This window comes from Methanofervidicoccus abyssi (assembly GCF_004310395.1).
In the GTDB taxonomy this organism is placed as follows: Archaea; AGJL01; Methanococci; order Methanococcales; family Methanococcaceae; genus Methanofervidicoccus; species Methanofervidicoccus abyssi.
Genome location: NZ_BFAX01000003.1, coordinates 288,357 through 346,027 on the forward strand (window position 1 = coordinate 288,357; position 57,671 = coordinate 346,027).

Annotated in this window: 50 protein-coding genes and 2 pseudogenes (2 of these 52 cut by a window edge); 27 read left to right on the forward strand and 25 right to left on the reverse strand. The window is 35.4% G+C overall.

Annotated features, from left to right (window positions below):
- The 4 genes and pseudogenes from MHHB_RS04010 to MHHB_RS04025 form a co-directional block, all read left to right on the forward strand.
- Nucleotides 1-3,342: the 3' portion of a DUF499 domain-containing protein gene (locus MHHB_RS04010; RefSeq protein ID WP_131007313.1), read on the forward strand. Its footprint begins 63 nt before the window's first position; only the last 3,342 of its 3,405 coding nucleotides appear in the window; its start codon lies beyond the left edge, outside the window; the stop codon is at nucleotides 3,340-3,342.
- 3 nt (nucleotides 3,343-3,345) lie between these two features.
- Nucleotides 3,346-3,783, forward strand: coding sequence for a hypothetical protein (locus MHHB_RS04015; protein WP_131007314.1), 438 nt, complete (start codon nucleotides 3,346-3,348; stop codon nucleotides 3,781-3,783).
- A 10-nt stretch (nucleotides 3,784-3,793) separates the two neighbouring features.
- The gene (locus tag MHHB_RS04020; protein ID WP_131007315.1) at nucleotides 3,794-6,622 is read left to right on the forward strand and encodes a helicase-related protein; all 2,829 of its coding nucleotides are present in this window, start codon (nucleotides 3,794-3,796) and stop codon (nucleotides 6,620-6,622) included.
- 282 nt (nucleotides 6,623-6,904) lie between these two features.
- Nucleotides 6,905-7,567 (forward strand): annotated as a pseudogene (locus tag MHHB_RS04025) (N-glycosylase/DNA lyase); the annotation flags it as partial.
- A gap of 935 nt (nucleotides 7,568-8,502) precedes the next feature.
- Here the strand turns inward: MHHB_RS04025 and MHHB_RS04030 are convergent.
- Nucleotides 8,503-9,579, reverse strand: coding sequence for a rolling circle replication-associated protein (locus MHHB_RS04030; RefSeq protein WP_131007317.1), 1,077 nt, complete (start codon nucleotides 9,577-9,579; stop codon nucleotides 8,503-8,505).
- Between the two features lie 35 nt (nucleotides 9,580-9,614).
- Here MHHB_RS04030 and MHHB_RS04035 point away from each other — a divergent pair, with 35 nt between their 5' ends.
- The 3 genes from MHHB_RS04035 to MHHB_RS06460 all read left to right on the forward strand — a co-directional run bounded on the left by MHHB_RS04035 (nucleotide 9,615) and on the right by MHHB_RS06460 (nucleotide 10,506).
- Entirely contained in the window at nucleotides 9,615-9,953 is a 339-nt protein-coding gene (locus MHHB_RS04035) for a DUF6884 domain-containing protein (protein WP_326830416.1), read from the forward strand.
- A gap of 185 nt (nucleotides 9,954-10,138) precedes the next feature.
- The gene (locus MHHB_RS04040; protein WP_131007319.1) at nucleotides 10,139-10,357 is read left to right on the forward strand and encodes a hypothetical protein; all 219 of its coding nucleotides are present in this window, start codon (nucleotides 10,139-10,141) and stop codon (nucleotides 10,355-10,357) included.
- Nucleotides 10,348-10,506, forward strand: a complete 159-nt coding sequence (locus MHHB_RS06460; protein WP_153801564.1) for a hypothetical protein — start codon at nucleotides 10,348-10,350, stop codon at nucleotides 10,504-10,506. The genes MHHB_RS04040 and MHHB_RS06460 overlap by 10 nt, the downstream gene beginning before the upstream one ends.
- Nucleotides 10,507-10,770: 264 nt before the next feature.
- Here MHHB_RS06460 and MHHB_RS04050 read toward each other — a convergent pair whose 3' ends face one another.
- From MHHB_RS04050 to MHHB_RS04090, 9 genes are all read right to left on the reverse strand, one after another.
- Nucleotides 10,771-12,024 (reverse strand): restriction endonuclease subunit S, encoded by a 1,254-nt coding sequence (locus MHHB_RS04050; RefSeq protein WP_131007320.1) that lies wholly within the window; start codon nucleotides 12,022-12,024, stop codon nucleotides 10,771-10,773.
- A complete protein-coding gene (locus tag MHHB_RS04055) occupies nucleotides 12,021-13,487 on the reverse strand; it encodes a type I restriction-modification system subunit M (protein ID WP_131007321.1) in 1,467 nt (488 codons plus the stop codon). The genes MHHB_RS04050 and MHHB_RS04055 overlap by 4 nt, the downstream gene beginning before the upstream one ends.
- Entirely contained in the window at nucleotides 13,487-16,009 is a 2,523-nt protein-coding gene (hsdR, locus tag MHHB_RS04060) for an EcoAI/FtnUII family type I restriction enzme subunit R (protein ID WP_131007322.1), read from the reverse strand. Before hsdR ends, MHHB_RS04055 begins: the two co-directional genes overlap by 1 nt.
- Before the next feature lie 521 nt (nucleotides 16,010-16,530).
- Nucleotides 16,531-17,820: an AAA family ATPase gene (locus MHHB_RS04065; RefSeq protein WP_131007323.1), complete on the reverse strand. Its 1,290-nt coding sequence runs from the start codon at nucleotides 17,818-17,820 to the stop codon at nucleotides 16,531-16,533.
- A 110-nt stretch (nucleotides 17,821-17,930) separates the two neighbouring features.
- Complete coding sequence (locus MHHB_RS04070) at nucleotides 17,931-19,076, reverse strand: hypothetical protein (RefSeq protein ID WP_131007324.1); 1,146 nt, start codon at nucleotides 19,074-19,076, stop codon at nucleotides 17,931-17,933.
- 180 nt (nucleotides 19,077-19,256) lie between these two features.
- Nucleotides 19,257-19,490 carry a hypothetical protein gene (locus tag MHHB_RS04075; protein ID WP_131007325.1) on the reverse strand — a complete coding sequence of 78 codons (234 nt, stop codon included), beginning with the start codon at nucleotides 19,488-19,490 and terminating at the stop codon, nucleotides 19,257-19,259.
- Nucleotides 19,474-20,730, reverse strand: a complete 1,257-nt coding sequence (locus tag MHHB_RS04080) for a hypothetical protein (RefSeq protein WP_131007326.1) — start codon at nucleotides 20,728-20,730, stop codon at nucleotides 19,474-19,476. The genes MHHB_RS04075 and MHHB_RS04080 overlap by 17 nt, the downstream gene beginning before the upstream one ends.
- 610 nt (nucleotides 20,731-21,340) lie before the next feature.
- Nucleotides 21,341-21,628, reverse strand: a complete 288-nt coding sequence (locus MHHB_RS04085) for a hypothetical protein (protein ID WP_192893816.1) — start codon at nucleotides 21,626-21,628, stop codon at nucleotides 21,341-21,343.
- A gap of 143 nt (nucleotides 21,629-21,771) precedes the next feature.
- Nucleotides 21,772-22,473, reverse strand: coding sequence for a hypothetical protein (locus MHHB_RS04090; protein ID WP_131007328.1), 702 nt, complete (start codon nucleotides 22,471-22,473; stop codon nucleotides 21,772-21,774).
- Between the two features lie 534 nt (nucleotides 22,474-23,007).
- Here MHHB_RS04090 and MHHB_RS04095 point away from each other — a divergent pair.
- Both MHHB_RS04095 and MHHB_RS04100 read left to right on the forward strand, forming a co-directional pair.
- Complete coding sequence (locus tag MHHB_RS04095; protein ID WP_131007329.1) at nucleotides 23,008-23,244, forward strand: hypothetical protein; 237 nt, start codon at nucleotides 23,008-23,010, stop codon at nucleotides 23,242-23,244.
- A 305-nt stretch (nucleotides 23,245-23,549) separates the two neighbouring features.
- Nucleotides 23,550-23,921: a hypothetical protein gene (locus tag MHHB_RS04100; RefSeq protein WP_131007330.1), complete on the forward strand. Its 372-nt coding sequence runs from the start codon at nucleotides 23,550-23,552 to the stop codon at nucleotides 23,919-23,921.
- 240 nt (nucleotides 23,922-24,161) lie between these two features.
- Here MHHB_RS04100 and MHHB_RS04105 read toward each other — a convergent pair.
- Nucleotides 24,162-24,434: pseudogene (locus MHHB_RS04105) on the reverse strand (F420-dependent methylenetetrahydromethanopterin dehydrogenase); the annotation flags it as partial.
- A gap of 233 nt (nucleotides 24,435-24,667) precedes the next feature.
- Here MHHB_RS04105 and MHHB_RS04110 point away from each other — a divergent pair.
- On the forward strand, nucleotides 24,668-25,075 hold the full coding sequence (locus MHHB_RS04110) for a toprim domain-containing protein (protein WP_131007331.1): 408 nt from the start codon (nucleotides 24,668-24,670) through the stop codon (nucleotides 25,073-25,075).
- A gap of 4 nt (nucleotides 25,076-25,079) precedes the next feature.
- A complete protein-coding gene (locus tag MHHB_RS04115) occupies nucleotides 25,080-25,775 on the forward strand; it encodes a 2,5-diamino-6-(ribosylamino)-4(3H)-pyrimidinone 5'-phosphate reductase (RefSeq protein ID WP_229701918.1) in 696 nt (231 codons plus the stop codon).
- A 393-nt stretch (nucleotides 25,776-26,168) separates the two neighbouring features.
- On the opposite strand, the gene MHHB_RS04120 is transcribed toward MHHB_RS04115, so the two are convergent.
- The 3 genes from MHHB_RS04120 to MHHB_RS04130 all read right to left on the reverse strand — a co-directional run bounded on the left by MHHB_RS04120 (nucleotide 26,169) and on the right by MHHB_RS04130 (nucleotide 27,762).
- Nucleotides 26,169-26,519: a DUF6677 family protein gene (locus MHHB_RS04120; protein WP_131007332.1), complete on the reverse strand. Its 351-nt coding sequence runs from the start codon at nucleotides 26,517-26,519 to the stop codon at nucleotides 26,169-26,171.
- Complete coding sequence (locus MHHB_RS06490; RefSeq protein WP_192893817.1) at nucleotides 26,512-26,658, reverse strand: hypothetical protein; 147 nt, start codon at nucleotides 26,656-26,658, stop codon at nucleotides 26,512-26,514. Before MHHB_RS06490 ends, MHHB_RS04120 begins: the two co-directional genes overlap by 8 nt.
- Nucleotides 26,659-27,009: 351 nt before the next feature.
- On the reverse strand, nucleotides 27,010-27,762 hold the full coding sequence (locus MHHB_RS04130) for a DUF2202 domain-containing protein (RefSeq protein ID WP_131007333.1): 753 nt from the start codon (nucleotides 27,760-27,762) through the stop codon (nucleotides 27,010-27,012).
- Nucleotides 27,763-28,080: 318 nt separating this feature from the next.
- On the opposite strand from MHHB_RS04130, the gene MHHB_RS06555 reads away from it, so the two are divergent.
- Complete coding sequence (locus MHHB_RS06555; RefSeq protein ID WP_229701919.1) at nucleotides 28,081-28,341, forward strand: ATP phosphoribosyltransferase regulatory subunit; 261 nt, start codon at nucleotides 28,081-28,083, stop codon at nucleotides 28,339-28,341.
- Between the two features lie 29 nt (nucleotides 28,342-28,370).
- On the opposite strand, the gene MHHB_RS04140 is transcribed toward MHHB_RS06555, so the two are convergent.
- Genes MHHB_RS04140 through MHHB_RS04150 form a run of 3 tightly spaced genes read right to left on the reverse strand, consistent with a single transcriptional unit; the run spans nucleotide 28,371 to nucleotide 31,358 of the window.
- A complete protein-coding gene (locus MHHB_RS04140; protein ID WP_131007334.1) occupies nucleotides 28,371-29,138 on the reverse strand; it encodes an ABC transporter ATP-binding protein in 768 nt (255 codons plus the stop codon).
- A 3-nt stretch (nucleotides 29,139-29,141) separates the two neighbouring features.
- Nucleotides 29,142-30,170, reverse strand: coding sequence for a FecCD family ABC transporter permease (locus tag MHHB_RS04145; protein ID WP_131007335.1), 1,029 nt, complete (start codon nucleotides 30,168-30,170; stop codon nucleotides 29,142-29,144).
- A gap of 39 nt (nucleotides 30,171-30,209) precedes the next feature.
- Nucleotides 30,210-31,358, reverse strand: coding sequence for an ABC transporter substrate-binding protein (locus tag MHHB_RS04150; protein ID WP_131007336.1), 1,149 nt, complete (start codon nucleotides 31,356-31,358; stop codon nucleotides 30,210-30,212).
- A gap of 828 nt (nucleotides 31,359-32,186) precedes the next feature.
- On the opposite strand from MHHB_RS04150, the gene MHHB_RS04155 reads away from it, so the two are divergent.
- The 3 genes from MHHB_RS04155 (at nucleotide 32,187) to MHHB_RS04165 (ending at nucleotide 34,995) form a co-directional block, all read left to right on the forward strand.
- Nucleotides 32,187-32,483, forward strand: a complete 297-nt coding sequence (locus tag MHHB_RS04155) for an ArsR/SmtB family transcription factor (RefSeq protein ID WP_131007337.1) — start codon at nucleotides 32,187-32,189, stop codon at nucleotides 32,481-32,483.
- A gap of 61 nt (nucleotides 32,484-32,544) precedes the next feature.
- Complete coding sequence (gatE, locus tag MHHB_RS04160) at nucleotides 32,545-34,470, forward strand: Glu-tRNA(Gln) amidotransferase subunit GatE (protein WP_131007338.1); 1,926 nt, start codon at nucleotides 32,545-32,547, stop codon at nucleotides 34,468-34,470.
- Nucleotides 34,471-34,527: 57 nt separating this feature from the next.
- Entirely contained in the window at nucleotides 34,528-34,995 is a 468-nt protein-coding gene (locus tag MHHB_RS04165; RefSeq protein WP_131007339.1) for a phosphatidylglycerophosphatase A, read from the forward strand.
- 73 nt (nucleotides 34,996-35,068) lie between these two features.
- Here the strand turns inward: MHHB_RS04165 and pth2 are convergent, their stop codons facing one another.
- Nucleotides 35,069-35,419 carry a peptidyl-tRNA hydrolase Pth2 gene (pth2, locus tag MHHB_RS04170; protein WP_131007340.1) on the reverse strand — a complete coding sequence of 117 codons (351 nt, stop codon included), beginning with the start codon at nucleotides 35,417-35,419 and terminating at the stop codon, nucleotides 35,069-35,071.
- Nucleotides 35,420-35,507: 88 nt separating this feature from the next.
- Between pth2 and MHHB_RS04175 the strand changes: the two genes are divergently transcribed.
- Nucleotides 35,508-36,632, forward strand: a complete 1,125-nt coding sequence (locus tag MHHB_RS04175) for a hydrogenase large subunit (RefSeq protein ID WP_131007341.1) — start codon at nucleotides 35,508-35,510, stop codon at nucleotides 36,630-36,632.
- Here MHHB_RS04175 and MHHB_RS04180 read toward each other — a convergent pair.
- Both MHHB_RS04180 and MHHB_RS04185 read right to left on the reverse strand, forming a co-directional pair.
- Nucleotides 36,629-37,603: a methanogenesis marker 2 protein gene (locus MHHB_RS04180; RefSeq protein ID WP_131007342.1), complete on the reverse strand. Its 975-nt coding sequence runs from the start codon at nucleotides 37,601-37,603 to the stop codon at nucleotides 36,629-36,631. The two genes, MHHB_RS04175 and MHHB_RS04180, sit on opposite strands and share 4 nt — an antisense overlap.
- Nucleotides 37,604-37,828: 225 nt before the next feature.
- Entirely contained in the window at nucleotides 37,829-38,458 is a 630-nt protein-coding gene (locus MHHB_RS04185) for a precorrin-2 dehydrogenase/sirohydrochlorin ferrochelatase family protein (RefSeq protein WP_131007343.1), read from the reverse strand.
- Between the two features lie 163 nt (nucleotides 38,459-38,621).
- Between MHHB_RS04185 and MHHB_RS04190 the strand changes: the two genes are divergently transcribed.
- From MHHB_RS04190 to MHHB_RS04210, 5 genes are all read left to right on the forward strand, one after another.
- Nucleotides 38,622-38,891, forward strand: coding sequence for a Gar1/Naf1 family protein (locus MHHB_RS04190; RefSeq protein ID WP_192893818.1), 270 nt, complete (start codon nucleotides 38,622-38,624; stop codon nucleotides 38,889-38,891).
- A 35-nt stretch (nucleotides 38,892-38,926) separates the two neighbouring features.
- A complete protein-coding gene (locus tag MHHB_RS04195; RefSeq protein ID WP_131007345.1) occupies nucleotides 38,927-39,925 on the forward strand; it encodes a transcription initiation factor IIB in 999 nt (332 codons plus the stop codon).
- A 129-nt stretch (nucleotides 39,926-40,054) separates the two neighbouring features.
- Nucleotides 40,055-42,337, forward strand: coding sequence for an ATPase, T2SS/T4P/T4SS family (locus MHHB_RS04200; protein WP_131007346.1), 2,283 nt, complete (start codon nucleotides 40,055-40,057; stop codon nucleotides 42,335-42,337).
- 417 nt (nucleotides 42,338-42,754) lie between these two features.
- Entirely contained in the window at nucleotides 42,755-43,885 is a 1,131-nt protein-coding gene (locus MHHB_RS04205) for a type II secretion system F family protein (RefSeq protein ID WP_131007347.1), read from the forward strand.
- Nucleotides 43,886-43,889: 4 nt separating this feature from the next.
- Nucleotides 43,890-44,777, forward strand: a complete 888-nt coding sequence (locus tag MHHB_RS04210) for a type II secretion system F family protein (RefSeq protein ID WP_131007348.1) — start codon at nucleotides 43,890-43,892, stop codon at nucleotides 44,775-44,777.
- Here MHHB_RS04210 and MHHB_RS04215 read toward each other — a convergent pair.
- On the reverse strand, nucleotides 44,730-45,332 hold the full coding sequence (locus tag MHHB_RS04215) for a TIGR00295 family protein (RefSeq protein WP_131007433.1): 603 nt from the start codon (nucleotides 45,330-45,332) through the stop codon (nucleotides 44,730-44,732). The two genes, MHHB_RS04210 and MHHB_RS04215, sit on opposite strands and share 48 nt — an antisense overlap.
- 441 nt (nucleotides 45,333-45,773) lie before the next feature.
- Nucleotides 45,774-46,826 carry a phosphoribosylformylglycinamidine cyclo-ligase gene (gene purM, locus MHHB_RS04220; RefSeq protein WP_131007349.1) on the reverse strand — a complete coding sequence of 351 codons (1,053 nt, stop codon included), beginning with the start codon at nucleotides 46,824-46,826 and terminating at the stop codon, nucleotides 45,774-45,776.
- 314 nt (nucleotides 46,827-47,140) lie between these two features.
- Here purM and mvp point away from each other — a divergent pair, with 314 nt between their 5' ends.
- The 4 genes from mvp (at nucleotide 47,141) to MHHB_RS04240 (ending at nucleotide 50,817) form a co-directional block, all read left to right on the forward strand.
- Nucleotides 47,141-47,815, forward strand: coding sequence for a hyperpolarization-activated voltage-gated potassium channel (mvp, locus tag MHHB_RS04225; RefSeq protein WP_131007350.1), 675 nt, complete (start codon nucleotides 47,141-47,143; stop codon nucleotides 47,813-47,815).
- A gap of 8 nt (nucleotides 47,816-47,823) precedes the next feature.
- Nucleotides 47,824-49,365, forward strand: a complete 1,542-nt coding sequence (locus tag MHHB_RS04230) for a carbamoyltransferase C-terminal domain-containing protein (protein ID WP_131007351.1) — start codon at nucleotides 47,824-47,826, stop codon at nucleotides 49,363-49,365.
- A 280-nt stretch (nucleotides 49,366-49,645) separates the two neighbouring features.
- Nucleotides 49,646-50,071: an archease gene (locus MHHB_RS04235; RefSeq protein ID WP_131007352.1), complete on the forward strand. Its 426-nt coding sequence runs from the start codon at nucleotides 49,646-49,648 to the stop codon at nucleotides 50,069-50,071.
- 11 nt (nucleotides 50,072-50,082) lie between these two features.
- On the forward strand, nucleotides 50,083-50,817 hold the full coding sequence (locus MHHB_RS04240) for a 7-carboxy-7-deazaguanine synthase QueE (RefSeq protein ID WP_131007353.1): 735 nt from the start codon (nucleotides 50,083-50,085) through the stop codon (nucleotides 50,815-50,817).
- A gap of 259 nt (nucleotides 50,818-51,076) precedes the next feature.
- On the opposite strand, the gene MHHB_RS04245 is transcribed toward MHHB_RS04240, so the two are convergent.
- Complete coding sequence (locus MHHB_RS04245) at nucleotides 51,077-51,517, reverse strand: CBS domain-containing protein (RefSeq protein WP_131007354.1); 441 nt, start codon at nucleotides 51,515-51,517, stop codon at nucleotides 51,077-51,079.
- Nucleotides 51,518-51,658: 141 nt separating this feature from the next.
- The gene (locus MHHB_RS06465) at nucleotides 51,659-51,943 is read right to left on the reverse strand and encodes a hypothetical protein (protein WP_153801565.1); all 285 of its coding nucleotides are present in this window, start codon (nucleotides 51,941-51,943) and stop codon (nucleotides 51,659-51,661) included.
- 93 nt (nucleotides 51,944-52,036) lie between these two features.
- On the opposite strand from MHHB_RS06465, the gene cobQ reads away from it, so the two are divergent.
- Nucleotides 52,037-53,551, forward strand: coding sequence for a cobyric acid synthase CobQ (cobQ, locus tag MHHB_RS04250; protein WP_131007355.1), 1,515 nt, complete (start codon nucleotides 52,037-52,039; stop codon nucleotides 53,549-53,551).
- Between the two features lie 163 nt (nucleotides 53,552-53,714).
- Here the strand turns inward: cobQ and purL are convergent, their stop codons facing one another.
- A complete protein-coding gene (gene purL / locus MHHB_RS04255) occupies nucleotides 53,715-55,982 on the reverse strand; it encodes a phosphoribosylformylglycinamidine synthase subunit PurL (RefSeq protein WP_326830417.1) in 2,268 nt (755 codons plus the stop codon).
- 449 nt (nucleotides 55,983-56,431) lie between these two features.
- On the opposite strand from purL, the gene MHHB_RS04260 reads away from it, so the two are divergent.
- Nucleotides 56,432-57,671, forward strand: the beginning of a protein-coding gene (locus tag MHHB_RS04260) for a DEAD/DEAH box helicase (protein ID WP_131007357.1). It continues 1,253 nt past the right edge of the window; only the first 1,240 of its 2,493 coding nucleotides appear in the window; the start codon lies at nucleotides 56,432-56,434; its stop codon lies off the right edge, out of view.

A 57,671-nucleotide genomic window follows, 5' to 3' on the forward strand; every position in this document is an offset into this window, starting at 1 on the left:
CTTGGAGAGGTGTTAAGCGGTAAAGCGGATAAGGTTTACACAGATGCAAAAGAGTTCTTCAGAAGAACGTACTTCTCCCAAAACCTAATTGATCTCCTAAAGAGAGTGGTTCGAGCTATAAAGGGAGAAGAGAGCAGTAGGATCATCACCCTCTATTCATTCTACGGCGGAGGTAAGACCCACTCCATATTAGCAATCTATCACGCTTTTAAGAATCCGGACGCTTTGAAAGATGAAGAAGTACTGAGAGATTACGATGAAGTTATCAAGCAAGAAATCTGCAAGCTTGCAGATGAAATAAAGGAGATTTCAAAGGATTTGAAGACCATCATAGCCACTGGAGACGATACCCGTTTCTTCGGACATCCCACCGAACCGATAGACATGCCACCCTACAAGATTCACACTCTTTGGGGCTACATAGCACACAACCTCGGCAAATATGGGCTGGTAGAGAACTACGACAAAAACCTTTCAATCCCACCTCAAAACAAGATCAGCGATCTGCTCAGCGGTGAAAAGGCAATATTCATCATCGATGAGCTGATAGATTATGCTCATTCCATGATACATTCTAAGAACGAATACGAGAAAGGATACGTCAAAAGCTTACCACAGTTTATAGAGTATTTTGCAAAAGCGATCAGAGCATCTGATTCGATTTTAATAATCTCATTACCCGTTGAATTAAAGAAGACCCGGTCTGAAACGGGGTTTGAAACGGATTGGAGATACGATAGGGGCTTCGTGCAGTCAGTGTGGAACGCCCTTAAAGATTTTGCTCTTCCAATTTCACCGCTTAGAACCGAAGGAGTAAAAGATGATGTCGTCGAAGTTCTAAAGAAGAGAATCTTCGAAAAAATCCCTGAAAACATCAAAATGTCCGCTCTTCAAAAGTTGAGAGAGAAAGTAGTATCATACGAAGAGCACTTTGTCGGTTATGAAGATTTCCTCAGAAAGTTTGAGAGAACATACCCATTCCATCCCGACTACCTCGAAATCCTTGAAAAGTTGATATCCAGTCTAAAGCTTCAAAAGACGAGAGATGCCCTCAAGATAACGATTGAAGTTGTAAAGAGCATCATAAACTCCGGAGAAGATTCAGAGTACATAACGGTATGGCACATCGATCCATCACTCGATTCTCTTAAGCCCATGCTTTTCAGAGATCTATATGCAGACTACGAGATGGTTTACAGGAAAGAGGTTGAAGGTATATCTGGCTTTACAGAGCCTGAACTCGTTAAAATAACGTTAAGAACTGTATTTCTCTCAACATACATACATGACAGTCCAATAAGAAGAGATGACTTTCCTGATAGGAAAAAGCTTGTAAGGATGGTTTACGAACCAAGAAAGTTCACTGAAAACAACTGGGAACCTACAGATGTGTTATCTGCCCTTGAAGCGGCATACAGTAGTGAGGAAATTACACACCTAATGGAATCTGAAGGCAGATATTGGTTCTGGAGACATGCAAATGTAAAGGAGCACATCGAAAATAGGGCAAGAACGTTGCTTGAACATGAAGATGACAGAATATATAATAAGATAGAAGAATACCTAAAGCTCAGTGAACATGGTAAGCTGAGCGATAGGGGAGTTACTAAGAAAGTCGGTAGAAGAAAAGAAAGAGAGGATATAGTGCAATTCTTTGATAAAATCATTTATCTTAAGACTACCTACGACGAGAGAAAAGTTGAAGATGATAGATCTCTAAAACTCGTCGTATTTGTCAAAAAGGATTTGATGATCGACTTAAGAAAAGATATATTTGAAAACTACGAAGATTCTGAGAGAACGTATAAGAACACTGTCGTTGTCTTGATGCCAAGCGAAGAATACTACGATAAGATAAAGATACAAGCTGCTAGACTTGTCGCATGCGATTTGGTTGAGAAAGAAGTTTCAAGCTTTTACGCGGAACATGGGAAGAGTGTCGTAAAAACACAAAAAGCTTTAATTGAAGATTTTAGAGGGACATACGAAAAAGACTTAATAGAGGCTATTGTAAAAGGATACACACTCGTTTACTATCCAAGAGAGGTTGATTATAAATTTGATGTTTGTGAAGCGTTAATCCAAAATCCTTCGTATCACCTTCCAACAGCGGTTTACATTACATTATCAAAGGCACCAATACTAAAGATTAGTGATGTTCTAACGTTTGAAGCTCTCGTAAAACACATAAAGGACGTGATGGGTGTAGATATAACTGAATCTGACAGAATCTACACGGTAGAGCAGATAATAGACTGGTTTAAGCAAAGAGCAGCGTTTCCAATGGTAAAAGATGAGGTAATTAAAAATGCTTTAAAGGAAGGTGTTAGGCTAAAGAAGATAGGAGTGCTTGACGGAAATGAAATATACTTCAAGAAAGTCCACAAAAATACCCCACCACTCAGCCAAGAAATAGATGAGGGTGAAATACCAGACACGTTAAAAGATGATGCTAAAGTTCTACCGAGGAGAAAAGCTGTAGAAATACAATATAAAATGCTCAAAGAAAAGGAAAAAGTACTGAGAAGATTAGATGTTGTAGAAAAGATATGGTATGAAATAAAAGCTGAAGACAGTGTTCTAAGACTTGAGGAACTTCCAACTATGGATGACTGGCACTACACCTTCGTTAATGGATTGATTGTAGAAAAAAGAGAAAAGCTGAAGTCTGGTATAACTGTCGAAGTGTATCCCGGAACTGGAATAGAAAAAGATGCTGGGAAAGAGGTAAGAATTACAATTAAAGCAATACCTATAAATTTAGAGGTCGAAAAAGTCGAAGTATCTGTAAAATGCAATGATAAAGAAATTTTAAGTCAAGAAATGGAGAGAAAGGATGATAGATTTGAGAGTGTTTTATACGTCAATGCTCCCAAGATGGAAGGTGAAAAGGATAATTATATAGCTGTAGTTAAAGCATATACTCCAAATGGAGTATTTGAAAAATCTATAAGGTTTACGATAGAGGCAAAAGTAAAGAGAAAGACTGTTAAGTTAAGAGAGATTAATGAGAAACACATAGGAGCAAAGTTAATAAAAATATTAGATATTAAGGATTACAGTATTCTTTCTGATATTGAAAATATACCTGAATTTAAAGAAGCAAAGGTTACTGGTAATCTCATTGTAAAAGTCAATGCAGGAGAGATTAATGTAAACTATAGTAATGTAAGTATCGATGTAGCAGCGAACTCATCGAAAGAAATTGCAGATTATGGTTTAGAGTCCTCAGGAACATTCGAAGTAGAACCTAATGAGTCTTTTGAACTAAAAGAGCTAACAGTTAGAAAGCTTATGAGATTAAATGGAAAAGTAGAATTTTTACTTGGACTGGAGGAGTGAGATATGAAGACCATGGTAGCATCTTCTTCTATTATTTTATACTTACCTCTTCAAAACACCAACGTGTACTTTGTAGTAAAGAAAAAGCACAAGGGGAAAGTCAGATACGTATTCTCGAAAGTTCCTGACAAAAAAGAGGATTATGCAACAGCTGCCATTACCTGCAGTTATCCAGATGTCGAAAGGTTTGCAAGAAGACTGAAGTTTGAAAAAGATGGGAATGTTTTTGTAACAGATAGCAGAGATGCTTTTCTGAGACTTATGCTCTTTACAGCAGTGAGAAGGGTTATAAGGAATGAAAAGAGAGCGGAAAAGCTTGCAGATATCGTTTACGATCTCCCATATTTTGAACTCGTATTTTGGATAGATAAGATGAGAAATACTTCATGGTGGGAGATGGATAGAATCGCCAGAGCCTTTCTGATGGTATACAACGTGTAAGGTGTGCTTCATGTTTGTGAAAAATCTCATATCACGTTTCACTTTGGAATTATTAGAAAATGATCCCGCTTTCTTCTTCTATTCTCTTCAGCCTAGCATGCCTGGATATAAACCCGTAAAAATGCTCAAACATCAAGCTGCACTACTCTGGAGGATAGTTCCTGTAAATCCTGTTAGATGTCTCATAGGTGATGAAATAGGACTTGGTAAAACTATAGAGGCTGCAGTAATTGCAAGATATTTAGAAAAAAGGGGTGTGAAAAGAGTACTCTTACTACTTCCAAGAATCTTGATGAGGCAGTGGAAAGAAGAGCTAATGAGAGTAGGAATAGCGGAAGTATACATAAGAGAGCTTGAAAGATACACTTTCGATTACTTGAGGAGTGCTGGCTTTCCTGAAGGATATTATATTGCGTCGATCGATACTGTAAAGAAAGAAGATTTTAAGTCAAAAATAAGAGACATTGAGTGGGATCTTATCATCGTTGACGAGGCCCATAATATTGGTGGAGAGACTTTAAGGGACAGTCTTATCAGAGATCTTAAGGCAAAGAATATCCTTTTCCTCTCTGCTACACCACACAGAGGTAATGCAGCCCGTTATATAGGTATGCTTTCCCATCTTGATCCAAGCTTGAAGGCGATGGCAACAAAGCTTGATAACGTGGAATTTTATAGAGCTACACATAATTGTCTTGTCCATAGAAGGACAAAAGAAGTCGTGAATGAGCTTGAGGGTAGAGAAGTGTTTCCAAAGTGTCATATAAGAGCGGTCGTGGCTAAAGCAAGCATGGATGAAAAAGAATTTGCGGATGGTATAGTTGACTTCTTGAGAGAGCTAATCAGAGAGGTTAAGAAAAGTAGCGAAGATTTAGAGAAAACTCCAGAGGGATTGCTGGCAGTTATCTTAAGAAAGAGGGTCTCTTCAAGCCCAAGAGCTGCAATAAAAACCCTTAAGACGATTATAGAAAACTTTGGGGCTAAAATCACTGGGAATGTTTCAAGTGATCATTCAAGAGTATCGAGGATTTTTGGAACTTCCTATGATGAGATGGATATTGAAGACGATGCTGATGAAAGACTTAATGAAATAGCAGCTAAGTATGCCGGAATTTTTGAGGAAAGACATATTAGAAGATTGCAGGAGTTTATAAATTTAGCTCGGAGAATAGAAGAACACGATAGTAAGCTCGAAACTCTGAGAGATATAATTGAATATCACATTGAGAAAGGTAGTAAGGTGATAGTTTTCACTGAATATAAAGATACCCTCGACTACCTTGAAGAGAAGCTTAAAGATCTTAACCCACTGACAATAAGTGGTGCCAACAGAGACGAATGGGGCTGCATTCTTGCTGATTTTGAGAGTAAAGAAAGAAGTCTTCTCATAGCAACAGATGTAGCATCAGAAGGTCTCAATTTGCAGATTGCAAACGTCGTCGTAAACTATGAATCCCCATGGACACCGATAAAGCTCGAACAGAGGATAGGAAGAGTTTGGAGACTTGGGCAAGAAAAAGAAGTGTTTGTATATAACCTCTTCCTTGCAACGAGAGCAGATTTAGATATTGCTAACGCTCTTTATGTAAAGCTTCTTAACATACATGAAGCTTTGAGTGATACAAGAGCAATACTCGGAGAGAAGATTCATGCCGCGTATGAGAAGGATGTTGGTAGCGTGGATCAGATATTCGAACCAGTTTCTGAGCTTGGCGAGGTTAAAATAAAAGGTAGGAGAAGAAAGATAACAGAGTATAGGATAGCGCTTTCGCAGATCACTGGAGAATTTGACGAACTTATGGAACTTATAGCGAGGCAGATTGCAGATCTTAAAGATGAGATATTTAGAAAGAGAATATATCCGACAGAGATTGCAGAATTTATAAAAGAACAACTTCAAAGACTTGGTGTAGGAGATTCAGAGAAGATAGAAAAGTTACTATTAGACGTGGTAAATTTGTGTTCTCTAGAAGTTAGGAATGTTCATGAAATTTATGAACTGCTGAAGACGATTGATGGAAGAATACCAGAAATACTTGTTATATTGGACGACAAAGAGGGCGTTGACTATATAGTGATTGCTACCGTAAAGTTTGCTGAGCATGAGATGAAGATTCCGCTCGTAGTCTTTGGAGATGATATTAAGATAGGTATAGATGCTTTGAAGTACATTATTGAACTTGTGAAAAGATCAATAGTCCCGGATAATATCTATTATGAAAAGCAAATAAGGCCTGGAATAGGTATTAAGAGCATGATCAAAATTAAGCTTGAAGAAAGATTTAACTCTCTCTTACGTCCTTACAGGGAATACTCTTCAAAATATGGGGGACTTTGGAAAGATGTTGGTATAAAAAATATAAGACTCGAAATTTTGACAACAGTCTTAAGACTACCTTCTACACCTGGAAATCCAGAAGAGTACGATGAAAGTTTTAGGAAGAAAGTCGAAATGGCTGCTGTGGAGTTTGTAAAAAGATATGAAGAAAGAGAGGGTAGGGTAATAGAAGACAGGCAAGATACGATGAAGTATGACTTCTATACATATCCAAAAAATGAGAAGGATGTTCAGGAGGGTATGAGGAGAGGTGAAAGATATATAGAAGTAAAGGGGCATGCTAGGGGCGCTGTGTTCTCAATACTTCCAAAAGGCGAGTTTGAGTTCGCAAAGGGTAGGGGAGATAAATACTGGCTTTACGTTGTGTATAACGCTTTGAGTGATAATCCCATACTAGTTGCCATTAGGGATCCTATAAGCAAGCTTGCTATCGAGAAAGAAAAAAGGACTAAGGTTATTAAGGAAGAAGTCTATAAAGTTTATTTCAAACCCAGGATTTAACAATTAAATAAATATATTGATCGCTATATTAAAGGTAATAGGGGCACTATACTATTCGGAAAAAAGTTAAGTAAGGGATACAGGAATCCATCTTATGACTTCTTTGAATTTGGCAGAAAACTGAGACGAAAGATAAATAACTCATCCGGGTGTTGGTGATTTATGAGAAGTCTGAATGAAATTTTGGAAATCTTCTCACAAATTCCTTTGGAAGTCTGGAACAAAATTGTTCAGGAAGAACCAGAATGGAAGAATATGTGAGAATTTCTTGAAAAATATGGATTCAGCAGATTTGCAGTTCTCATGACAGCAGCCGGATTAAACGACTTTCAGCTCAAAGGAAAGGCCGAGGTAGCATACTGGCCAAAAATAAGAGAATTGCTGGAGTCCTGTAAACCTCCTGAAAGCCTGTCCGACCTAAAATTGATTCTTTCAGAATTTTACAGCAAAGAAAGACTGCCAGATCTAAAACTGAAGAGACTGAGTCGGTTCCTTTCAAGCAGACTCGCTGAATGGTTATGGGAATCAAGTGCAAAGGATGTTGCTGAGAATTTCGTCAAGATTTGGTATGAGCTTGCTACAACAATGAAACAGAATAGAAATGCAAAAACAATTGTCTTTGCGATGAAATGCCTCGGGATTGCACTTCTCATGGCTGGGGAGACTAATTTCAGTTTCGAGAGTATTCCCATTCCTGTGGATTACAGAGTCAGAGAATTCACGAGAAGACTCGGTATAGCCGTGAATACTGACGAGGACGTGCGAAGATTCTGGAACAAAGTTCTGGAGGGATTGAGAAGAAATGGTAAGAGAATAAACATGATCCACCTTGATTCTCTGATATGGCAGATTGGCGTGCTGAGAAATTCTGAGATAGTGGATTATTTTTCGAGATTAGGTTTGAAGGAAGTTGGAGAGAGAATATCGGAAGTGTTGAGAAGATGAGGCTATGTATAGTCCCGTGTGGAAGTTTAAAAATCTGGCACAGAAATCCTGATACAGGACCCACAAGTTAAATAAAAGTTGTTGCAGGTCCCCAGGTACCTTAACTATGGTCCAATTACCCAACTTACTCAACTCTAAGAGGGAGTGTTTAGCCAGTTTGTTTAAAATAGCATAAAATTGCTTTCTTTTATTTTTGGCAGTTAGTTTATTCTTTACTCTATTGTAAATATAAGCCGTAAAAATAGGGTTTCTTGGATAGTCTATAAACTCGGTATAAACGTAGCTAAGGATGGAGTACTCTATAGAGTGGTTTATATTGCTGATATTAAGTCTTTCTATGAGTAAAGTTTTTATATATTCAGTGACAATCTCATATATGGAGGGGTTCTTTAAGCCAGGCATATTATTAACACCTCCAACCTACCCAACCTACTGACAATTTCATATACGGAGGGGTCTTTCATACTATTAACACCTCCGGTAGTCTCGTATACGGTGGGGTTCTTTAGTGTCAGCATACTATTAACACCTCCAACTTGCTATAAGCCGCAAAAATAGGATTGTTGGGATAGTCTATAAACTCGGTATAAACATACCATTAGGGAAGGGGGATTTTCCCCCTTCCTTTTATCACTGTTTATTTTGTTTTAGTATATATATTTTTTTTTTATTCCCAGGGTATTTTACTAATTTTTTACATTTAACCAAATGCAAAAAATTCACTTAAGTGAATAAAACACCTACCTACTGGGGGTTATAGGGTATAGGAGTTTGCATTTATTAAAGTGCAAAAAATTCACTTAAGCAAATAAATTGCTTAAGCAATTTTATTGCAAAATTAGTAAAGTGCAATAAAATTGCTTAAGCAATATTTAGTAAAGTGCAATATAAACACCTACCTACGGGAGGTTATAGAGTATAAGAGAATATCTTAACTACCATACAAACCGCACACTATAAACAGGCTTCCCAGTATCAAAGGAGGAAACCCTGAAGTAATCAGGATAATAATCACAATAATTCCGCCGTCTAAATCTAAATTTATCTTTGATATACTTTAAAATATCCGAAATACTGGAAAATTCAGGGAAAACAGATAAATCTATACTGGTTAAAAACTCATACTTAGGTATTTTAACTTTTATGCCTTTGTTAGTAGTCAAATCCCTGGAATATGTGAAAAACCTAAAGTTATAAACCCAGTAAAACATTAACTCTCTATCTTCATAAAACGCCTTTTTTAAGTATTTTGTAAGGTAATCACTTATATTTTTAGCTTTGCAGTTTTTAGGTTTATAATTTAGCCAAGTAAAGGTATTTTTTACCCTTTTGAGTGCATAAATATAAACTATCTTACCCATTCCATACCTGTCCCAGGTTTCACTAATCCACCTTTGAGATATTAACCACTTCCAACCTTTACCCTTACCCCTACTATTACTGGCTTTTACCCTTATTTTGTCAGTAAATACCAGTAAATGGATATGAGGAACCCCCGCCTTAGTAAATTCAAGGACTTTAATATAAGTTTTTATTCCGAATTTTCTCTTTAGCAAGTCCATAAATTTTTTAAAATTATAATACAACCCTTTTTTTATGGTTTTGTAATTGTTTTTATTAGGATCTACCGTCAAAGTTATGAAAAAAGCATACTTATAGGATTTAGCCGCTAAGGTTATTTTTTCCTTAAATTCCTCTATTCTTTTTCTTAATTTGCTAGTGGAGTTAAATCTGGTAGTATAATCTAAAATAAGGAGATCATCTTCCTTTAAATCTTCAATACTAACCCCTTTTTTCTTCAAAATAATTTTAATGTCTTCACATTTGCTTAAATAGTAATTGAAAAGCATATAAATAAATTCTTTCTCAAAAAAGGTTAATCTACTTTTATCTTTGATGTAATTGATAGCAATTTTTTTAATATCGCTTAAAGTCAGGTCTCGTTTTTCTAAATCTTCATAAAACTGATTTAAGAAAAGTTCGAAATTTTGCACTGTATGGATCAAAGGCAAAGGACGTTTACATTGGTCCCTTTGCAAAAGCATGTATTGATTATGCTGAGAGATTTTATCCCGGAAGATATGTGATTCTATCTGCCAAATACGGTTTTCTCTTTCCGGATGAACTGATTCCCGGAAATTATAACGTGACATTCAACAATCCAAAAACAAACCCGATAGGGGTTGAAGAACTGAGAAAGCAGGCAGAGCATAAAGGATTAATGAAATATGACGAGATAGTTGTTGTTGCGGGTAGCAATTACGTGAAAATAGTCAGAAAGGTGTTCGCAGTAAAGAAGATCATAACTCCGCTCAAGGGGCTTGGGGGAATGGGTCCAATGATATCTGCTATAAGGAGAGCCATAAGAGATGAAAGGGAGCTTTAAATTATTTTTAATTATTTGTGTAAAAAGCATGTTGGGAGCTGATCTGAATGGTCAGGTAAACCTTTAAAAAAGCTATACTCACTCCACAGCCTGAAAAGGTTGGAGAAATTAAAATTCAAAAATTTGAAGCAGGTAGAGTAAAAAAATTGCCAGGCTTTTCATAGAAGGCAATTTCAGCAGAAGATTTGTATGCAAGAAAAGCACTGGAAAAAGTTTCAGAACTGGATTTCAAAGCGGACTATTTTCTGACTCCAGGTGGATTTTTAATAATTCCTTGGAAGTTTAGAAGATTTGAAGAGGCTGCAGAAGAAGGAAAGTTATGGGTTGAGAAACTGTTTAATCTCTTGTTCAGCGAAGTTTCGCCAAGCACAAATTTTAAGGGTGTTGTGGGGCTTTGGAGGTAATTGCTTCCCTCCACAACACAGCATTCTTTCTACTATGTCCCAATGCTCCACTTATTGCTGTAGGAAGAACTACAAGAAGGTTAGTACCGAAGACAGCAAGGATTGCAATCTTTGGATTTATTCCAATTGATGTTTATACCCAGTATTGAACAGGTATCATGATAAAGCATCCACCCACTCCCAAAAGTCCAGATGCAAAACCAACGCATATTCCAGTGATTAATAGAATTATAATGTGAATAAGCTGCATTTCTATGTTATTCCCTCCTTTCATTTAAAAATGATTGCGTAGTTATAAATTTTGCTAAAGCATTTGGGTGAAGCGCCGAAGGCACGGAGCCATGTATTCTCATGTTATCCGAGTGCGATAGCACCGAAGCGAAGTTAAACTCACCCTTTAAAAAAATATAAAATCACCTAGCCTTATCATGCCTAAACACCTCATCCAAAATACTTTCCTTTAATTCTTCAAGTTGAATTATTTGATTTTGGATTTTTTCTTTTAAAGTTTTGATTTTTTGGTAAACATTATCAAGGTATTGGGCTATTTCTTTTTGTTTTTCAAGGTCTGGTTGGTTGTTGTGGAAAGGGAGGGGGATTTTTAGGTTTTTGAGAAAATTTTTATTTACATGTGGTGTTGCAGTATATTTACTTTTATTAAGATGTTCAAAGTAAGTATTCAAAAACCAAAACACATACTTTTTACTAAGGTCATGCTCCTTGATTTCAAGTTTTGCCATGGTTGATACCAATACTCCTTCTATATCACAAAAAAACAATTCTCCAGAACGGGATCCATCGGCTATTATGACCAAGTCTCCTTTTTGTACTCTTAAAATTTTATTTTCTTCAATTGGAATATATTCTTTAATTTTTTTCTCTCTAAAATAATCCAATGTTAAATAAGGTAATGCGTTTTTTTGTTTTTGTTTTAGGACTTCTTTAGGTTTTTTTCCTTTTAATAGATCAATTTTGTCTAAAAACCTCACCTCTCTCCACTCCTCACCCTCCTTCGGCTTAAAGGCATGCTCCAAAACACTTTCCCATAGTTCATCCAAAAACTCAAGTTCTTTCTTTTTCTTTTCCAGAATTCTGTCAATTTTTTCAAAGTTTGTTTCTATGTATTCAACGATTTTCTTTTGCGTTTCTAAATCTGGCTTGCCGTTGCGGAAGGGGATGGGGATTTTTAGGTTTTTAAGGAAAGTTAAATTAACATTATTTTGAGCTCCTCCCCTTCCCCTTTCTTTAAGTTCTTGTCCAAATTTAAGCAATACCCAATAAAGATATTTATTATCATATTCTTTTTTAGGTATAATTCCTGCAATAGCTTGATTTGTGGTAGCTTCTATATTAAGTATACCAACATGACCAATTGTAGCAAAAATAGTAAATAGTATAGTGCCTTTTGGCAATAATTTTGCTGAAGAATTGTTTAAACCTTTTTCAGTTATTTTTTCTTCAGTATCATTCACATATCCTTCTTCTGGGATATCTTTTATTTTAACCCATGGTATTGTTCCATTCTCCCAATATTCTTTGTTTTTTCTACTAGGTGTTCCTCCACTTTTAATCTCTTTTGCAATCTCCCCCAACCTCACCTCTTTCCACTCAACTCCCTCAACTTCCCAAGGTTTCTTGGCTTTTATCAAGTTTTTTACATCACTCATCTTAACACCCCTCTCAACTCCTCAAGTAATTTCATAACCTCCCTTTCCTCTCTCAAAACATCTTCTAAAATCTCCGTTGATGGTCTGTATTCCTTTTTCTTAAACTTGTTGGGATTTCTTGGCGTAAGCTCATAGGTTTCCTTATCTATTTCATCAATCTTAACAATCCAGGAGTTTTCGCTTATTCCCCTGTTTTTCCATTTTTCATAACAATCTAATAAATATTCATCTTTTATAGGATCTGTTTTAGTATATTGTTTTTCTACCCATTTTCCATAACGTGTTTTTACCATACCCAACGGGTGTTTATGTTCATAATACCATATCTCTTCTGTTGGTCCTGTTTTATCAAAGAACAGCAAATCAGTTTTTACAGGAGTTTTCCCGGAGGCTATAAATACCCCTTTTGGTAAAGAGATAATAGTATGAACATTATAATTCTCAAGAAGTTCCTTTCTAACTCTTACAAATGGTCCAGTTGTATTGGACAAAACACCTTCCGGAACAACTATGCCAACCCTCCCACCCCGCTTTATTTTCCTCATTACATACTGTAGAGCCATTAACTCAGTTTTGGAACTTTTAACAGGAAAATTAACCTTAAACCTCTTATCAAACTTGCCTCCAAATGGAGGATTTGTGAGGATAACATCAACCCTATCCTTTTCCTGGATTTTTCTGACATCCTCAGCAAATGTATCCACTTTGTAAATGTGAGATGTCGGTAAATTATGCAAAAGAAGGTTCATTATTCCAATAAGATAAGGAACGTCCTTCTTTTCTTGTCCATAAAACATGTTATACAAAATTTTGGTTTCTTTTGTGGTAAAAACTTCCTTATTTCTCAATATATGATTATAACTCTCAATCAAGAACCCGGCAGAGCCTAAAAATGGATCCAGAATCTTTTCGCCAAGCTTAGGATTAACAATCTTAACCATCAACCTGATTATGGGCCTGGGAGTGTAATACTCCCCAGCATATTTACCCATCTCCCCAATCTCTGGCAAAAGCTCTTCATAAAGAGTAGAAATAATGTAAATATCTTCTCTTGTTCTGAACTCGAGTTCATCAAGGAGCAGAGCAACTTCTCTCAGCTTATAACCATCTCTCAGGAAATTCTGAATTTCTTTACCGCTGAAAATTGTGGCGATTAACTCTTTCTCCCCATCTCCATCGAGTTTTGAAAGAAAAGGAAAAAGCTCATTGTTAATAAAGTTTATAAGTTCTTCACTTCTCCAATCCTTATGAACCCAGTCTTTCCACCGGTATGGAGAAGGTATATTCCTTTGGTATGTTTCTCCCTTCAACTTAGACTTTAACTCCCTTTCATCTTCAAGATCATCGTAAAGCTTTAAGAAAAGCATCCAGGATAGTTGAATTATGTAGTTTACAGAGGCGATCTCATTCCTCAGTAAATCGCATGCCTGTTTGAACTTTGATTTTAATGTTTGCCTATCCATTATCCAACACCTCCCGACTCATAAAGACCTCGAGAAATACTTTCAAGGGTACGAATGAGGTTGTCTATACCACCAAAAGAATCTATGATCTCTTTCAGTTTGCCAATCTTCTGGATATCAGGTGATTCTAAGGCTTCAGGTGAAATCTCCTCAATACCGCCTATCTTGTATTTTTCTATGAGGTTTAGTACAACTTTCTTTGCAGTTTCATTGAAAGAGTTTATAATTTGTTGTTTCTTGTTCAATAATGCTTGAGCTCTGTCGTCTCTACTCAAAATTGGGGCATCAAAGGCAACATGAGCAATAATATCAAAGGCGTCTGCATCAGGTCTATCAAGTAATTGGGCTATTAACTCAGGATTTATACTCCTTGCCTTTAAATCTTCCAAAAATCTTTTTCTTTTCTCTTTGTTTATCCAGATTTTCCTTAAATCGTCCAACGTAAGAACTTTTTTTCTAACATTTTCCCTCGCATATTCAATATATTTTGCTTTATTGAGTTTTTTACCCTCAACCTCAACATATAATTCCTCCTCAATGTAAACATTAATTCCCTTAACTACAATCTTGCCTTCCTTTGGTTTTTTCTTCTTTAACTCAACTACAACAGCAATTTTATCCTTGAAAGGTATAGGATCAACGCTTACCTCTTTTGTTTTGTAGTTCTTTGCCTCAACTTTTACCCTTACAGGAGAATGGGGACAACCATCAATAATAAACTCCCCATTCTCATTTGTTCTTGCTGGTTTAACCATGTTAACGCCTAATTTTGCTGTTATCCTTGCATTTGAAATAGGAGTTCCATCCTCGCTATCCACAACCTTCCCTTTTATGAAGAAATCAAATGGACCTTCAGGCATATCAGGTATATATTCTTCAGGAGGCAAATCCCATGGATCCAAAAGTCGGGTGGCGTCTACAAAATCTATTATCCTGAAAAAGAATTTGCCAGCATCCTCACTTATCCTACTTCCTCTACCTATGATTTGCTTGAACAATACCTTTGATGCAATGGGTTTCATGAAAACTATGTTTTTTACAGGTGGAATATCTACACCCGTGCTTAGTAGATCTACTGTTACGGCAATAACAGGTACTTGAGATTCCGGATCTGCCATTTTTTCAGCTAACTCTATAGCATTTGGTTCTTCGTCAACAATCCTTACCACGAAATCATCTGCATTCATTCCAGTTGAAGCGATTTCAGAAGCTAATTCATTCTGTAAAATCTTTACAACATCCAGAGCATGTTCTTTGGTTACACAAAATACAATAGTTTTCTCTGTAGGACCATAAATCTTCAATATCTCAGCAAGTTTCTTTGTCATAGCCTCTGTTCTATCTGGTAAAGTTATAACCTTTTCAAACTCACCTACGGAATAGAATTCCTTAACTTCCACATCTTCGGGAGCTTCAATAACAGCACCTTCGCTTGCTACATCAGTAAGAGATATCCCTCCTTCTTTATCAACGTTTATATAAATCTTGTGAATTTTGTAAGGGGATAAAAATCCATCCTCTATACCCTGTCCCAAGCTATAGGCATAGACTGGGGTACCAAAGTATGCATAGGTATCTATGTTGTCATCTCTTTTTGGTGTTGCAGTCATACCAAAATGAACAGCACTACTGAAATAATCAAGGATTTCCTTCCATCTACCATATCCAGAACGATGACACTCGTCAATAATCACCATGTCAAAGAAATCAGGTGGATATTCCTGATAAAGCCTCTTTCCGTTTTTCTCAGAGTAGAGAGTCTGATATGTAGCAAAGTAAATATCTCTGATTTTGGGAGCTTTTCCTTCTTTTATTACCTCTCTTGCACCACCAAACGGCTCAAAGAATTTATTGTAAGCTTGGTCCCTCAACATAACTCTATCCGCAATGTAAAGAACTCTTCTAATTTTTCCAGTATTGTAAAGTTTCCATACTACCTGAAAGGCAACATAGGTTTTACCCGTTCCAGTTGCCATAGTAAGCAAGATGCGCTTTTTACCATTTAAGAAAGCTTCTATGATGTTCTTTACTGCTGCAATCTGATAATATCTCGGAATTTTGTTTTGGACAATCTTGTAGGGATACAATAAAGGATTTTCATCTTTGTTAAAGGGCAAAAGTCTATTAAACTTCCATAAGGAGTATCTTTTCCATAGTTCCTGTGGGGACGGAAATTTATCAATTGTTCTTTGTTTTTTGGTTATAAAATCGTATTCTTCAATTTTATGACCGTTCGTTGAATATGCGAATGGAACATTAAGCATTTCCGCATATCTTTTTGCTTGCTGAATTCCAGCTGCGTGATGTTTTGCCTCTTCTTTTGCTTCCACAACAGCAATTGGGAAGTATCTTTCTAAAAATAGAATATAATCCGGTTTTACACCTTTCTTTCTATTGCCATATTCATCTATTATTCTGCCTTCAGTTATTTTCACTTCACGACGGATTAAATCTTCAGACCAACCTGATTCATGCAGTTTTGGATCTATTAGTTTAATCCTTGTTTCTGTCTCGTTTAGCATGATATCCCACCCTATTCTATTAGTTTATCTTTCGCTCCCAAATTTTTAAATCCACTGAACCGAGTTTCGGACAACGCATTGGGGTTAAGCGAAGTCGCTTTACGATTTGGGTGGGGCTCTGCAAGAGTCGAACTGTTTAGTCTCTTGTTCAGCGAAGTTTCGCCAAGCACAAATTTTAAGAGTGTTATTGGGGTTTTGGAGGTTTTTGTTATTTTGGGGATTTATATTCTGCGAGGTGAAATTTGGGTATTCCTACCGTCTGAACGTATTCGGACTATACGAAGTTTGCGTTAGCAAATTTAGACTGATGATAATAATTATTTTCTTGTCCATATTAACATTTATTTAAATTATATTTAAATTTAACTAAATCTAGTGATGGCTCTCAAATTGAAACTAACGTTTTACGGGTATGCGAAGCCCGTAAGGATTTGGGTGAGCTATAGTGAACCGCATACTTGCTGTTAAGTGACCCAAAGGGCAGCAACGGAAGTTATGAAGAGTTGGGCGGAGCGGTGGTATTATATCATCTCCTTAAAATACATCCTAATTTGAGGATCAATCTTATACGTTACTGAACATAATATCAGTACTTTTGTGTTATTGTCGCTGAACTCTGTAAGATTATCCAGCAACTCTAAAATAGCTCCATGTAGATGTTCGTTTTGAGCTGTTGCAATTACATCAAAATTTTTTATATAAACTACACAGGGTTGCAAACATTTTAGCTTTCCAAAAAGCTCTCTAATGGATTTTTCCATTTCTCCAAACCATCTTGTTCTAAACCATGTAGCTCTAACCAAAATATATGGACAATGTAATCTTTGGCACACTATAAAGGCAATTGTTGATGCTATTTTGTCAGAAAGTAATAATGATTGAGTTAGCAAAATAGGCTTAAAACAAGGATTTTCGGAAAAATCCTCTGTTATTTGCCTAATTCTATTAACAATATCTCCATTTTCAATTTCACTACTTCTATCTCTTGGCTTTTCTATGTGAAATTCCCTTAAAGCTGATGGTTTAACACGATTTTTAGCGTCCAATAAATCTTCTTGGGTTATGAAATCTCTGCCTTCTAAAGCTGCTTGTAATAAGCTTTCATTTAATAATTGAAGCAAATCAGCCCCAGTAAAACCTATGGTTTGTTCAGCAATTTCATCTAAATTAATATTTACATATCGTACGCTCGCGTAATTATTTAAGAGTATTTTGAGAATTTCTTTTTTCTCATCAGGACCTGGTGGGTCAAATTCTATCTCTAAATCAAACCTTCCGGGTCTTCTGAGTGCTGGATCTAAAGCTTCTGGCCTGTTTGTTGAACCTATAACTATTACATGACCTTTTGATACTTCCTTCTCTAACCCATCCATCAAACTTAAAAGCTGTCCCACTAACCTTCGTTCAAGTTCACCTTCTATTTCATCTCTACGCGGTGCAAGAGAATCTAACTCATCTATAAAAATTATCGCCAAATTCTCTTTCTCTGCTCTTTCTTTAGCCAATGCGAAAATCTGCCTTAATCTTAATTCGCTTTTTCCGTAATATTGAGAAATTATCTCAGGGCCTCTTATCATAATTGGTTCTGAAAGACCTAATTTTTTAGCCAGAGTTTTCATAAGCAAAGTTTTCCCTGTTCCAGGAGGACCATAAAATAATAATCCTCTAGGTGGCTTTTTGCTAGGAAATCTGTCATCTCTAAGGGATAAAAAAAGACCTACAATTTTCTCAAGAATTTCATCTTTAATATAAACTTCTTGCTGAATTTCTTTCACTTTTTCTTTAACTACTTCTCTAAATTTATTTGACATTTTTATCCCTCACAAAATCGTCAATGTCTACCAAATTCCATTTAAATTTGTCTCTTGATATTAAAAGTGTAAGGACTTTGAAATCTATTTTCTTATCATTATAAAGGATTTTATAAGTCTTTTTTTCTCTCCTTCAGCTCTTCATAATGAATCATTGCAGAAACAGGCTTGAGAACGATCCAGATTGTGGCATTTGGTACGTCTTTGTATTTTTCTATAGTTTCATCAATCTTTTTCAAAGGCTCAAAAGTGCCGATCAAGGTTTCTATTTCCATGTAAATTTCTTCTCCTTCTGGAGAATAGATTAAATCTGGAATAACTCTACCTTCTAATATTGGAGTTTCTACCTTTATTTCTTTCTCTAAAATTTCATTTACAAATTCACAAAGCTCTTCGAAATTATTTATTATCTTCTTCCTTCTATTTCTTAGATCATTCACTAAATAAACAAAAGTTGTAACTTTTAAAGGATATTGAAGTCTATTAGTAGCATCAGCACCTCTTTTAACGAAAATAGAGAATCTTCTATGGGTATAATTTAAATATCTTTCATACTTTCTTAAATTAGCGAAAAATTTATCCAAAGAGCTAACTCCAAGAATTTTAGAACAAAATGTTTCATATTTTACATTATCAGGCAGGCAAGTGTAAACACGGAGTCCTTCAAATTTGAGAGCATTTTTAGCTTTTTCCAAATCTTTTGGTTTTACTGCTATAACCAAAACACCAAATTGCTGTAAAAATCCGGATTCGAGACGGCCTCTAACCATCTTTACAAATTCATCAACTGCAAGGTACATTTTTCTCGCATCCAAGAACTCAATTTTGTATTCAAAAGTGAATTGGTCTAAGGAATGCAGATCCAATGAATCAACGATTTCTTCTATTCCTTCCTCAAAAAGTTCAGGCTCTCTAAAAGTTACTCTTGGATGTTTATCTGTGATTTCACAAAACAACTCTTTTAAGGCATAGATTATCGGAATGTGCCACTCATGTTTATCTTCACCTATCAAAACAACAAAGGGCGAATTAAGGCTCTCACTAAAGCTCCTAGGAAATCTTTTATCACAATTAATGAATTCTTCAAAAATAGGTAGCTGAGTTCGTTCCTCGGAAGATGCAAGTATCTCTATACCACTTTCAATGTTTGTGGTTACCAGTTCCGTATCCAAATCAGAGCTTTGTTTTAAAAGTGTTTTAGATTCTAGTTCTAAATCAAAAGAGGAAACAAAACTTTCAGTTTTTGTTTTATCCATTTGTATGCCTTTCACAATATCTGTATTAAGAGAAACTGGGATTTGATCTGTTTTGACAGTAAGTAACTTTATGTCAGCAATCTTGAGTGCTTCTTTGGGAGTATTAACTTCAATTAAATCGGTAGCTGGAATTTGATAAGGTTTTAGAGTACGCTGGGTTAGAAAAATGTCAAATGAAGGCTAAGTGATTTGTTTCAAAGCAATTTCTTTAACTTCGGTGTTTAATGACTCAAATTTACTCGGGAGTAAAATTTGCTCAAATGATATATCATAAATGGGTAGTTCTATGTATTGTTGTCCTTTTTCCTCATTTTCAATCGATTTAGAAGTATCTTTCTGGACCTCTTTTTGATATTTTTCTGTTTCTGTAATTCTGAGTTTAGATATTTGTCGAAATCTAAGTTTTTCCTTCATTTTCAATCACTTTATCAATCCATTCTTTAGCAAGAGGATGAAATTTAAGCTCAATGCTAGAATCAAGGAATTCGATATTGATTATTCCAACACATACTATTGGAAAGATTTTTATTAAAAAATCACTGAGTAATATTTTTCTCGGAACTTCAATTTCTCTATATTTGCAATATTTTCTACTATAGTCGTTTTTTATTTTCACAATTACACTTTGTCGTATTTCTAAATAACATCCATGCATATATTCCATAATATCTAAAGCTGAAAAAATAGGCTCGTAATCTTTCCAAGGCTCAAAGGTTATATGAATCTGATTTATGGCTTCTTTAATCATGTTCTCACGTATTTCATTAATAGCTGGGTCTACCCTTTGCAGAATACTTTGCAGTTCAAGTATTTTGTAAGATAATGAATTATCTGTTAGTAGTAAAATAACCTTGCCAGGGCTTTTTGTAGGTAAGCTGACTTCTCTTAGATCAATCATAGAATAACCTTTAAGTCCTAAGAAATTGGCTAATTTTGTTACTTTGTCAACATCACACTCAAGAAACTCCATCAACACGCGCAAAGGTATTTTCCTTGAATAGAAAACAAAGGTTGTGAATGGATTCACGCCTATTGATAAATCCAAGGCTTTTTGTCTGAAATCATTTAATATCGATACTAATTTTTCTGGTTTCTCATCAGGTTGTGGAAGTAAAGTATCAGGCTCTATAACTTCGAAAGGTGAATATGGATAAGACTCTTGAATACCTATCTCTGATAATTTAATTCCTAATTCTCTACAAAGATTCCGTATCAAATCTCTTAATTTATCTACCAAGTCTCCGATTGGTATAGAATTTATCCATGAATTTGAATTAACGCTCACCTTAATACCATCCCCCAAACTTTCGTAATGTTTTATACTTCCCTCAAAAGAAGGTGCATTTTCTGCACATATTCCAAAGTTATCATACATAAACTTTGCAAAAGATGTGTTGAAATCTTTATTAGGCTTTACACCCCCGTAAATTGCTACTCTGATTTTATTTTTCAGTGTTTCGTCTTCAATATCTGCTAAATAAGGTTTCCCACAAATTTTCTCACTTTTAAGGAACTCATGAAGCGCATTCAATGTGTATGCTTGTTTATAGAATGGTACAAGATCATTTTTCAGGAATTCTTTCCAGGTTTTTGGTTCCCAGATTTTGTTTTCTTTTGCCCATTCTCTAAGAGATGTTTTTGTTTCCATACTCATATTATTTCACCTTCATTTTTAAACATTAAGTTACTGCAGAGCCAGATTTCACTTAACGTTCTAGGTCTATCCGAAGTTCCAAGCATAGCGAGGAATTTGGGCAGAGTGGATTTTTCCGTATCTCTGATAAACCACCTTCCCAGTCAAATTTAAAACCCTTTCGCCTTGATTTTTGTATTCTTGTGGTTATTCAGCAGAAACTCCATATAATCTAAAAACTTCTCTCCTCAAATCCTCTGGAAGCTCTTTCATTTTCATCTCAATCTCCATTATACCCATGAGTTTCATCTCATTAATACTTTATCTGTCCCTTCTTATTTAAAGAATGTCGCCTAACGGCCGGGGGTATCTAAAGTGCCTCTGCTCATCGTATCGCTAAATGATTGCATAGTTATAATTTTGCGATAGCAAATTTTGGCGTAGCCGAAGGCGAAGCCATGTATCCTCATGTTAGGCATGGGTGATAACACCGAAGCGAGCGAAAGCGAGCGGAGAGTCGGGCGATGCGGCGTCATTTTTACGCATCCTCTTTTCACTTAAGAATTTTATCCAAATTCACAATTTGCATTTCAGAATCTCAGTCTTAAATTCTCTGCTTGCTGGATACTCTTCACAATTTTAACCACCAAATAAAGCAATATGCAATAGCTACTCCAATCAAAGTCAAAAATATTTTAAGCAAGATGTGCTTGAGCGGCTCTTTTCTTAATATACCTTCAACGGCAAAAGCTACAGAGATACCAACAGCCACTGCACTAAACCTTAGCGCAAAACGTGATAAATTTAAACCAATAACGTAGGAAAGTAATAGAAAAGTTAATCCAGATACCGTTCCAGCGATCAAAGCTACTAAGATTAACCCTTTTATACCAAAATTTTTTCCATTATCTTCATTCATATACCCTATTTTCTCGTCAAACTTTATATTTTTCATGGCTTTGTTTTCTATTTTTTAGCTTTTATTTTACCACCTTCGCACTCACGCTCCATGAAGTCATGGAGTCCTGCCGATTATTATTCTCATCTTTATTTTCAACGCCTTTACCAAGCTTCTTGGACAAACACAATATCGTAACTATCTCTATCAATGTAAACGTCAACAATATGGTCTATACCAACCTCTGGCGTAGGATCGTACCAGTGAACAACCCAGCAGTAATGATCTTTGCCGTCTACAGGTTTGCCACCGATACTAGCAACACTTCCAAAATCTTTTATCTTCCAGTGTTTATCAACTTGGTACACCATGCCATCAGATGCCAGATATACTCTCCTAATATCGCATGTCGCATTATGGTGTATTTCGAGGTATTTTTTAACAGATGGATGTTGTTTGGAAATTTCCACAAGTTTTTGGGCTTCATCATCAGTGTGTCCAACAGTTTTTGGGTATATCTTTTCGATTTGAATGAGTCTCTTAATCATGCATTTTTCTGATCTTGAAACCTCAAATTTTACCCTATCTCCTATTTTCATCTTGTTGAATATTTCTCTGCTCACAAAGTATGTCAGGACTTCTCCTTTATCGATGCCGTTGATTGGGTCTTTGGAATCTAATCTTATGGAGACGAGGTATTTGATATCGAAATACTTCTTTCTCATTTCATCTTCTATTGACTTGCTAATGAAAGCATTCTTTTCTCCCTTAAAAAACTTCTCATAATCTTTGTCTTTTACTATAATCCATGATCCATTATCAGTTGGCCGATTGAGCAAGATGGTATATGATGTATCTCCTTTCACCCTCATCACTGCTTTGTGATCAACAACACCTTCGACCATAACGGGCGACATAAATTTATAAGCTAGCAAACACGCTATGATCAGCAAGAGAACAAATATAGTAAAGAGCAATTTTTTATTTATCATAATTTATTACCTCCTTATTTCTTTTAAATAATTTCTTTCTTAGGCGGGCAGAGTGAATTTTGGACAACGTTTTGCGGATAAACGAAGTTTAGCCGAAGGTTCAATTTAAGACAGGTAGTAATAGCGTCCATGAGCCCGTTTATCCGCTGTTAGTTACCCACGATAGTGGCGAGGCTTACGAAGGAAGAAACGAGTTATTTAAACAAGTACAAAATATTGAAGAAAAATTTTATGGTAAAAGACCTTTTTATCAAACTATCAACAGAGATATTTAACGACTTATTGACAGGGGAAATTTATATCTATCGTAGATAGTGGTCTAAGATCACAAATTCTGACTTTAAGTAAAAGAGGTAAAGTTCTGTTTAATAAAATTTAAAGATAATGGTGATTTGTGAATAGTGAGAAATGGAAATAGAAAATCTTTTAAAAAAGTTTGAAACAAAAGATATGAATGAATGGAATAATGTTAATGCTGATTTAGTTATCACAGACCCGCCATTTGGGATAGGATTTAGCGGGAAAAATGGAAATTATCGTAGAAACGCAGAATATATTGTTGATGGTTATGTTGAATGGAGTGTATTGTATCTGAATATGAAAAAAAGATTTAACAGTTGTTGGAAGTTATTAAGAGAAATCTAAAACCAAATGGACAAGGTTTAATATTTTCTGGATGGAATAACAGTTATATAATCCATAATAGAATTATAAGATTCAAAGGATTAACATTAAGAGGTAAGCTATATTGGATATATAATTTTGCTCCAGCATGTAAAAAAAGACCTGCCCATAAATGTTTACGAGATTTTCTGGGTAACAAAAGGTGATAAATGGGTTTATAATACCAGATGCACAACCCATCATTACCAAAGAGGAGAACTTAATTTAACAATCCTAATTTCAAACGAGATTATACAAGGTAAAAATCTATTAACATGATGTAAAAAATGAATGAAATAGATTTTGTTAAGAAGCTGGTGTTTAAAATAGCAGAAATAGGGGATAAGAAGAAGATTGTAGATTCTTCTACTTTATTTGGGCTGAACTTAATAATTCAAATCCTACTAAGTATAACTTATTTTTTGCCCAATCTCCAAGAGAACTTAATTTCTATTAATCAAATGTTAGATTATGAAATTCATAGATGGGGCGTTCCATTATGTGTTCTATTACTTTTAGAAAAAGATTTGGGCGAAAAAGAATCGACTCAACCTTTTGTAGAATATATAGAAAGTTTTGAATCTTCTGAAATCATGAGTAGAGAATTAAAGAATCATGAAAGTCATTTAGCCAGCATTTATTTTTTTCATAACTACTAACTACATTTATAACTTCTACACTGTATTTATCAATAATAAATGAATTATATATTAAAAAACCAAAAACTAAAAAGAAATTATTCCAGTTTTTTCATTAACTCTTTTTTACTTAATTTTTTCCATCTCTTTTGTCATGAAGTACCCTTTAACATCAACATCTGCAACTTTTTCAGCTGTAACAAATGCAGCTATTTTGCCTTTGCATAAGGATTGGTGTATTCCATAGATTCTATAACCTTATCCTATAATAACTGAAGGAATACCACATTTACTTAACAGCTCCCTAGCTTTCTTAGGACCTGGTGCTGCAGGATTTGGACTGATGAATACTATAAGATCAGGTTTTATATCTTCAATCATTTTTTTAGTAACTTCCTCTACCTGTTCTACACCCATCTTAGCTCCACTTCCTAATACTCTAACGTCTATATCTTTTCTGTCTGCTCTCTCATCCAGGATTAGATCAACCAGTGGAGAAGTTCCTATATTTCCACAATTTGATAATGATATAATATATAGTAAAATATATCATATCTACCCTATTACAATCTGAATATAGTAAAAACATTCCTAAAATAATTAGAAAACACCTTCGACATTTTCTTCTAAAACCAAAGGTGATTTTAGATATAGATAATTTTTATACCTTATCTGTATCTGTATTTAACTTATTCATCTCTATAGATCTTTTTAAATAAATGTTACGTGTATAACTATAATACACATAAAAAACACTTAGTATTCCTATGAAGAGAAATTCACATCTCCAAAAACTTATAGAAGTTATAGAGGAGTTAAAATACGAGAACAGTTTAGGGATCCCTATAATAGTAGAGGGTAAAAGGGATGTCCAATCCCTTAGAAAATTAGGAATAGAAGGTATAATCATCCCTATCTCCAAGGTACCTATCTTCGAGGTTGTAGATGTACTAGTAGAAGAAGGCATTAAAGAGGTTATACTACTTACAGACTTTGACAGGGCTGGGCGACAATACGCCAAAGAGATAGTAGTAGAGTTTGAATCCAAGAGGATAAAAGTAAATAGATCCTTCAGGAGGGATATACTGAGATACGCCATAGGGTTAAAAGATATAGAGAGCCTCTATAACTACGTACTTAAAAACTGTGGAGAATACTTCATAGATGACTGGTGATTCCATGAGTAATACTCTGAAACCTTACGTTATATCCAACGTTGGGATGTCATTAGATGGAAAATTGGCAACTGTAAATAACGACTCGAGGATATCGGGAGCTGAAGATCTAAAGAGGGTCCATAGGTTAAGGGCGATGGTAGATGGTATAATGGTAGGTATAGGAACTGTACTCAAGGACGATCCAAGGCTAACTGTCCATAAGATAGATACAACTCCCAGGAAAAATCCAGTTAGAATAGTTGTAGATAGTAAGTTGAAGATTCCACTCAACGCCAGGGTGTTAAACAGGGAGGCTAAAACTATAATAGCCACAACCTCCAAAATGTCCAGAGAGAAGGAGAAAAAATTAAAAATGTTAAAAAAGTTAAAACATGTGGATATTATAGAAACCGATGGAGATAGAGTAGATTTAAAGAAGTTGATGGAGGTACTCTATAAAAATGGTATAAGGAGTATCCTATTAGAGGGAGGAGGTACTTTAAATTGGAGTATGTTCAAGGAAGGCCTGGTAGATAGAGTTAGTGTATATATTGCTCCTATGATATTTGGGGGTAAAAATGCTCCAACTTACGTAGATGGTGAGGGTTTTAAGAGTGTAGAAGAGTGTGTAAAGTTGAAGTTGGAGAGATACTATCTTATGGATGGTGGTATAGTGTTGGAGTTTGAAGTTGTTAAAAATCCTGATAAAAATAAATAATAATGAAAAGGTTTCTAAGTATATAGAAAAGTTATAATCATGCACATAACAATCATAACAAAAAAATTAAAAAGAGAGTAGGGTAGAAAATAACGGTGAGATTTTACTCTTTCACCTGGTTCTGATTGAAATAATCCTCTGTTATTTTATCGGAATCTTCCTGTTATTGTTTGATATAATTACTTTTATACTCTTGACTAAACATTAATACAAAATCTATTATATCATCCTTCTTCCATCGATAAAAACTCTAAATTAATTTCATCTCATCATCATTATTAATAACAAAAAACACCTTTCTCATTTTTTCAATTCTTTCAAGTATATCTCTATTTATCATAATATCACTTAAGATCTAGTAACTCTAATCCTTATAACATAGGTGTTTTTATCTTAATCCTCATCAAAAATTATAGAATAAAGCTGAGAATTGTAGCTTTTTGCTGATTTATAAGCATCATAAATGATATATACCCAAATAATAATTGCTACTAAAAGAAGAAGAACTCCTATAAGAACTATAGTTAGGAGTGATCCTAATACCATTAAAATTACTACGAGTATGAGTAATATAACTCCTTTCCCAACTTTTTCAAGATACATGTGCCCTGCCCCTGGTATCATTATACTCAGGTATACTGCAAGTCCAACATTCTTTCTCTTTACCTCATAATAAATAATTTTTTGTGCTTTATCCATATCCTTTACAAACTCTTTAATCCGAATAATTTCCATTTCATCCATCTTTATCACCATGAATTATAAGATCTTTATATACTAAATAGAACATGGAATATATAAGCAATAGGGGTTCAGCGGTGTAGTCTTTTATAGACATACATCCGCCTTGGTGCACATCAACCTCAACTCCCTCAGGGTTCATCGGGAGTAAGTCATCGGTCTCGCACCCTTTCAGGGTAACCCCGCTCCTTCTCAGGATTGGGAGCACTATTTTCCTCTCAACCCTCCATCGAAGGAGGAAAACCCCACATCCTTAGGTAGAGGGATTTATTGAAGCGTTTAGAGTTGTCTATTTATAACCAGACCACACTTACACTCAAGAACCTACCCCTTTCGGTGTTTCATCTTCTCATAACATCTGGGGCAATTCCTGTTTTCCTTCATCGTTTTTAACCTTTCTCCTACATACTTCCCTCTGAAGTTTCACAGATATAAAACTTCTTATCATTCAATATCGTAAAGTTTCAACTTCCTGGATTCCCTCTGTACTCGTCTATTTTAAGGGACCTCTGCCCCCGCCTCGGCCGGTTTCCATTGAGCTGTTTATAATTTCTTCAAACTCGTCCTTGGGGAGAACCTGCGGCTCGTATGTGACTCCAATCCTCTCTAGCTGGCCAACAAAGGCCCTGAGATGATTTCTTGAGCCCGCCATGAGGTTCTCGTAGACCGTTATGATATCCACCTTGTTCGTCAGAGAAATCCACTTCTGGAGATCCTCTATGTCGGTTTCCTCTATCAACGCCCCAACTTTCAGCGCGTCAACCTTACTCTTCATGCCCATCTCTATCAACTTATCGTAGAGATTCTGGAGCTTCTCGTTCTGGAACTCACCTACTCCCTCGTTCTGCGTGGGATCGGTAAGGTTGTACTTCTGAAGGAGCAACCTAACGGCCTCGACGTGGGTGCTCTCACTTTTGGCGATGTTGCTGAATATCTGGAGCCCCCACTTCTCGTAGAGCTTCGTATAAACGTCGTGCGCCAGCTTCTCCTCTTCGACCATGTAGAATAGCCCGTCCTTCTCTTCCTGCGTTAATTGGCCGGCTAGAATCGAGTCTATGTAGGTCTTAAGTTTGCTCATTCCGATGCCGCCGTTCTCGTTGACGTTCACAGGTATCTGGTCCGAGCTACCCTGGTTCTCTGTGCTTGAAATCTGAGTGCTGGTTGTTGTCCTCGTGTTTATACATCCTGCCACAAGGACGCTGAGGAACAGCGCCCCTATAAGGAACAAACCTAACAACTTTCTCATAGTTCGTTCACCTCTACATATGCAACTTTGTTATTACATATATCTTACCTTTTATAAAACCTTTCAGTTTTAGCTTCAGCATGTTTTATGTTCAACTTTCGATTTAAAACAATCATTGTTCGAAATTTAAGTAATCGAAAATCATTTAAGCACTCGGAAATATTGAATATACCTGACAAAGCCCGACGTGACGAGCCAACTACTCAAAAATTACGATATAACCCTCGGGAAGATCTACTACATCAGCGAGGTTCTCAACGGTGGCGTTGAGGGAAAATGGCAGGCCGGTGTTGAGTTCATCGGCGGAGATTCGTTCTCATGGGTGTTGAGGTTCTAAGCGTTCTAATAACAGCCCTTGAAAGCCTCGGCATCGAGGAGTTCTATATCGACATCGGAAGCCTCGAGGTCTGGAGACTAACCACAAAGGACATTCCCGAGTTCGGAGAAACCATCTGCCGGGCACTCGAAAGGAGGAACTTCGGCCTGATAGAAGGCCTTCCAATAAACGAAGAGAAAAAAGAAGAACTCATGTATTTTCTTTATTTGGGATTCTTAAGGTTGTCCTTTAGTATAAAATAGTTTTTTTATACTTATAATTTTCAAAATTACTAAACAATATCAGGTATCACTATCTTTATACTATCTAACTCCTTAATCCTACAGATATTTCCATAAAGAGTATTCAATACGTCTTCAGTTATCACTTCATAGGGTTTCCCATTGGCGATGATTTTTCCCCTATGTAGTACTATTACTCTATCACAAAACCATAGCATATGGTTGGGATCATGGACACTTACAACAACTGATATACCATCCTCTGTAAGTCTTTTTAAGGTATTCCATATCTTTAACTGGTTTCTAAAATCTAACGCCGAAGTTGGTTCATCTAAGACCATTACTCCAGTTTCCTGTGCCAGTGCCCTTGCCAACAGTACCAACTGTCTCTGTCCTCCACTTAACTCTGTATAAGGTCTCTCTGCAAGATGGGAGATGCCAACAACTTCCATAGCTTCTATAGCCTTGTCCATATCTATTTTTTTCGGCCCAAATATACCTCCTAAATGGGGAGTTCTTCCCATCAGCACGATCTCCTTAACTAAGTAAGGAAATGGTGGCCTATGTTCCTGTGGCACGTAGGCTATTAACTTTGCTATATTCTCTATAGACATCTTAGTTATATCTCTCCCATCTACGTATATTTTTCCTATCTTAGGTTTTAAGAATCCTATAATACACTTAAAGAGTGTAGATTTTCCTACGCCGTTAGGTCCAAATATTCCACAGAGTTCTCCCCTTCCTACTTTAAAGGATATATCTTCTAAGATATACCTATCTCCACTATAGGCAAAATGAAGATTTTTAATCTCTATCATAAATTACTCTCCTCCAAAGAACTGATCCTTCCTAGATCTCAAGAGGTATATAAGGTAAGGTGTTCCGAAGATAGAGGTTACAATTCCTAACGGTATCTCTCCAGTGGTGATAGTCCTGGCAATAGTATCACATAAGATAAGAAAGATACCTCCCATAATTGCAGAAAGAGGTAGGAGAAACCGGTGATCAGGCCCTATAATAAGACGGGCTGCATGAGGGATCATTAACCCAACCCAACCTATGATCCCTGCAACCGAGACTGATAAAGAAGTTATAAAGGTGGCGACAGTGATCAGTATAATCTTAAGCCTCTCAGTGTTAATTCCAAGGGACCGCGCTTCTTCGTCTCCTAAAGACAGTATATTTAACTTCCAGGAATAGGCCATCAGTAGAAGTATTCCAAGAGGTATAGACAGTGTAAGGGTATAGAATTGAGACCACCCAACATGGTATAATCCTCCCATCAACCAAAATACTATTGCCTTTAACTGGGCTTCAGTGGCTATATATTGGAATATTGATACCAAGGCGTTAAAGAGAGATCCTAAGATCACACCTGCAAGTAGTAAGGTTACCAATGGTGTTTTGCCCCTTACTTTAGCTATATAGTATGCACAGAAGACAGCTACCATCCCAAAGATAAAGGCCGAGATCTGTGCTGAATAGGGAAGTGGAAATATAATAGACAGTGCAGCTCCGAAGGCTGCTCCTGAGGAGACTCCAAGTATAAAGGGACTTACCAGTGGATTTCTAAATACTCCCTGATAAGTAGCCCCAGCAGTAGCCAAGGCCATACCTATAAGCATTCCCGTCAACACCCTTGGGACTCTTATATCCCACACGATAGTGTTGTAAATTTCATTAAAAATCTCTCCACCTAAGATATGACATCTGATAACATTGAATACCTCAAATAGAGGAATCTTATAAACCCCCATACATATGGAAAAAATTACCGTGAAAAACAGAAGAATTCCCGCTAAAATCACTATAAAAATTTTACTACTGTAGTTAAAATCGACTTTATTCATCAATATCACCGCCAAAAAAATTTATAAAAAAATAGAAGATTAATGGACTTCTCCTCTATACCTCTGTGCCTTCACCGCTTCCTTAATTTCTTCATCATTCAATCTATATAACTCCTTATAGAGTTTGATTTCTTCTTTATCTGGATCTATATCGGTAAACCTCTCTGGATATAGTGTCTTTGCCTCCCTTAGTAGTCCTATTGGGAACTCTACTGTAGCCCTCCATTCTGTTATCCCCAAACTTCCAACCTTTCTATCCTTTATGGCCTTAACATTCTGTACCAACTTCCAATCTATGAAGACGTTCTTTCCACTGTATATATCCTCTGGACTTATGTATCCCTGGTGCCCAAGGGCTATTATGGCATCTGGGTTTAATTTCAAAATTTCTTCTGGAGATGTTTTAATCCACCTACCACTTTTAAGGACGTTTTTTCCATGTACTATGTCCTCTAAGAAGTAGGATTGTATTGTCTGGGCACCTAACATATAGTCAGGAGTTGCATATAGCAGAACCTTTGGTCTTTTATCCTCTGGAATATCCTTTGTTCTTTCTTTAATTAACTCTACATAACCATTTAGGTAGTTTATTAAATCCTTAGCCTCTTTTTCCTTATTGAAGATTTTCCCTAATATCTCTATCTCTTGCCACATAGTACTTACATTTGGAGTATCATAAGATGTTGGATGTAGGAGTATTACTACTGGGATACCCATTCCATTTAACTTGTTTATAATTTCCCGATACCTCTGTTCTCTCTCTTTGTTAGTTGAAAATGCCCTTATTATTACAACATCTGGCTTCGTTGCTGCGATAGCCTCGTAGTTTAACCCCTTCGATGTACTTCCTACGTCTGGAATATTCTCTATCCTTGGACATACAACCTTTAGGAATACATTTTTCTTCTGGGAATTATCAACACCAACCACTTTATCATCAATACCCCAGATCTTCATGATCTTTAAATATGTTCCAGTGAAGTCAAGTAAAACAACTCTATTTACATCTTTTTTAATTTTGACTACTCTATTCCACATGTCTTTAACAGTTATGTACTCCCTATTTTCGTTAGTAGATGGGACTGTATTTTCATTACTTTTTACATTTTCTGAGACACAGCCACTGAGTGATACAGTAACTACCAAGAGACTACATAGTAATAATACCCCAAACTTTTTTAAATCCAAAATATCACCTACTGCTAAATTTTTATGTTATTTTTAATATTAATATTGGACTTTGTAATACAATATTTCGAATATATATCTTTCTATTTAATTTATTTATATAGTATAATAATAAAAATAAATAGCAAATAATAATTATAATATAGTGATTAATAATCTTTATAACAAAATATAACCAAGAGGTGAGCAAGTTGATAGTTTATAACTTAGAATGGTTGAAGGAAAGGGATTTTTTAAAAAATTGTACATTAGAAGTTAAAGATAAAAGTGTTTTAGTGTCGATGAAAAGAATTATGGAAACCTTACTTAGACTTAGACGTAAAATATATGGCGAATTTAGATATTTGCTTGGTAGTTAAAAGATAAATAAAAAGATGTTGTATGTGAGAGGCTTAATAGTGAAAGATCCTTTTGCTACAATGATAGTTAGAGGAGAAAAAACTTGGAAAATATATAGCTTCCTTCAATCCAGCATTACCGGGGGCTATCAACAGGATGAAAAAGGAAATTCGAAAATATTAATATTTAATAAATCTAAATAACTAAATAAAATAAAAAATAGATAAAAAGCAAATATAATCCATCTCTGAAAATTGAGCACTGGAAAAATAGATAGATTTCCTACCAAATCTTTTTTAGGAGTTTTTTACAGTATTATATTAATAATTATGTTTATAATTATAAACGTTAGTTAGAAATACGCTACGGTAATAGCACTTTTAAGATATACAAAGATATTTATATAGTAATATATAGAAATCTATATATATGATGTAGATGTTTTACTAAATATTATTTTTATGGGTGTTAAATGTTTATGGTGGTAGTATGGATAAATTAGATACTAACAAGTATGAAACAATGGCTGAGATTTTCAAGGCCTTTGCAGATCCCACCAGGTTGATGATATTGAAACTACTAAGTGAAAATGAGAGTATGTGTGTATGTAAGATAATAGATGAGTTAAAAAAACCACAACCTACCATTTCACATCATCTAAATATATTAAAAAAATCTGGATTAATAAAGGCGAGGAAGGAAGGGACCTGGAACCACTACTATATTGTAAACCCAAAGGTAAAGAACATCATAGCTACTATGGATAGTATTGTAAATGGAAATTAACGTTAGTACTTTTTTCATAAAAATTTTTATCTAAATTTTAATTATTACAAGTGGTGGCAGGATGGAGTTGGATTATAAAAATTTAGGTTTAAAAGTAGGTTTAGAGATTCATCAACAGCTAGACACTAAGAGAAAACTCTTCTGTAACTGTCCTACTGTGTTAAGGGACGATAAGCCACATGGAGAGATTAAGAGATTCTTAAGAGTGTCCCAAAGTGAGATGGGGGATATAGACAAGGCTGCACTTCTAGAGTGGAAGAAAAGGAAATACTATGTATATCAGTATTACAACGACACAACCTGTTTAGTGGAGTTAGACGAGGAACCTCCTCATCTTCCTTCGCAGGAGGCTTTGGAAGTTGCACTACAGGTGGCCTTCCTGATGAATATGGATATAGTGGATATGATACATACCATGAGGAAGATTGTTATAGACGGTTCTAACACTTCGGGGTTTCAGAGGACCATGTTCATAGGTAAGGATGGATACGTAGAGACAGAGTACGGTAAGGTTAGGATTAGCAGTTTATGTTTAGAGGAAGACGCCGCTAGGAAGATAGAGGAAGGAAAGGATTATATAAAGTATCGAGTGGATAGATTAGGAATACCACTGTTGGAGATCTCCACAGAGCCTGACATAGATTCACCTAAGATGGGAAAGGAGACTGCAAAGAGAATAGGGATGATACTTAGAGCCACTGGAAAGGTGAAGAGAGGACTAGGTACTATAAGACAGGATATCAATATATCTGTAAGGAATGGGGCAAGGGTGGAGATAAAGGGAGTGCAGGATCTCGATCTCATAGAGAAGGTGATTGAGAGAGAGGTAATAAGACAGATGAATCTTTTGGAGATATCTAAGATACTGAAGGAGAGGGGGGCTGAGGTAATAGATAAAATAGTAGATATCACCGAGATATTGAAGGATACTAAATGTAAGATACTCCAGAAGGTGTTAAAGAGAGGTGGAAGGATAAAGGGAATTGTATTAAAAGGTTTTGGTGGTCTCATCGGTAGAGAAATACAGGAAGGTAGGAGGTTGGGATCGGAGTTGGCAGATAGGGCCAAGGTTATCGCGGGGGTTGGAGGTCTCTTCCATACAGATGAACTTCCCAACTACGGTATCACTGAAGAGGAGGTAGAGAGGATAAAGAAATATGTCCAGGAAGAACTTGGGATAGAGATAACCTCTAATGACGCTATTGTCTTTATAGGGGATGAAGAAGAAAAGGTAGATAGAGCACTTGAAGCAGTTATAGAGAGGTCTAAGGAGGCTATTAAGGGAGTGCCTGAGGAGACGAGGAGAGCACTTGAGAATGGAAATACCACATATTTGAGACCATTACCAGGAGCTGCCAGGATGTATCCAGAGACAGATATACCACCTATTAGAGTAGACAGGGAACTCCTCGAGAATATAAAAAATAACCTTCCTGAGCTACCAGAGGAGAAGTTAGATAGGTTTATAAGGGAGTACAAACTCAACAGGGAGCTGGCTGAGATGCTGATAACATCTCCAAGGGTCCAACTCTTCGAGGAGTTATGTGAAAGGTTTAAAAGTAGTATAAAACCAACTCTTATTGCAACAACGTTGGAGAATACGTTGAGGGAGATTAAAAGGGATGGTTACGACATAAATAACATTACTAAGGACCACTTTATGATGTTATTTGAAGGGCTAATTGAAGGTAAGATGTCCAAGGAAGCTATAGTAGAGGTACTTAAGGGATTTGCCCAATATCCAGATAAGAGTTTAGATGAGATATTAGAGATGAAGGGACTTAAAACCCTCTCTATGGAGGAAGCAGAGAAAATAATTGAGAGCATAGTTGATAAACATATAGATCTTGTTATGAATAGAGGTATGGGATCTATGGGGGCACTTATGGGTAGGTGTATGTCTATTCTAAGAGGTAAGATAGACGGTAAAACTGTAAGTGAAATATTGAAATCTAAAATTATGGAAAGGTTGAAGGATAATTCATAATTTTTATTATTACAGTGAGTTTTTATAGAAATTATTTTTCACTCTTAAGGTGGCAATATGGACAGTAACTCTTTTATTCAAGACTCTAAAGATCTCCTTTTAAAGGGTTTGGAGAGGTATGGAATAAACTTGGAAAGTATGGTAGATACCGCTATGGAGTTGTGTATTTCAGAGAGTAAGGAAGATATAAGGGTGAAACTTGAAGATATAATGTTAAGAAAATTAGAGGATCCTAATGTCTTGATACTGATGATATGTGCCTTAAAACTTGAAGAAGAAGGTATCAGGGGAAATTTACCTTTCAACTACCAAGAAGATCCAAACCATATATATGTAGATGAAGTAATTGGTATGGCTATCGCCAACGAGATATCTGGGACTAAAGGGATATTTAACTTCAGATGGTATGATGCAAAAAAACCTGGTATAATAGGAATCCTCGATAAAAAAGGCTATGTCTTTTTAGACGATGCTATAGCAGGATTTATTGCGGGATGTATGTCCAAGGTTTTTGAAATAATATAACCTTAATTATTATTTTATTTATTGGATTAAGAATTAAGACTAAATATAACAATAAAGATATCCATTACCCTCCCTACAGTAGTTTCAATCTCCCAGTTATTTTATCTATCTTCTCTTCTCTTTCAGGGCCAATAGCAACTGCAGTATATGTTCCAGGAGACAACTGAGTTCTTCCAGCATCCCTTATTAAACTACAGGGTAATCCTTCTATAGAAGCCTCCCTGAACACCTTCATAAGTTCCTCCTCAGAATTCACTTTAACTACCACCTTCTTTTGTCCCTCTTTCAACCACTCCTCAACAACTTTTGAACACTCCTTCTGAGCCTTTATAAACGCTTCTATGGATGCATGACATGCCTGGGCTGCTATCTTTCCTTTACCCATATTTAAATCTGTTCTGACAACGATAACTTGCTTGTACATACTCTCTCCCATTTATTATAAAAAGATTTTAATATAACTTTAAAACAATAACAATTATCATTATTTATCATTATAAATATGTGGTATTATGTACGAAGGAGAGATAGCGATAGGACCTATTCATTCTTCTATTCTCGAGCCTCATAGGTTGAGGTTGTTCATAGAGGACGAAATAGTAAAGGATGCAGAACTTACAATAGGGGTAAATTACAGAGGGGTAGAACTACTTATGGAAGGGCTACCTCCAGAGAAGGCTACCATCCTTACAGAGAAGATATGTGGTATATGTTCCCATATCCATCTATGGTGTGCAGTTAGGGTTACTGAAATGGGGTGTAATATAGAAATCCCAGAGAGGGCTAACTATATAAGGGTGATAGTTGAGGAGTTGGAGAGACTACATTCCCATACCTTACTATTTGGCCACGTCTTCGAGGTATTGGGCCATGAGACTATGGCCATGAGGGCCTTCATGATCAGAGAGCCTGTACTTCAGACACTCTTTGAGATAAGTGGAAGTAGGATTCAGTACTCCTGTCCGATAATAGGGGGAATCAGGCCAAGGTGTAACATCCCAGACAAACGTATCCCTTCCCTAATGGAGAGGATAGAGAGATTCGAAGAGAAGATGGAGAAACTCCTAGATAGGACGTTGAGAGATCCTCTAATAGTTTCCCGTATGAAGGATATAGGTATAATGGATAGAAAAATTGCTGCAAAGTATCACGCAGTAGGACCTACAGCCAGAGGTAGTGGTATAAGAAGTGATATGAGGAAGATGGATTACGTGCCAGAATACGATCCCTTTGAGTTTGAGGAGATTCTTTTAGATGATGGTGATGTCTTGTCTAGGATACTTGTAAGGATGTACGAGTGTTTAGAAAGTTGTAAAATAATAAAGCAGGCATTAAAGGGCCTTTATCATCTACCTAAGAAGTTTTACAACCCTAACTACGAGATAACAGAGTTTAAACCCATAGATACCTATAACGAAGCTCAGAGGGGGCAAGTATATTACTCTTACGGTGTAAACAGTGAGGGTAGGATAATCCACACAAAGGTTAGAACTCCCACAGAAACAAATTTAGCCTGTATGGAGGCTGTACTCAAAGGATATCACGTATCTGATGCAGAGTTGATTATAACAAGTTGTGATCCCTGTTTTACCTGCACAGATAGATCTATATTTGTTATAGAGAAGAAAGAGGTTTAACATCCACAGATATACTCTCTCTCAAAGTCAAACAAAACTTCTCTCTCTTCCCCATTTCCTATAACAAGTTTCTTCTCCTTAACCACCTCACCACAAACTTCGGCGGTTACATTAACGTTCTCCAGTATCTCTTTAAGAGGTTTTACCTTCTCCTCAGGTGTTGTAAATACAAATCCACATCCAGGATACATCTTCAACCACTGGACAATTGGAATATCCTCGGGTTTCGGTATCTTTCCCACATCCACATAACCTCCCTTTCTGGACACCTCGAGGAGCATCCCCAAGGTACCCAAGGCACCTGGATTACTTATATCTTTACAGGAGTTAGCCAATTTCTCTTTCCCAATAACTTCAAGAACCCTCAACTGATCCCTTACAAGTTTCTTTGACTTCATGGTGGTAGTGTCCCAGTTGAGATTGAATTTCTCATGGACTTTACCGTCGAGATCGTAGGCAAATACTATCTTATCTCCAACTTTTGCACTGTCACTCCTCAGAATACTGTCCTTATTTACAATACCTGTGATGGAAACATCGAGAACGTTGCACTTTGCATCTGGATGAGTATGACCTCCTAACATGGGGATACCGAACTTCTCTACACCATCTCTTATACCCTTAAGGATCTCCCTACATATATCCCAATTTTTTACACCTATTATACTTGTCATGCCTATAGGCCTACCTCCCATGGCTGCTATATCGTTGGCATTAACAAGTACAGAACAGTACCCTGCCCACCAGGGATCTACCTCTAACACCTTATCCCATATACCATCTGCAGCCAGTAGAATAGCATCCTCACCGTTAATAGCTACCACCGCAGCATCTTCTCCAAAAGAAGCTATGATCTTGAAGTTGTAATCTTTATCGTTAAATTTAAAACAGGATATTATCTTTTTTATGCCCTTTTTCCTAACAACTCCTTCAAAATTCCTTATAGAGTCGATAATCTCTCTTAATCTCATAGGATCCCCTACTAATGGTTATAAAATTTTTTTTTTCAACCACGTTATAATACAGTTCATATTTTATTTCCTCTTATAAGTACTAGTTGTTTTTAACTAACATACAACTATCAAGAATATCCATAATAAAAATAATAATATAAATAATAATAATTATTACGTAATTGTAATGATTATTTTAACATAAAAAATAAAATAAAATTAACTATACTCGGAATATTTTTATCAGTCTATTTTCTTGTATTTTTTTATCAGTTCCAACAGTTCCCTTTTAAAGTCTTTATTTCTAAAAATTTCTTCTAAAATTTCCTTTCTATCTCTTTGGGATGGAATATACTCCTTTAAAAAGGATCTTAAACTATTTTGGAGATCTATTTCGTATCCATGATTTTCTATGTAGTTCTCCACCAATTTCCTAATATGCCTTGCTATCAGTGGGCTCTTTCCTTGGGTATATACAGCGAAGTATATCCCATCCCTGTAACAGTATGCAGGAATTATAAAGTTAACATTTCTTTCAAATGTAGAGGAGTTTATAAATTTACTAAATCTCTTAGCGATATTTACAATCTTCCTGTTGTTTTTCTCGTCCATGGCTGTTATTATAAAATCATGCTCCTTTATAACTTCCTCAATCTCTTCTTCTCTTAGATCTTCCACATTACAGGTTATAAACTCAATGTTACAGATATTTTTATAGTAACTCATAGTTTCTTCATCTACGTTTTCCTTGGTATATATAGTTATCTTCTTTGGTTCTCCAGATATTATTTTATCTAACCTTCTCCTTCCTACCTCTCCAAATCCGAAGATACACACCTTAAAGTCTTTTAATTTAATAAATATCGGTATCATCTTATCAGATAACATAAATTTAAATAAGAAAAAGTAATACTTATATAAATACTTTTCGAAAAGTTTATATAGTAGTATTACAAAAGGAAGAATTAGATATGTAATATAAAATACTTATATCCATATTTCTAAATCTATAAGTTAATTAAATCGGAGGATTACCGTGAGAAGAATAAAGATACTCCATGAACTTCCCAATGGAAAAATCGTAGGTAGGGTAAATTATCAACCAAAGTTAAAATCTACTGTTTTTTTAGATCGATCTAAGAGGAAGATATTAGGAAAGGTATATGAGGTTTTTGGGCCAGTAAATAAACCTTACGTGTCTATAGTATCGAAAGACGATTCTGCAAAGAGGGTAGCACTAACCCGAGGGGAGGCTTTTATCTCAGATGAAAGGAGAGAGAGGAAACGCTTCAATAGAAGAAAATAATTAATAAAGTTGAAAAATATCCTCGGTGCATAAATATGAAAACAGAAGTAATAGAAAAGGAGAAAGTGGTAGAAAAAGAAAAAAATAAAGATAAGAAAGAATCAAAAAATGTTATTCTTGAAAAAGAAGAGGAATTAGTCTGTCCTATATGTAAAAGTAAGAATATAATTAAAGATTACGAGAGGGCAGAAATTGTATGTGCAGACTGTGGATGTGTCTTACAGCAGAATCTATTCGATACAGGGCCAGAATGGAGAGCCTTCGATCATGAACAGAGGGTAAAAAGAAGTAGGGTAGGGGCTCCGATAACATACACTATCCATGACAAGGGGTTATCAACAGTTATCGACTGGAGGAATAAAGACAGTTATGGGAAAGATATTTCTGCAGAGAGAAGGGCTCAACTCTACAGGTTGAGAAAGTGGCAGAGGAGAATTAGGGTATCAGATGCCTCGGAGAGAAATTTAGCCTATGCCCTCTCAGAGTTAGATAGGATAGCATCTAAGTTAGGACTTCCACGGAATGTAAGGGAAAATGCTGCAATCCTCTATAGGGGTGCTGTAGAGAAGGGACTTATTAGAGGTAGAAGTATAGAAGGTGTAGCAGCTGCTGCCCTCTACGCCGCCTGTAGAATATGTAAGGTTCCGAGGACATTAGATGAAATTGCGGAGGTCTCCCGGGTAGATAGAAAGGAGATCGGAAGAACCTACAGGTTCCTAACAAGAGAGTTGAATATAAAGTTAGCTCCAACAAGTCCAATAGATTACGTCCCAAGGTTCGCTTCTGAACTTAATTTACCTGGAGAGGTGGAATCCAAGGCTATAGCTATACTTCAGAAGGCCAGTGAGAAAGGGCTAACAAGTGGTAGAGGCCCAACAGGTGTAGCAGCAGCTGCAATATACATCGCCAGTGTACTCCATGGAACTCGGAGAACTCAGAGGGAAGTTGCAGATGTTGCCGGAGTTACTGAAGTAACTATAAGGAATAGATATAAGGAATTAACAGAACACTTGGATATAGATGTTACACTGTAAAAAATATATTGTACAATTTTATTGTTTATTTTATACTATATTATACCATATGAATAAATATGAATAAACTCATAATAAATTCCGTTGATAGATAAAAATATTTAAAAAATAAGAAGTGAAGGTAGAAACATGGGGCTATTTGATAGAATTAAAAAGAAAAGTATTAAACCTACGCCTATCATTGTTAAAAAAAGTAAAATTTTAGATGAAATAGATGTTGAGAAGATAGGTAGTGACATTCTTCAAAATAATAAGACTAATATATCAACAGATGTTACTAAAAGACCTATTGAAAAAGAAGACAACACCCAAATATTGAAGTCCAAAGAAGAATTTTCTGTTAAATTTGAAAAGTTTAAAATAACGTCCCCAAAAGTTATAGATACCTATACTGTGAAAATAGAAGATATGGAATTTGAGGTAGTTTTGGAAAAAGAAGAAGGGTATATATATTATATAATACCTGAGATTGATCAGATGTTAAATATATTATCCAAATTACCAAAAAATAGTGTTCAGGAAATAAAAACTGATATATCAGAAGGAGAGTTCAACAGTGTCGGTGAAATATATAGATACTTATCAAACTATGTAGAGAAATATGATTTAGATCTTAAAAATGCTGAAATTAGAAGTTTAGCAAAGTACTTCTACTTGATTGTTGGTAAATTGGGGTTTTTAGAGATACCTCTAAATGACGAGAGATTAGAAGAGATAATGATAAATGGAGAATACAGATACGCTTACGTGTTCCATAGAAAATACCAGATGTGTAAAACCAACATTATTTTTAATGAAGAAGAATTAAGAAGAATTATAGAAAGTATAGCATTAATTGCAGGGAGGACAATAGATGCCAGAACTCCTATGTTGGATGCATTTTTACCTGATGGAAGTAGAGTTAATGCTACCATAAAGGAGGTTACACCAGAAGGGGATACTTTAACTATCCGTAAATTCACGAAAGATCCTTTAACAGTTGTTGATCTTATAAAATTTGGTACCTTCAACTTTGAATTTGCAGCCTTCCTATGGCAGGCTGTAGAGGGATACTTCGGAGCTAAACCTGCAAATACCTTAATTGCAGGAGGTACAGGTTCTGGTAAGACTACAACCCTCAACGTAATATCTATGTTCTCCATGTACACTGATAGAATAGTCACCATCGAGGATACACCAGAACTTCAGATACCCCATGATCATGTAATAAAGATGATAACTAGACCTCCAAGACCTGGAGTTCCCGGCTACGAAATTACCATGAATGATCTAATCAAAAACGCCTTAAGGATGAGGCCTGATAGGATATTTGTAGGAGAAGTGAGAGGTGAAGAAGCTCACTCTCTTTTAGTAGCCATGAACACTGGCCATGACGGTGCGTTAGTTGGAGAAGAGTTGATATACCTATCTGATGGGACGGTTGTGGAGATAGGAAACTTTGTAGATAGGTTCTTCGAGGAAGGATATAAAGTAATAAAGGAGGATAATGGATTTGAATGGATAGATATATCTAAGGATAACATATACATCAAGAGTTTCAACAAGAGATCCTTAAAAATCGAGGATAAGTTGATATCTCACGTATGGAGAAAAAGATATTCTGGAAAACTTCTAAAAATAAAAACTGAGAGTAACAGGGAGATAACCCTTACTTATGATCATCCACTTTATGTACTAAGAGGTGTTATCTTCGAGGTAAATGCTTCTTCATTGGAGGTAGGGGATTATATAGCCCTTCCTAAGAGATGCACGGAATATGAAAGATGGGAAATAGTTAACAAGAGTGCTGGAAATGGAGATACAGTAGTAGAAGATCTAAATGTTTCAGATGTTTTAAGTGGAGATATCTCTTGGGATAGAGTTGTCTCTATCGAGGAAGTCATCTACAACGGTTATATATACGATCTTACAGTGGAGGACAACCATACCTATATAGCAGGGAGTAACTGGGGAATTATAGTTTCTAACTGTTCTGGGACTATCCACGCAAACAGTGCAAGTGAGGCTATAAATAGGTTGATAAACCCACCGATGAATGTACCTAAGATCATGTTATCTTCCTTAGATTTTATTATAAACCAGCAGAGAATTAAAAGGAATAGAAAAACTATTAGAAGGATATTGGAAGTTATAGAAATCAGTGGTTCTGGTGAAAATATATCACAAACACTTCTCTTCACTTACGATAGTGTGGAGGATACTATAAAAAGAGAAGGAATCTGTATGTGGGAAGAAGAGGTTTGTAATATTGCAGGTATAACTAGGGAGGAGTTAATAGAAGATAGACTTAACAGAATTGAAGTGTTGAAGTATGCTGTTAGAAACAATATAAGGGATATAAAAAGTGTAGGTAATTTAATAAGGAGATACCAGGAGGATCCAGAAAGATTGCTTAATAGTATAAGGCTCTAACCACAATATAATATCCACAGCTCTCATTTAAGGTAATTTAAGGATATTAGGCCATATACATCAGTTCCAAATAAAAACAACAATCTATTATAAAAATAATAAATAATTATAATATAAAATAATTATAAAAATAATAAATTAAAAACAAGAAACTTCTATCTACCTCGAATATAGATACATCTCTTCTACTCCTGAACAATTTCAAAGAAAGTCTCTTTTATACCTTTTTAACTACAACTGTTGGAATAATTTTTTTATGTTCTATTTTTTAATTACTACTTTAATGGAGCTAAGGTAATGCTTAATAATAATACTTATATAAAAAATTATAAATATTTTTCAGTTTAAACTTTAAATATTAAATTTAAGAGTTGGTTTCCTTCTCCGCCCTAAAGGGCGAGATTTCACGGTGATGTGATGACAAATACAATTATAAAGAGGTTAAAGGAATTATTTAAAGAATTTTTAGAGACTATCAAAAAGTATCTCTCAGAGATAATTGATACTATAGATAATGTGATCTATTTTAAATTAAATATTGGAAGGCCTCGAGGTTATATAAAAAGAAAGAAAATTTCTCTAGGCGATATCAAAAAACTAATTGATAAGTACAGAGATATTGATGAAGATATGATGAAATTCTACGATATCCAGGAGTATATTGATTACGATAGTATTTTAGAGAGAAAAAAATTAGAGGAAATAGAGATAGACTTAGATGAACTATTGGAACGATCTTATATGAATATTCTTAGAGATTATATTACAAATTTTTCCTACTGTGTAATCCGTAGTAAATATTTACCTTCTTTAAGAGATTTCCAATATGCAGGTATTAAAGATATAAATAAGTATTTCATGAAGGTAATAGTTATATCCATTGTTGTAGGTTTAATATTCTTTTTGAACTCCATAGATGATATATTTATAGGTTTAATAGATGGACTCTTTGCAACTATATTGGTAATAGTTGCAGGAATATACTATCCAAAGATAAAACTCATACTATTTCGAGGAGATATAAAAATCCAGATAATAGTAACACTTCTAGATATGATAGCATCACTAAACGCTGGAATGTCTTTACAGGAGTGTGTTAAAAAAATAGCAGAGAACCCTGAGTATGGTATTCCTTCTTTTGAATTTAAAGGGATTATCTACGATATCGAAAAAGGAGGCTATAGTTTTAAAGAGGCATTAGAGAGGGCAAGATTTAGAACTAAGATACCTCTAATGAAAAAGTTATATACCCAACTTATAGTGGCTATAAATAAAGGAGGTGCCCAGTTACTTTTGGAAAGTTTATACAACGACATTCTCAGAGAATCAACGGCCAAAATAGATTCATCTAAGTTCCAAATAACAAATTTAGGTAATTTAATATTTGGTGTAGGTATAATTTTACCTTTCTCAGGGATGATGCTTTCAGCAATTCAGGGAAATACAGGTTTCAGTGGTATAATAGAAACAGTGGATTTAATTCTGACAAAGATAGCCCCTATATCAGCTGCCATCTTTGCAGTATTTATAAAGTTAAAAATCGAGTGAAATAATGGTAAGTCTTTACGACTTATACTTGTGTATAATAAGACGAAATATTATTTTGTTAAAGGAGTGTGGTATTAAGATAAGTGAAAAGAGATATCTATTAGCTATAGTACTCTCTACAATAATACCTCTTATATTAAAATACTTCTTGAATCTCACTTTAAAGAGTTTTATGATACTGCTTATTATGTACCTCCTTACTACATTTCTACTTCCCAGAATTATCTACGATATAAAAATAGAGAGGTTTGAACGTAACTTACCTAAGGCTCTCTACGTAATGGTATTGGCGTTAGAATCTGGACGCTCTGTAGTAGATGCTATCAACGAAGTCATTGAGAGTAATATCAGAGAAGTTGACATAGTCTTTTTAAAAATAGTTAAATTAATTGTTGATAAAAAATTAAGTTTTGAAGATGCTGTACTTTTAGTTTCAGCTAGCATGGATTCGAAGATATTTAGGTTAGTTGGGAGGTTGCTTATTGAAAATAGAAAATACGGGGGAGAGTTGGCAAAAACTTTAGCCACTCTTGCAAAAACCCTTGAGGATTTACAAAACCTAAGATCACAGTTGTTAAGTGTTACTGCTAACGGTCTTGCAGTAGGGTTAATAATACTCTGTGGAGTAGTCCCTGCAACTGCAGGTATCATTGGAAGTTATTTAAATATAACTGCAACCTTGGTACCTGGTAGAACTCCAGTAACACCGGAAGAGATTGCAAAGTGTATGGAGATCATCCAGATTGGTACAGGAATCTTTGGAATGTTATTTACTATCCCACTCTTCGGTTTAAAATTTAGTAGAATGGTAGTAGGTGGTACTATATGTATGACCTTTGGTATATTATCTTTCTACATCACATTCAATATGACAAAGTTTCTCTTCTCCTAATAGTAGATTAATTTCATCGTTTAACTTTACAATCCTCAGTATTACAGGATGATCTATATTATCACAGGATAATTTCCTCCTGAACTTCTCCACTACAACATTTATATCTACCCTCCTTGTACCAATTATTAGATTGTCACAGTGTGCTACAAGTTTCTCCTCCAGTGTCGTAGGGATGTAGTCCCTTGGAGGTAATCCTAACTTAACAGCTTCCTCTTTTGGTATTCCTCCTCCAATGTGCCTCTCCACTATTAGAGCTAATTTTTCACCTAAGTTATACTCCCTTATTATCCTCCCCCCTTCAATACCATGGTTTATACCATGGGTCTTACTTCTTCCTATATCGTGAAGAAGGGCACCAAATACTGCCAAATCTAGATCTACATTATGACCTTTTCTCTTTAATTTTAAACCAACCTCATAGGTGTAAAGAGACACAGCCAAACAGTGCATCACCACATTTTTATTACATAACTTCGAGAGTAGAGAGTAGTATCTCCTAAATTTCTCATTATTTACATAGGGAAATACCTTGAGTATCTCTGGAATATACATACCCTCTCCATTAAGGATTTTGTATATTTTGTTTAACACTCTTTCCATAGGGCCACCTTGTTATTAAATCTGTCTTTATACCTCTATCTCTCTGGATGTTTTATAAAACGGTAATAAAGGTTAGAAACTTTCTCGTGATATATAAAGAATATTAAAATCTTATACTTACATTAAAAATATAGTAAAAAAATAATAAAAATTAGCAAAAAAGAAACTTGTATTTAAAACCACTGGAAGATCCATGCACTCATAGATATATTTTTTTATATAATGAAAAAGAAGCAAAATCTATACTGTTTTCAGTACTCGATGTGGCCAAAGAATAAGGGCTTATTTTTACTTTTTAATTTAAGTATTAACAGTTTTAGGATCTCTTATTTTTTTAATTTCAATTATCCTTTTAATTATTTTTTAAATTTAAAAAATTCTGTTTAGGAATTATTACTCTATTACTATATATTTATTTTTATACTTTACAACTACTTTATTTTTTATTACTTCATCTCCTATCTCCACCTCCTTTAAAACCTTACCTATAACATAGGCAGGAATGTTGTGATGGTTGGCGATCTCTATAACCTTTTCACTATCTTTTTTATCCACTATTACACAGAAACCTATGCCCATGTTGAAGGTTCTAAACATCTCTTCATCTGGGACGTTTCCTACTCTCTGAATCTCATTGAATATGGGGTGAGGTTCAGGTAGGTTATCTATGAGGTAGACAACATCTTTTTTTAATCTTCTCAACTTCCTAAATCCTCCCCCTGTAATATGGGCGAGACCTTTAACCTTTACCTTTTTTATCATCTCCAACACTGGTTTTACATATATTCTCGTAGGTGTTAGTAACTCCTCTCCAACAGTTTTTCCATGAGGTAGTTCATGATGAATATCCATATTTCCAATTTCAAAGAACACCTTTCTAGCCAGGGACAGTCCATTACTGTGTATCCCACTACTTCTAAGACCTACTATAACATCCCCTTTCTTAATATCCCTTCCAGTTATAACCTTATCCCTCCTTACAACGGCTAAAACTGTCCCTGCAATATCTATTCCCTTTACAATATCTGGAAGTGTTGCAGTTTCCCCTCCAATTAGACTTATATTCGCCTCCTTCAATCCCTCATTTAACCCCTTACCTATCTGTCTCGCTATATTTTCATCTATATCTTCAACTGCTATATAATCAACAAGTGCAACAGGCTCCGCCCCTATGGAGATGGCATCGTTAACATTCATAGCTATCATATCTATGGCTACAGTGTCGTATCTATTTGCCATCTTAGCAACAACCATCTTACTTCCAACCCCATCTGTACAGAGTACAAGATAGTAGTCTCCAAATTCGATAGCACCAGCATAGTGTCCTATAAGTTCTTCACAGGGTTTAAAACTATCATTCCTTTTAAAGGTAATTTGGGATATCAGTGCCCTTATAACTCTATCCTCTTTATATATATCCACTCCAGCATCTCTGTAGGTTACCATACTCTCTACTCATTTTTTTGTTTTTTGTTTTTAATAATAATTATTATAAAAATTATAAATAGATTATAGATTATAGTCACTAAATTATAAAATAATATAGAATACTTTAATTCTTAAAATCGTTAAATACTTGAAAAAAGTAATAAACGCTATATAAAAATATAGAAAATTTTAACACTCTCTCTTATTAGGAAAAAAGATAGGTTTTAAGAAGGTATTTTTTAATTTTATCTAGTTTTATAACTAATTGTTAAATTTTTTCAAGAATTTTAGTAAAAAATCTGTAAAAAAATTAATAATATTTTTGTGATAAGATGAGACTATCCCTAAGTTCCCTCAAAGAGAGAATATACAGTCCTAAGGTATACAACACTCTTGAGATAATAGGAATATTATGTACCTTGGAGATACTTATCTCCTTTATCCTTTCAACCTACAACCCACCTTATGAGTATATCTTCCTAAAGTTAGATTTTGCATCCATATCAATTCTTTCCTTTCAATTTTTCTATAAGTTAATAGGTAGTAAGGATAAGTTAAACTTCCTAAGGAATATCTACAATATAATCGACGCTGTAGTTATTGGGGCTTTTATCTTATACTTCCTTCAGATATACGCTACAAATGCAATTGTCAGTTTGAGGATAATCAACGCAGTTAGAATCCTGATACTTCTAAGGATTATAAAGTTTAAACATCTTAGATTGAGTCGTGAGGTAATAAACTTTATCACCATCTTAACTTACAGTTTTATAATATCTAGCTTTATATGGCTGGTGGAGAACGAGGTAAATCCAAATATAAATAACTTTGCGGATGCCTTCTACTTTACAGTAATATCTCTAACTACAGTGGGGTATGGAGATATCACCCCTGTAACCCCCTGGGGAAAGGGAATAATTGTACTTTCCATCCTATATATAGTATCTGGACTTATAACTAAGATACAGTCTCTTTTCTATAGAGAGTTGGAGAAGGAAAAGAAGTAGGGAGTAGTATGATATTGGGCATCCACGATGGGCATAACAGCAGTGTCTCCCTAATCTCAGATAGATGCATAGAATACGCGATAAGTGAGGAAAGATTCACTAGAAAGAAAAATCAGAGAGGCTTTCCTTCAAATGCTGTAGGTTATATACTGGGAGAAATAGGAGATAGGGATATAGATCTTATCACAGTTGGAGGGATGTTCAGGAGAGGAGGCAGGTTGAGAGCTATAAAGGAATTCCAGAAGAGATTGGACATTCCCATACTCTACTTCCACCACCACCTATGTCACGCTGCACTCTACAAACTCTCAGACTTTAAGGAGTGTCTAGTTGTCACCATAGATGGTGGAGGAGACTCCCTCTCTGCAACAGTTTCCATAGGTAGTAAAAAAGGTTTGGAGATTATAGCTCAAAGTGATATAATAGATTCTCTTGGAGATTTCTACGCATCGATTACGGAGGTTTTAGGTTTTAAACCTATGGAGGATGAAGGTAAGGTGATGTGTCTCTCCAGTTATCCTGGGGAAGAGTTAGATATAGGTGTTATTATAGACTACGAGAGTAGGATAAAGTCATTTAAGAATTACCTTGGGGTTGTAGGTTATGAAGCTACAAAGGTATTGAGTAGAATACTTAAAAATTACAACATAGATCCTGCGAATATGGACTTTAGAACCAAGGTGAATGTGGCAAAGTATGCCCAGAGGGTACTTGAGGATGTTGTGTTGAAGATGATAAGAGATTTCTCGGAGGAAACAGGTATCGATAAAGTAGTCTTCAGTGGCGGTGTAGCTCAAAATGTTAAGTTGAACAGGAGGATAGGAGAGATGTACGATGTGTATATACCTCCCTTTATGGGAGATGAAGGGCTGTCGATAGGATCATCTCTACTTATAAAAAAAGATAGAGTAGATCTAGAGGATACATACCTAGGATACAATATTTCAGATGGAAGAGTAGAAGAGTTAATAGAGAAGAGATACTTCAAGGATTACAGAGTTACATATCTAGAGGAGAGGGAGATATCTGAAATCTTGGGAAATCTTATACTGAAGAATAAGATCCTCTGTATATGTAGGGAAAAGATGGAATTTGGCCCAAGGGCATTAGGTAATAGGAGTATTGTAGCACTACCAACTCGGGAAAACAGAGAAAAACTTAGTAGATTACTGAAGAGAGATAGTTTTATGCCATTTGCACCTACTATACTCTACGAACATGTGAAGGATTACCTAATAGATCCTAAATACAGCCCCTTTATGACTATGGTTTTTGAGGTTAGGGAGAAAGTTAGGGAGAGAATAGAAGGTGTAGTACATGTGGATAACACAACGAGGCCCCAAACTTTAAAGAGGGGTTTCAACAAAGTATATTACGATACTATAAAATATATCTATGAGTGCATAGATCTTCCAGTGGTTTTAAATACAAGTTTCAACATCCATGGAGAACCTATAGTATGCACTGAATTAGACGGAATAAGGACTTTTAGGATTGTAGGTGATGCACTGTTGTTGGGAAACTGGCTAATTGAGAAAAAGAGTAATTAGTTAAATCCTAACTTCCTTATTACTCGGATGGTTCAGGAATATAGACTGGATTTTATTTTTATATGATGTTCTTTATTTTTAATTTTAATTATTTTTATAATAAATTATTTTTTTACTCTTCGATAGTTGTTTAGTATAGATAGATTTATTCGTAATCGTTTATAGTTATAATTTTTTAATTACTACTTTAAGGAAACTAAAGTTTAATAATTCTTCCTTACCGTGATTATATATATTAGGAACAACTTAAAAACGCCATTACTATACTACTGGTGATCCCATGTATAAATACTTTGGAACTATGGCAGATATGGGGGTTATTGCTGAAGGAGAAACTCTTGAAGAGGCGTTTAGAGAGGCTGCAAGAGCACTTACCGACCTGATGGTGGATATAAACACTGTTGAGAGAAAAGTTAGAAAAAAGATCACTGTTAAATCGGAGGATCTCTACAGTCTTCTCTACGACTTCCTAACAGAGATCTTAATAATAAGGGACAGTGAAGGTATTGTATTTTCAGATTTCGATATAAAGATAGAGAGAGATAAAGAAAATGATGGATACAGTTTGGAATGTATTGCCTATGGGGAAGAGTTGAATAGGAAAAAACATACTCCTAAGGAAGAGGTGAAAGCAATTACATACCACAAAATGGAGATAGAAGAAAAGGATGGAAGATATACTATAAAATATATAGTAGATATCTAACAGGTGATCCTTTGATAAGTGAGGTATTCTCCTCCATAATGGGTGAAGGTAAATACATAGGAAGGAGATACATATTTATAAGATTTAGAGGCTGCCCACTTCAATGTATCTACTGTGATGAGAATATAAAGAATAATATGCCTTCCAGGGTTGAAAAGAGCCCAGGAAGTGGTGTATTTCAGGAATATCCACATATAGAAAGGGACCTCATAGAGATAGTAAATCACTTAAAAACTCCAGATCTCTTCGCAGTATCCTTTACAGGTGGAGAGCCACTACTACACCACAAAATATTAAAGGAATACTCGGAGGAACTTCGGAATTTGGGGTATAAGATTCATCTAGAGAGTAACGGAATATATCCAGAGAGGTTGTTCTTCTTCGACTATGCATCTATCGATATAAAACTACCTGAACACTTCAGAAGTTTGGATGAAGAAGAATATAGGAAGATTTACAAGTTAGAATTGAGGTCTATCAAAAAACTCTACAGTATGGGATCAGACGTATACGCCAAGGTAGTTGTTATGGAAGATTGTGATCCAGAGGTTGTTGAAAGTGTTGCAAAAGATATCTCAGATATAGGTGATATTACCTTATGCATCCAACCTGTAACTCCGATAAATGACAATATTAAACCTATTCCCCAGAGAAAACTGTTGGAAGTTATGAAACTCTGTGGAAGGTATCTCAAAGATAACGTAATGTGCACCCCGCAGATACACAAGTATTTAGGGATGTTATAATATAGTAAATTTAGTATTATACAATTTAGTATTAACTTTATTGAATCCTCTCTCCTTCAATGTTCGATAGGGAGTTTTTATTTTTTAAACACTTTTTAGTTATATTATAATTTATATTACGGAGAAATCTCTCCCATCAATTATTATCTCTATTTTTTACTATCACTCCAATGGAGACTAGGATATATTAAGTAAAAAATATATTAAAAGGAGTTAAAAGGAGTATAAATACTTAAATAACTTACTTGTTAGAGATTATTTAATGGGCTGTGTTTTTTATACATCTCGATATAAACCTTATTATGTCTCCATCGGATACTATTCCAACTAATTCACGGTTTTCATCTACCACAGGTAGTTGATTGATAATCTCTTCCTTACCTCCATACTCATCCATCTTTTTTATAGCGTTGATCACTGGCTCATCTGGTTTTATGGTAACTACTTCCTTAGTCATAACATCTCCAACTGTAGTATCCAAGGTGTATCTATCCTCTATAAGGTTATGTCCAATATCTGTAGTGGTAACTATTCCAACTATCTTTCCATCCCTATCGACTACTGGTAAACAACTTATTCTGTACTTCAGAAGTTTTTCAAAGGCCTTTACTATCCCTTCCTCTGGATAGACGTATATAACATCTGTTGCCATAATCTCCTTTACAGGAGTAGAAGTTAGATATCTTTCCAGATCTCCCATAGTAATCCCTGTTAAATATATAAATGTAGTAATACCATCTTATATCACCTAACTGTTGTTTAAATATGACTGTTTAAACCCAAATAAAAAAATATTTATAAAACATTTAAAATAGTAAAATAGTTAAAAAAAAGAGTGATGTTACTCAACTGCCCTATTTTCACTTTTTTCTTTCTTTTCTTTTTCTACTTCTTCTATGTTAATTTCAATACCTTCTCCTGCTTTTTCTTCTGCTTTTTCTTCTTTTTCTACATCTTCTAACTTATTAGCAATTTCTATATTTCTAAAACTTATACCAAACTCGCCCCGTAACTCCATACTACCTATCTTGAATGTTGATATCTTCAAGATTTTATTTAAGGTAAACCTTACAATTAACTCCCTATCACATAGAGTATCTATAAGTTTTGATATTTCATTTTCCATCACTATCACCTGATATTTTTTATTCAATTTCAATATTTATTAATTTATTAACATTTATATACTTTTTTATAACTGTTAAACCCTGGTGAAAGGATGGCGAAGTTCCTAATGGTAGTTGGCACTTCCTCAAATTGCGGAAAAACTGTAATGGTTGCAGGACTGTGTAGAATACTTGCAAATAGGGGCTACAAGGTAGCACCTTTTAAATCCCAGAATATGAGTTTAAACTCGAGAGTTTCCAAGGAAGAAGGGGAGATAGCAGTTGCTCAGTACATTCAAAGTTTAGCGGCTAAGACTGAGCCGTCTATCCACTTCAATCCAGTACTTTTGAAGCCTAAGGGAAACTTCGTATCCCAAGTTATCGTCCATGGAAAGCCTTATAGAGATATGGATTACAACGAGTACAGAAGAAATAAAGATCTCTTCTTAGGGAAGATAAGAGAGAGTTTAGAGTACTTAGATAGAAATTACGACTACGTAGTTATGGAGGGGGCAGGAAGTTGCTGTGAGATCAACCTCTTGGAGGATGATATTGCAAACCTTAGGGTTTTAGAGATGGTGGGAGGAGATGCTATCTTAGTGGCAGATATTGATAGAGGAGGAGTCTTTGCATCCCTATACGGTACAGTGTCCCTTCTACCTGAGAAATGGAGGGAACTTATAAAAGGATTTGTGATAAATAAGTTCAGGGGGAATCCCGAAGTGTTGAAAAAAGGATTAGAGAAAATAGAGGAACTTACAGGGATCCCAGTTTTAGGCGTAATTCCCTACAGAGAGGATTTTGTATTTCCCGAAGAAGACAGCCAAGTTATTCAGAATATGAAAGTACTTGGTAATCCAAAAAGTCCTGTGGAGATAAATGTAATAAGATTTTCGAAGATTGCAAACTTCACAGATATAAACCCTCTTTCTAACGATACCTTTATAAGACTTATAGACTTCCAGGACGACATTACAGGAGATATACTTATATTACCAGGTACTAGATGTTCTACCCTCGAGATGAAATTGATAAAGAAACATGGAATGGATAGGAAAATAAGGGAGTTTGTAGAGAGAGGAGGTATTGTAATCGGTATATGTGGAGGGTATCAAATCCTTGGAAAGATATTGATAGATAGTAACTTCAGTGAAGGAGATGTAGGTACCATAGAAGGTATTGGACTCTTCAACATAGAAACTATCTTTGGAAACGAGAAGGTGATAAAGAACTCCTATGGTATTTTAGAGATAGATGGGGAAAGTTTTGAAGTATCTGGCTATGAACTCCACGAAGGTATTACTGTATCTCAGGAGAAGCCTTTAATTAAAGTGGTAAAAGGTTTTGGAAATGATGGGAAGGGATTCGACGGTGCTATAAAGATAGTAAAGGTTGGAAAAGGTAGGAACAAATCCTATATTATAGGCACCTACTTTCATGGTATATTTGAGAATTATAAATTTAGAAACTTTATTGTAAATCTTGTAAGAAAGAGAAAGGGCTTTGAGCCCATAACTGGGGATAACTATAAAGATACCCTTGAGAATAATTTTGAAAAGATTGCAAAGGTTATTGAGGAAAATGTAGATTTAAGCAGGGTTTTGTCTATTGACAAAATTAACAAATAAATAATATACCTAGTAATATTATAAAAATAATAGTAAACAACAATAAAAATTAGAGGTGTAAGTCTATAAGATATAATATAATAATAAAAAGTGTTAATTTATTTTTTCACTGTATTTGTTCTTTATTAGGAATATTAACAGTTTTTTATTATAATTATTATGATCATTCGACATCTCCCATTATCTTAGGAAAACTCTTTTCATAAACATCTTTCATCTCTTTTATACCTAAGTTGATGATCTCCTTATCTCTACTGTATACACTCAAAGAGCCCCCTCCAACTTTTCCAATAATATATCCATTTTTACCTAAGGCGTTAAGAACTTCCTCCACATTCTCCCCCTTTACAACAAGTAATATCCTCCCTGAAGTCTCTGAGAATAGAAGTATATCATCCCTTAGGTTGTTTTTATTGTAATTCCCCAGATATATCTCTGCACCTATCTTGTTCATAATACAGAGTCTTGCTACACCTACACCTAAACCTCCCCTCGAACAGTCAGTTGCATAACTTATCAGCCCCTTACCTATGAGATCAATCACTGTGTCGTATATCTTTTTCTCCCTCTCCAAGTTGCACCTTGGTACGATACCTTTTTCGATCTCATGAATGTATCTGAAATATTCACTTCCCCCCATTTCATCCTTCGTCTCGTTTGTTACTATAATAACATCTCCCTCTTCCACGTTACTGTATATAGAAGGCACCATCTCCACGTTATCTACGATACCTACCAGGCATATAGTAGGCGTTGGATTTATAGGATACTCCTTACCATCTATTACAGTTTCGTTGTAGAGACTTACATTGCCTCCTACAATAGGGATGTTGAAAAACTCTGCACAGTTGGCTAATCCCTCTACACACTTCTTCAACTGATACATTCTTTCAGGTTTCTCTGGATTTCCAAAGTTTAAGTTGTCCAACATTGCTATAGGTTTTGCCCCTACAGTTGCAAGGTTTCTAACACCTTCGCATACTGTATATACGCTACCTACATAGGGGTTTAACTTACAGAAGTTAGGATTACAGTCTGTTGTAAGTGCCAATGCCTTTGGAGGACATTCCATAAACCTAAGTACTGCAGCATCCATTCCAGGTTTTACAACAGTTCTCAGTTGTACTTCGTAATCATATCTCTCGTATATCCACATCTTCGAAGCGATATTTGGACTCCCAAGTAGTTTCAACAGTACCTCTCCAAGATCTTCAGGCATTTCAACCCTATTACTATCTATATATTCCTCAAATATACAGAGTTTCTCCCTTCTCTCTATAGGTGGTGCTCCACAGAGTAGATCTAGAGGTAGATCTACGATCTTCTTACCATGTATCTTAACTATAATTCTCTTAGTATCTGTAGTCCAACCTATAACAGAGGCTGGAAGTTCGTACTTCTTAAATATCTCTATTACTTCTTCTTCCCCTCCCCTCTCAACTGCCAACAACATTCTTTCCTGAGATTCTGATACTAGTATCTCGTAAGGTGTCATTCCCTCCTCTCTTAAGATAACCTTCTCTAAGTGTATCTCTGCACCAACACCTCCACCGTAACACATCTCTGAACATGCAGAGGTAAGTCCTGCAGCCCCTAGATCCTTTATAGCTTTTACCTTTCCAGTTTTACATGCTTCCAATACACTATCTATTAAACACTTACCTACAAAGGGATCTCCGATCTGGACACTTGGCCTATCTTCCTCACTCTCACTTGTGAGGTCCTTAGAAGCGAAAGAGGCCCCACCTATTCCATCCCTTCCGGTACTCCCCACAAGTATAAGGGACAGGTTAGGATCCCTGGCCTTTCCCGTTATAACTTCCCCTTCTCTTACAATCCCTATACAGACAACATTCACAAGGTTGTTGTAGTTGTAGGATCTGTGAAACTCACACTCTCCCCCTACAGTTGGTACGCCGATCCTATTTCCATAATCACTGATACCACTAACCACCCCTTCCACAAGCCATCTGACTTTATTTCCCATCTCTCCCTCGATATCCCCAAACCTAAGAGAGTCCAGAAGTGCAATAGGTTTTGCATTCATAGAAATAACATCTCTTACTATTCCCCCAACACCTGTGGCGGCACCGTTGTAGGGATCTATATAAGAAGGATGATTATGACTTTCCATTGCCAGTGCTATACATAGGCCAGTTTCTCTATCAATCCTTATTACAGCAGCGTCGTCTCCAGGCCCTATGACTATGTTCTGGTCATCCTTTATGGTTTTACCGAATAACTTAAGGATGTTTCTTGTACTTCTATAGGAACAGTGCTCACTCCAGAGGTTTTCGAACATCCCAATTTCAATATCGTTAGGTTTTCTACCTAATTTTTTCTCTATATACTTTAGATCTTCGATATCCATATTCCCATCCTTGTAGTTTTTAACTAGTGTATATTGTTTATTATTTAAATACTTAAAAATTAGTTAGACACATAAACTTTTTAAAAATTATAATAAAATAGAATAATAGAAAAAAAGATTAACAGAATTCTATTCTGCTTTTTAGTACTGATGTAACCCAGAGAATAAGGGCTTAATTTTTACTTTTTAATTTAGGGTATTAACAGTTTTTTTAGGATCTTTCATTTTTTATTTTTATTTTTTTATTTTTATATTACATACTACATATAAATAGTTGTTACTAATTTAGTTTTGTTTATTGTGCTGTTTTAATACAACAATTAAAATATTTTCTTGTTATCTATACCTTTTCAATATATCCAGGAGCGAGTGAATTTCTCTCTATATAATCCTGAATTTAATAGGTTATGTATTACATATGGTGTAAAGATTTACCTACATTTTTATTATAATATAGAATTTTTTATGATAACAATTGGAGTTACCAATACTATCTTCAGGTGAAAGCCTTGATAATAATGAGAAAGTTGAAAAAGAAGAAACAGAAGGAAGAAGTGGAAATCTTTGATATTAAAAATAATGTTAAATATCACTGTCTTCTTAGGGAAGTAGGTAAGAGGATAGATCTATACAGATGTAGGGAAGAAAGGGATGGAAATATAAAACCTATACAACCTTCCAAGGTAGTAGATATTCTGAGGAACTGTGATAAGGTACTTCTAAGTAAGGAGGAATCGCTGAAGTTAGAGGAGTTTCTGAAAAGTAAAAATATAAAGTATGAACTTGTGGAGTTATGTCCCTACTGCTTGATCAAAGGAAGATATACCATATTAAATGAAGATAGATTTCTGTATAACAATAGATATATATGTCTAACCTGTGCTGTTGAGGAGGTTAAAGAGGAGGTAAATATTGGGGAAAAATTCATAGAGAAGTTACTTAAGAGATTAAAGGATGTAGGGAAGGTTTTAGATCTACTAACATCTAAGAATCCTGTAGGTAATCCTGAATTAACGAGATACGATGTTTTAACGGGGGACGAAGAAGACAGTATTAGGAACTACAAAGTTGACGAGTTGGATATTCCAGAGGAGTTAAAGAAAATACTAAAAAAGAGAAGAATAAAGGAACTACTACCTGTGCAAACCCTTACAGTTAAGGGAGGGTTATTAAGAGGTAGGGATCTCATAGTAACTTCGGCCACGTCTTCTGGAAAGACACTTATAGGAGAGTTGGCAGGTATAAAGAATATTCTTGAAGGTAAGGGGAAGTTTTTATATCTGGTACCCTTAGTAGCCCTGGCAAATCAGAAATATTTAGAATTTAGGGAGCGTTACAAGGAGATAGGACTGAGTGTAAGTTTAAGGGTAGGTACTGGAAGGCTGTATGAGGGGAGAGGGGAGGATGTTAATACTGATTTGGACAGTGATATCATAGTTGGAACCTACGAAGGTATAGATTACCTTATAAGATCCGGTAGGTTGAGAGGTATTGGAACTGTTGTAATAGACGAAATTCACTCTTTGAATATGGAAGAGAGAGGGGCCCGTTTAGATGGACTTATAGGTAGGTTGAGATTTCTTAAGAGGATGGGAGAGAATATGCAGATGATATACCTCTCCGCTACTGTAGGAAATCCAAGGGAACTCTCTAAACACCTAAGTGCCCATCTTATAATGTACAGTGGCCGTCCAGTGCCCTTGGAAAGGCATATTGTATTTGCTAAAAACGAGTATCAGAAACTTAACA

What these genes read in the sequence shown, in the direction of transcription:
- MHHB_RS04015 (WP_131007314.1), top strand. Translation starts at nt 3,346, where the DNA reads ATGAAGACCATGGTAGCATCTTCTTCTATTATTTTATACTTACCTCTT.
- MHHB_RS04020 (WP_131007315.1), top strand. Translation starts at nt 3,794, where the DNA reads ATGTTTGTGAAAAATCTCATATCACGTTTCACTTTGGAATTATTAGAA.
- MHHB_RS04050 (WP_131007320.1), bottom strand. Translation starts at nt 12,024, where the DNA reads ATGAGTGATGTAAAAAACTTGATAAAAGCCAAGAAACCTTGGGAAGTT.
- MHHB_RS04055 (WP_131007321.1), bottom strand. Translation starts at nt 13,487, where the DNA reads ATGGATAGGCAAACATTAAAATCAAAGTTCAAACAGGCATGCGATTTA.
- hsdR (WP_131007322.1), bottom strand. Translation starts at nt 16,009, where the DNA reads ATGCTAAACGAGACAGAAACAAGGATTAAACTAATAGATCCAAAACTG.
- MHHB_RS04065 (WP_131007323.1), bottom strand. Translation starts at nt 17,820, where the DNA reads ATGTCAAATAAATTTAGAGAAGTAGTTAAAGAAAAAGTGAAAGAAATT.
- MHHB_RS04070 (WP_131007324.1), bottom strand. Translation starts at nt 19,076, where the DNA reads ATGGATAAAACAAAAACTGAAAGTTTTGTTTCCTCTTTTGATTTAGAA.
- MHHB_RS04075 (WP_131007325.1), bottom strand. Translation starts at nt 19,490, where the DNA reads ATGAAGGAAAAACTTAGATTTCGACAAATATCTAAACTCAGAATTACA.
- MHHB_RS04080 (WP_131007326.1), bottom strand. Translation starts at nt 20,730, where the DNA reads ATGAGTATGGAAACAAAAACATCTCTTAGAGAATGGGCAAAAGAAAAC.
- MHHB_RS04085 (WP_192893816.1), bottom strand. Translation starts at nt 21,628, where the DNA reads ATGAATGAAGATAATGGAAAAAATTTTGGTATAAAAGGGTTAATCTTA.
- MHHB_RS04095 (WP_131007329.1), top strand. Translation starts at nt 23,008, where the DNA reads ATGGAAATAGAAAATCTTTTAAAAAAGTTTGAAACAAAAGATATGAAT.
- MHHB_RS04100 (WP_131007330.1), top strand. Translation starts at nt 23,550, where the DNA reads ATGAATGAAATAGATTTTGTTAAGAAGCTGGTGTTTAAAATAGCAGAA.
- MHHB_RS04110 (WP_131007331.1), top strand. Translation starts at nt 24,668, where the DNA reads ATGAAGAGAAATTCACATCTCCAAAAACTTATAGAAGTTATAGAGGAG.
- MHHB_RS04115 (WP_229701918.1), top strand. Translation starts at nt 25,080, where the DNA reads ATGAGTAATACTCTGAAACCTTACGTTATATCCAACGTTGGGATGTCA.
- MHHB_RS04120 (WP_131007332.1), bottom strand. Translation starts at nt 26,519, where the DNA reads ATGGATGAAATGGAAATTATTCGGATTAAAGAGTTTGTAAAGGATATG.
- MHHB_RS06490 (WP_192893817.1), bottom strand. Translation starts at nt 26,658, where the DNA reads ATGAACCCTGAGGGAGTTGAGGTTGATGTGCACCAAGGCGGATGTATG.
- MHHB_RS04130 (WP_131007333.1), bottom strand. Translation starts at nt 27,762, where the DNA reads ATGAGAAAGTTGTTAGGTTTGTTCCTTATAGGGGCGCTGTTCCTCAGC.
- MHHB_RS06555 (WP_229701919.1), top strand. Translation starts at nt 28,081, where the DNA reads ATGGGTGTTGAGGTTCTAAGCGTTCTAATAACAGCCCTTGAAAGCCTC.
- MHHB_RS04140 (WP_131007334.1), bottom strand. Translation starts at nt 29,138, where the DNA reads ATGATAGAGATTAAAAATCTTCATTTTGCCTATAGTGGAGATAGGTAT.
- MHHB_RS04145 (WP_131007335.1), bottom strand. Translation starts at nt 30,170, where the DNA reads ATGAATAAAGTCGATTTTAACTACAGTAGTAAAATTTTTATAGTGATT.
- MHHB_RS04155 (WP_131007337.1), top strand. Translation starts at nt 32,187, where the DNA reads ATGGATAAATTAGATACTAACAAGTATGAAACAATGGCTGAGATTTTC.
- gatE (WP_131007338.1), top strand. Translation starts at nt 32,545, where the DNA reads ATGGAGTTGGATTATAAAAATTTAGGTTTAAAAGTAGGTTTAGAGATT.
- MHHB_RS04165 (WP_131007339.1), top strand. Translation starts at nt 34,528, where the DNA reads ATGGACAGTAACTCTTTTATTCAAGACTCTAAAGATCTCCTTTTAAAG.
- pth2 (WP_131007340.1), bottom strand. Translation starts at nt 35,419, where the DNA reads ATGTACAAGCAAGTTATCGTTGTCAGAACAGATTTAAATATGGGTAAA.
- MHHB_RS04175 (WP_131007341.1), top strand. Translation starts at nt 35,508, where the DNA reads ATGTACGAAGGAGAGATAGCGATAGGACCTATTCATTCTTCTATTCTC.
- MHHB_RS04180 (WP_131007342.1), bottom strand. Translation starts at nt 37,603, where the DNA reads ATGAGATTAAGAGAGATTATCGACTCTATAAGGAATTTTGAAGGAGTT.
- MHHB_RS04185 (WP_131007343.1), bottom strand. Translation starts at nt 38,458, where the DNA reads ATGATACCGATATTTATTAAATTAAAAGACTTTAAGGTGTGTATCTTC.
- MHHB_RS04195 (WP_131007345.1), top strand. Translation starts at nt 38,927, where the DNA reads ATGAAAACAGAAGTAATAGAAAAGGAGAAAGTGGTAGAAAAAGAAAAA.
- MHHB_RS04200 (WP_131007346.1), top strand. Translation starts at nt 40,055, where the DNA reads ATGGGGCTATTTGATAGAATTAAAAAGAAAAGTATTAAACCTACGCCT.
- MHHB_RS04205 (WP_131007347.1), top strand. Translation starts at nt 42,755, where the DNA reads ATGACAAATACAATTATAAAGAGGTTAAAGGAATTATTTAAAGAATTT.
- MHHB_RS04210 (WP_131007348.1), top strand. Translation starts at nt 43,890, where the DNA reads ATGGTAAGTCTTTACGACTTATACTTGTGTATAATAAGACGAAATATT.
- MHHB_RS04215 (WP_131007433.1), bottom strand. Translation starts at nt 45,332, where the DNA reads ATGTATATTCCAGAGATACTCAAGGTATTTCCCTATGTAAATAATGAG.
- purM (WP_131007349.1), bottom strand. Translation starts at nt 46,826, where the DNA reads ATGGTAACCTACAGAGATGCTGGAGTGGATATATATAAAGAGGATAGA.
- mvp (WP_131007350.1), top strand. Translation starts at nt 47,141, where the DNA reads ATGAGACTATCCCTAAGTTCCCTCAAAGAGAGAATATACAGTCCTAAG.
- MHHB_RS04230 (WP_131007351.1), top strand. Translation starts at nt 47,824, where the DNA reads ATGATATTGGGCATCCACGATGGGCATAACAGCAGTGTCTCCCTAATC.
- MHHB_RS04235 (WP_131007352.1), top strand. Translation starts at nt 49,646, where the DNA reads ATGTATAAATACTTTGGAACTATGGCAGATATGGGGGTTATTGCTGAA.
- MHHB_RS04245 (WP_131007354.1), bottom strand. Translation starts at nt 51,517, where the DNA reads ATGGGAGATCTGGAAAGATATCTAACTTCTACTCCTGTAAAGGAGATT.
- MHHB_RS06465 (WP_153801565.1), bottom strand. Translation starts at nt 51,943, where the DNA reads ATGGAAAATGAAATATCAAAACTTATAGATACTCTATGTGATAGGGAG.
- cobQ (WP_131007355.1), top strand. Translation starts at nt 52,037, where the DNA reads ATGGCGAAGTTCCTAATGGTAGTTGGCACTTCCTCAAATTGCGGAAAA.